This is a genomic window from Streptomyces sp. TAA204 (genome assembly GCF_000424965.1).
In genome coordinates this window covers 1-57,671 of record NZ_AUKW01000025.1, presented here as the reverse complement: position 1 = coordinate 57,671, position 57,671 = coordinate 1, and the positions used below count along the sequence as shown (strand labels likewise).

Here is a 57,671-nt window from a genome sequence, read left to right as displayed (position 1 = left end):
GGTGCCGATCAGCTCGCGTATCTGACGCACCACCACCGGCGCCAGGCCCTCGGTCGGCTCGTCCAGCAGCAGAACCCGGGGGGTGCCGAGCAGAGCACGGGCCAGTGCAAGCATCTGCTGCTCGCCGCCGGACAGGTCGGCACCCCGGTGCCTGCGGCGTTCGCCCAGCCGGGGCAGCAGCTCCAGCACCTTCTCCGGCGTCCAGGTCCGCTCCCCGCGAGCGGCACGGCCGGCGCCGCCCTTCTCCGTGCGCGGCGGGCGGTACGACAGCCGCAGGTGCTCCGACACCGTGAGGCCGGCGAACACCCGCCGCCCCTGTGGCACCAGTCCGATGCCCGCGCGCGCGACGTGGTGCGCGGCCCGGCCGCCGACGTCCCGCCCGTCGACCCGCACCGAGCCGGCGCTGGGACGCAGCAGACCGGCCACGGTGTGGACGAGGGTGGTCTTGCCGGCGCCGTTGTGGCCCACGACCGCGTGCACGGTGCCGGTGGGCACGGTCAGATCCAGCCCGTGCAGCACGGTTCCGCCGCCGTAGCCGGCGGTCAGTCCGGTGAGTTCGAGCATCCGTGGTCATCCTCTCGCGCCGGTACGGCCGCAGGGCCGCTGCGTGCCGGCGCCTCGACGGAGGCGGGGACGGTGTCCAGATAGATCTCGCGGACCTCCGGGTCGCTGAGCGCTTCGTGCGTGCTGCCGCTCACCAGTACGCGGCCGGCTGCCAGCACCGTGACGGTGTCGGCGAGTTCGGTCACCACCTCGATGTGGTGCTCGACCAGCAGCAGCGCGACCTGCTCCGGGATGTCCCGGAGCAGGCCGACCAGACGGCCGATGTCGCGGTCGGTCAGCCCGGCCGCCGGCTCGTCCAGCAGCAGCAGCCGTGGCTGCCCGGCCAGCGCGGCGGCGAGATCGAGCATCCGGCGCCGGCCGTGCGGGAGCCCGCCCGCCGGCTGGTCCGCGACCCCGGCGAGGCCGACGGCCTCCAGCCGGTCCATGGCGAACTCCCGCAGCCGCCGTCTGCGTGACGGCCGCCGCCAGGCGGCCCTGCCCGGGGGATGATGCCGCCAGCCGGCCAGCACGATGTTGTCCACCACGGACAACCCCGCGATGACGGAGGGCTGTTGGTAGCTGCGGGCGATGCCCAGCCGGCTGCGCCGGGCGGCCGCCACCCGGGTGATGTCGGTGTCCGGCGGGGCGGGGACACCGTCGGGGTGGCCGGCGCCCCCGGCTCCGTCCGTGCCCCCGGCTCCGTCCGCGCCCCCGGCTCCGCCTGCGCCGACGGACCGGTCCGCGGCAGCCAGCAGGATCCGGCCGCTGTCCGCACGTTCGGTGCCGGCGATGAGGTTCAGCAGGGTGGTCTTGCCCGCGCCGTTGGGGCCGATCACGGCGTGGCGGGCGCCGGCGGGCAGCCGCAGGCTCACGTCGTCCACGGCGGTGAGACTGCCGTAGCGGCGGGTGAGGCCGCAGAGCGTCAGCACGGAATCACCACCCGGCGCGGTTCGGGACGTCCGGCCGTGGAAGTGCCGCGGCAGGACCGGCGGTGGTCAAGTGTCATGGGGTGCCCCTGGGTTCCGGGAACCAGCGGTTGTGGACGGCCTGGCGCAGCCCGGCGAGGCCGTGCGGCAGCAGATAGACGGTCACGACGAAGAGCACGCCCAGCAGGAACGGCCCGTGGCCGGGCCAGGACGCTGAGAGCCAGTCCCGGATGAAGACGATGAGCCCGGCGCCGAACATCGCGCCGAGAACCGAGTGGGTTCCGCCGATGACCGCCGCCAGCAGTGCGAACGCGGCGATCTCGAAGCCGACGTCCGCCGGTGAGACGTACGCCTGCACCGTGGTCAGCAGTGAGCCCCCGATGCCCGCGAGGGCTCCGGCACCGATGTAGGCGAGCAGGAGGTAGCGGGCCACCGGGTGGCCGGAAGCGCGCATGCGGGCCTCGGCCTCACGCGTACCGATCAACAGCGTCCCAGCGGGCGAGCGCAGGAAGAAAAGGGTGAGGGCGATGGCGCAGGCAGCCACCGCGAGACTGTAGTTGTAGGCGGGACTCTCGTCGATGAGCGGTTCGCCGCCCCACAGCGCCCGGGTTGGCGGAAAGCCGATGAGCCCCTCGGTGCCGCCGGTGACGGACTTGAGTTCGCCCGCCGCGACGACGGTCAGCTCCCCGATGGCGAGGGTGATCATCAGTACGGTCGTGCCCCGGGCGCGTATCACCGCGGGCGAGGTGACCAGCGCGAACAGCGCGGCAGCCGTCGCGGAGAGAAGCACCTGGACCGGTCCCACCGTCCAGCCGGCGTCGGCGAGCAGCGCCGTGGCATAGGCGCCCACGGCGAACGGAGCGGCCTGGCCCAGAGTGGGAAGACCCGCGTAGCCGGTCAGGACGGTGACGCTGACCGCGAGCAGCCCCAGTGCCAGCGCGTAGCCGACCAGCGAGAGGGCGTAGGGGGACAGCAGCACCGGCAGCGGAATGAGAGCGACCAGGAGCAGGAGCGCCGGTGCCGTCTGCCGGGCCAGCCGGCGGACCGGTCCGGAGGCCGGCCCGGTGACCAGTGCCGTACGCCGCGAGCCGGTGCTCCCCTCCGGCCGGCCCGGGCTCTGGGTTCCCTCCACCGTCGGTGGTGCCGGCTGCAGTTGCGCGGAATCCGGCCGTGGCTTCCGGGCGGGGCCGAGCCGGCGCAGCAGCCGGGCGACCGGGCCGGTGGACGGTGCTTCGGCGTCGTGGCCGGCGGTCTCCGGTAGCGCGCTGCGGTGCGCCCGTACGGTCAACACCAGGGCCATGGCGGCGAAGAGCAGGTACGGGGCCCAGTCGGAGGCAACCGAGACCCCGAGGGTCTGCACCTGGCCCACGGCGACGGCGGCGAACAGGGTGGCCCACAGGGAGCGCAGCCCGCCCAGCACCACGACCACCAGCGACAGCATCAGCACCGTGTCACCGGTGCCGGGCCCCGGGCCGATGATCGGCGCGCCGAGCACCCCGGCGGCCCCGGCCAGCGCCCCGGCGGCGGCGAGCACTCCGGCGTGCACGGCCCGCGGGCTGCGGCCGGTGGTCGCCAGCATCTGCGAGTCGTCCGCCGCGGCGCGCACGGCCGCCCCGGCGCGGGTACGGGTCAGCACCCAGGTGCCGAACGCCGCGAGCAGCAGCGCCATCACGATGAACCCGAGCCGGTAGGCCGGGTAGCGGTGCCCGAGCAGGTTCACCGACGTGTTCAGCGCCTCGGGTATCCGCACGGGTATCGCGTCGGAACCGAAGTACTCGATGAGCAGGTTGCCGCCGATCAGCGCCAGCCCGAAGGTCAGCAGCGCCTGGGCGAGATGGCCGCGCCGCACCAGCGGAGCGGTGAGCACCGCCAGCAGGATCCCGGCGGCCCCGGCGAGTGCCGTACCGGTTGCCAGGCCGAGGAACAGGCCCTGCCAGGTGCCGTCGCTCAACTCGGCACCCGTGTAGGCCCCGATGGCGTACAGCGTGCCGTGGCTGAGGTTCAGCACACCGGCCGTGCCGAAGGCCAGGCTCAGACCGGCGGCCACGACGAACAGCAGCAGCCCGTAGGCCACGCCGTCGACCGCCGGTACGAGCTGCGCGTCCAGTACGTCCACGTCAGCTGCCGAGCGTCGGCAAGTCCTTGACCACGACGTTGGCCAGTTGCTTGCCGTCGGGGCGCACCTGCCGCAGGTACCACTGCTGCACGGGTGTGTGCGTCTTCGAGCTGTACTCCCAGATGCCGCGCGGGCTGTCGATCTTGCCGAGGCCGGCGATGGCCTTGTTGATCGTCTCGGAGTTCACCTCGCCCTTCTTGGCGGCTTCCCCGATCGCCTTGTCCAGCGTGGCCGCCGCGTCGTACGAGGCCTCCGCGTAGCTCGTGGGGGGTGCGTCGTGCTTGGCCGTCCAGTCGGAGACGAACTTCCGGTTGGCGTCGTTGTCCAGGTCGGCGGAGTAGTTGAGCACCGAGTAGATGTCCTCGGCCGCCTTGCCCTGTGCGGGCAGGGTGGAGCCTTCGGTGAGGAACCCGGGGGAGTACAGCGGGAGATCGGCGACATCGGACTCGGCGTACTGCTTCACGAAGTCGATGGCGGCCTTGCCGGCGTAGAAGCAGTAGATCGCCTTGGCGCCGGACTGGGCGATCTTGGAGAAGTACGGCGCGAAGTTGGTGGTCTTGGGGAAAGGCGTCCAGGTTGTCCTGCCGTCCGGATTGGCCAGTTCGCCGCCGGCCTTGTCGAAGGCCGTGGTGAAGCCGCGCATCTGGTCGTGGCCGCCCTGGTAGTCCGGGCCGATCGCGTAGACCGGGCCGTTCACCGTCTCCTTGACGTGCTCTGCGATGGCCGCACCCGCCTCGTCCGACATGAAGCTGGTGTGCCAGACGTATTCGCCGTCCTTGACCGGGGGACGGGCGTTCGAACCCACCAGCGGGATCTTGCCGCGCTGTACGAGGGGAAGCACAGCCTTGACGGTGCCGCCGCCGGTGAGGCCGGTCAGGATGTCGATCTGGTCCTTCTGGATCAGCTTCTTGGCCGCCGGCAGTGCCGTCGGCGGGCCGTCCCCCTCGTCGGCGACCTTCAGGTCGATCTTGCGCCCGCCCAGCTCGCCGTCGTGGGTGTCCAGGTACAGCTTGAAGCCGTCCCGTGTCTCCGTGCCCACCGGCTTGTAGATGCCGGACAGCGAGGCCAGCAGGCCGACCGTCACGGTGCCGTCGTCGGAGCTGCTTTCTCCGCTGCACCCCGCGGTGGCGGTCACCGCGAGGGTGAGGGCCACCGCGCAGGATGTCCGTATTCTTCTGACCCGTGCTGTACGTGCGTTCTTGAACATTCGAGGACTCCGATGGATCGGTGTGGCGGGGTGAACGGGGATACGGCGGTGGAGCGGCTCAGCGGGGCGCGGCCTGGCGGTCGTCGTCCCGGGCCTCGGGCGACAACGCGTCTCCGACCTGGTTGATCAGCTCCGACATCATGAAGCTGACCTCCCCGATGTCCGCCTCCCTCGTGGTGCACACCAGCAGCGACGCGCCCCCGGAGACGGCCATGGAGAACATGTAGCCGCCTTCCATGGCGGTCAGGCTGTGCTCCACGGGGTCCGTCCGCGTCAGTTCGGCGGCCCCGGAGAGCAGGCTGACGATGCCGGACGCGATCGCGGCCAGCCGGTCGGCGTCATCGCGGGGGACGCCGGTGAAGGCGAGCGCCAGCCCGTCCACGGAAACGGCGACGGCTTGGGTGACTTCCGGAAGCCGCCGTGCGAAGTCGCCCAGCAGCCAGTTCAGATCGATCGATCGGCTCATCAGGTATTCCGTTGAGTGTCGTCGGCATCGCCATTCGCCGAACCGCGGGGGTTCGAGGGGGCAGAGCGCTCTCGGCGGCTCGTGCTCCTGTTGATGCCTTGCGAATATGCGGTCAGGACGTCGGAGATCTGGCGGGAGTCCCTGCGGCGGGGCGAGGAGCGAGGCCTGGACGCGGTCGTCGATGCCTCTGAGCCGTCACCGCCGTCACCGCCGTCACCGCCGTCACCGCCGTGGCTCCGGGCGCGGGCCGGGCGTTGCCCGTCCGGCTGCTTGCGCTGCCGTACGGGCAGTCCCGCGGCGCTCACCCCGGCGGTGTGCGCGGGCCCCGGTTCGGACCGTGTTCCGGAGTGCTCCTGGGCACCCTGCGGACTGGGCGCCGGCTCCTGCGCCGCGGACCCGGACCCGCTGTGGGAACGCTGCCCGAACGGTGGACGGGTGCCGGGTGGCGGCACCCTCCCCAGCAGCGTGGTCCCGTCATGGGCGCGAGCGGTCTCCCGGCTCTCCTCGCCGGCGGAGGCGCTGTAGTCGTGGTGGCTCTCGGCCGTGCCACTCGCCCAGGCGTCGGCCCGCTGAGGCATCGACCGGCCGCGCCCAGCCGCGCTCCTGGGCACGTCGAACACGGACGGTCCGCTGTCCCGTTCGGCTCCTCGGGCGGTCCCGGCGGCGAACTCGGCCGCCCCGGCCTCGGAAGGCGCCCCGTCCGTACGGCCGGAGCGGGCACCGGTCGGCAACTGCGGCGCCCCGTGCGGGGGATCGGCACCCAGCACACCGGCGGGGAGCATGACCTCGGCGATGGTGCCGGGGCTCTCCGAAGCACGCAGCTCGACCGAGATGCCGTGCCGCGCGGCCAGTTGCGCCACGACGTGCAGACCCATGGACCGCACGCCCCCGACCCGCTGCTGCGGTTCGGAGAGGAGGGAGTTGAGTTCGGCCCGCCGCTCGGGCTTGATGCCCACACCGTCGTCGACGACCTGAACGACGGCGCGGTCCCACAGTCGCCAGGCCGCCACTCCGACACTGGCCTCCGGCGGCGAGTACCGGGTCGCGTTGTCGAGCAGCTCGGCCAGGATGTGTGCCAGGTCGTGCACGGCGCGGGCGGCGATGTCGATACCGGACTGGACGACCCCGGTCTCGACCCGGTTGAACTGCTCGATCTGCTGGGCCGCCACCATGATCACCGTGGAGCACGGCACATCGCTCGTGCGTGCCCGCCCGTGTCCTGAACCGCCCAGCACCAGCAGGTTGTTGGTGTTGCGCTCCATCCGGTTGGCCAGATGGTCGAGCGCGAAGAGCAGCTTCATCCGTTCCGGGGTGGCCTCGTCGCGCTGCATCACATCCAGCTCGGAGACCATCACGCTGGTCAGCTGCGCACCACGGCGGGCCACGGTCACCAGCGTCTCGGCGAACTGGTCCTGCGCGTCGGACTGCTCCGCGGCCAGCCGTACGGCCTCATGGTGCACGGAGTTGAACGCCTCGCCGACCTCCCCGATCTCGTCCTCGCCGGTCGTGGTCACCGGCTTGCCCGCCCGCTGGGCGACCTGATCGGGCGTGGCACCGCTGAGCGCGCCCGGCTGGGAGAGCTCCGCGGTGACCTCGGGCAGCCGCCTGTACGCCATGTCGTTCGCGGCGTCCCGCAGGTCCTGCAGCCTGCGGATCATCACGCGGCCCAGACGGAAGGCGACGAAGACGGCGCCGACCAGCGTCAACAGCACCAGGAGCGCCTGGCCGGCGGCCCACCAGATCAGCTCGGTGCGCTTGTCCTCCACCGTGCTGAGGACGGAGTCGTCGATCCTCCGCTCCACCGAACGCTGCAACGACAACCGGTGCGAGGTCGCGTCCAGCCAGGTGTCGGCGGAGACGGAGAGTTCGGCGTTGGCCGGAGTGCGGCTCACCTCGTCCTCGAGCCGCTGCGCCACCAGAGCCTTGGGGCCGTAGACGCCCTTCTCCAGCCAGGTACGCCATTCCTGCGGACCGAGGTCGAACATGGTGCCCGTCGACTCGGCGTATCCGAGCCGGGTGGCCTCGAAGGTGCGCTGTGAGACGGGGGTGAATCCCCCTCCGGCCAGCGCCTGCAGCACCGTCACCTGCTGCTGGCCCATGTGCTCGGTGGCTTCGGAGAGGGCGGCGCCGGCGCGGATCTCGTCGGCGATGTCGGCGTCCACCCCCTGGGCCTGGGCGATGCCTTCGCGGTACGCGACCAGGTCGGCGATGACGATCCGATAGCTGAAGGTCAGCGCGGAGAGCGAGCTGCTGCCCGAACGCACCTGCGCGTGGAGGGTGGGCAGTTGCTTCAGGGCCCGGTCGATGCGACCGAGTGCTTCCTGAGCGTTCTCGGGTACGTCCGACAACTGGCCGCGCTCGGCACGGAAGTTGTCGGTGCTCTCGCCGGTGGCGTTGATCGTCTTACGGAAGCCGGCTTCGTCGCCCTGACCGGTCACCAGCGCGGTGGCAGCCGTACGTTCACCTTGCAGCCTGTGCGTCAGTTCGTTGGCGGCCGCGGCGGCTTCGACCATGTTGGCCAGCCGGTGAGCTTGCAGCGCCTGCTGCCCCGAGGGGGCAAGAGCGAGCACGGAGAAGGTGACGGCCACCGCGAGCGGGACCGCGACCAGCAGAACGAGCCGGCGGTAGATTCTCACTGCGTGGCTCCGTCAGTTGGTCCGAGGATCAAATGCCGGTGACACGCGGATACCCGGCGGATTGGGCAGGCCACTGGGGGCGGGTATCTCGCTGCAATGACAAGGGGCGAGCCGCAGGAGCATCGCGCAACACTCTGGCATGAATAAGGGCAACCTTCGGAATTTGCAGGGCGATTCGAACGCCCACGTCAACCGGCGGGCGGGCCGGACCGTACCACCGGCCCCGTCGGGGCTCGGATGGCGACTTGCAACTGCTTGCCGCAGTGCCTGTCCAGCCGGGGCATTGTGCAAGTTCGATGAGAGGTGTCGACCTCTCATGCCGCCGGCCAGGCGGCACATTACCCCGGCCACGAGACCGGGGGCCATTCAAGATCGTCCCGCTCGGTGCCGGGTCGTGCCCATATATCCCGTTGCGAATTTGTCGAGCGCCCACAACTTCACAACGCCGTGTCACATGACGCCGAGTCAGAGGGTTTCGATGCCGCCGCTTATGCATCGCTCATGCAAAGGCCGTCCGCAAAGCGGAGTGACATATTCCCGAATGCCCCGGCCATTCCGGGCACGGATTCTTTCGTATGCGGCACCGGGCGTCGGCAGGTGCGCGATTTGCATCGTGGTACCGGTTGGATTTCAGGACCGGCAGAAACGGGCGAGGAGTCCCCGGCAGTCCAGTCCTGTTGGGCGCGGACCGTCCGGACGCAGTGGGGCCCATGCGGCAGGTGCAGTTTCATGTCACGCAGGAACCGCGCCGAGTGCCGGCACGAGTGATCCTGCGAGGAGGGGCGTGCCGGCCGGGGAATCGCCGGCCGGGCGGCCGGAGCGAACGGGCCCCTCAGCGGGCCGGTTTCAACTGCGGCTGCCGTTCGATCCGCCGCAGCGCGAGCAGCCCTCCGACGCCGGGTACGAGGGTGAGTGCGGTGACGCCGGGGACGGCGAGAGCGGGGGTGAGCCGCACGGCGAGAATGGTCGTCAGGTAGGCCGTGCCGTGCACCGGGCCGCCCATCGAAGTGATCACCGCGGTGTGCACGGTGACGAGGTTGATCAGCAGCAGTGTGAGTGAGACGGCCTCGACTGTCGCCGCGATCCGCAGAGTGCGCACAGGGATCACACTCCCGTGGTGGAGCCGGGACGGACGATCATCAGCACGACGACGGTCGCCCAGAGCAGGTTGAAGATCCCGGTGGTCATGGAGAGCCTCGCCGCTGCCGAGCGTCGCGCCTCTGCCTTGCTCGTGCCGACTGCGGCACCGCGTGTCGTGCCCGTGCCCCTGTCCGTTTCCGCGCCCGCTTCCACGTCCGTGTCCGTGCCCGCTTTCGTGCCCGCTTTCACGTCCACCGGATCGTCCAGCAGCCGCTGCTGTCCGGGCAGGATCGCCGTCAGCAGGACGGCGGCGGCGATCCCGGTCAGCACGATCGAGGCCAGCAGCCAGGGGTCGGTCAGCACGCCGAGCTGTGCGCCGGTGGCAAGTCCGAAGACCGGTACGGCGATGCCGAGGACCGTGTAGCCGCGGCAGATCCTGTGCAGCAACGCCGCGGTGCGGATGTCGTGGTCGCGCGTGCTTTCGCCGTCGGGTTCGTGCGGTCCGGCGTAGCGGGGGAACATCGAGGCCGCGACCGTGACGGGGCCGATCGCCAGGATCGCCGCCAGAACGTGCAACGACAGCAGCAGCTTGGTCATCGGTGTTCCCTTCAGGATTGCCTGGCAATAGGTTGGCTACCAACTTAAGAATGAGTAGCACGCCTCAGGTCGGTTTGGGTAGGCGGCCTACATGTCCCCGACCCACGTGTAGGCTGGCTACGCATGAGGCAGGATGCGGTACGCGGACACTTGGACGGATTGCTTCTGGCGGTCCTTGAACCGGCCCCGCTGCACGGCTACGCGATCATCACCGCGGTGCAGGAGCGCAGCGGTGGCGTACTCGAACTGCGCACGGGCACCATCTACCCGGCGCTGAACCGGCTGGAGCGGCTCGGCCTGCTGCGCAGCAGCTGGGAGGCCGTGGGTCAACGGCAGCGGCGCTGTTACGAGTTGACCGACGCGGGGCAGCGCCACCTGGCCAAGGAGCGCACGGCCTGGCGGGACTTCACCGAAGCGATCGGTTCTGTCCTCAACCCCGCGCATCCCGCGTATCCCGCGCAGACCCGGCCGAACGGGCTGGCGACATGACCACGACGGGTGAGCGGACCGGGGGCGCCGAGCCCGGGGGCCGGAACGATCCCGTCGAGGAGTACGTCACCACGCTGGACGCCGCCCTGCACGGCCCCGCCCGGGCCAAGTCCCGCATGGTCGCGGAAGTCCGCGACGGACTGACCGACACGGTGGCGGCGCTCAGACACCGGGGCGTGCCGTACGAGCACGCGACCCGCCAGGCGGTGAAGGAGTTCGGCCCGGCCGACGACCTGGCCGAGAGCTGTCAGCGCGAACTGACCATCGCCCAGGTCCAGCACACGGCCCGCGCCGTGGCCCTCACCGCCCCCTTCCTGATCGCATGCTGGTACCTGGCGCAGAACGCCGGTGACATCCACGACTCCCCGGTGCAGCGCACCGCGCGGCTGCTCGCGCTCCACCTGGCCTCGGTCTCCGGCCTCGCGGTCCTGTTGGCGGCGGCGGCACTGGCCGCCACCGGCACCCTGGCCCGCTGGCTGCCGACCCCCCAGCGGCTGCCCCTCACCGTCGCCTGGACGGGCACCACAGCGAGCGTGTCCATGGCCGTCGCCACCCTCGCCCTCGCCACCGCCTCACTGCTCGCCGAGAACTGGCCGCTGACCGGGCTGGCTTGCTGCCTCGCCGCGCTGTCCCACGCCGTCATCGCGAGCTCGGCCCGGGCCTGCCGCCGGTGCGCGCGCCTGCCGCCGGTGCGCTCCCTGGCCCTTTGACCGAGCCGTCAACCCGACCGAGCCGTTCAACGCCCGGAGCCGTTCGACGCGGCCCGGACCGGGCAGCGGTGCCCACCACCGCTCCTCGTACCCGGCATCCGGTGTCCGCCTTATCGGCGAACTTCCCACGGTTTGCAACCTTTCCCTGACGTGAGAGTAGGGTTCTGAGCTGAAGGGGATGGTGGAGGTGGCGGCGCGGAAGCCGACGGGGAGCGGTGAGGTGGCCGGGAGAACCGGGCTGTCCTTGCGTACGATCCGGCACTACGGGGAGGTCGTGGTGGTGCGCCCGGCCGAGCGGAGTGAGGGCGGTTCCGGCTGTGTTCGGAGCCTGAAGTCCGTCGGCTTGGAGCTGGTGCGGCGGATGGCCTCCGGGCTTCTGCCCGGAGACCTCCGGCTTCCGTCTGGAGGATGGGCGCTGTCCGGCGGCGATGCTGGAGCTGCTTCCGGGCACGGCCTCCTGTGAGCCCCTCTCGGATGAGAGCGCGTATGAGGAAGTGATGGGCAGATTGCGCAAGTACTGGCAGGAGACGGACGTGCGGTGTGAGGACCTGCGTGCGGAGCCGGCATCGGCGGAGGCGTTCACGCGTCCCCCGCACGGTCGTCCGGCGCGGCTGACCGGGGCCGCTGCGCGGTGCGGTTCCGGGGTGGCCCGGTGACGGCGGTGGAGGTGGGTGCTGAGGCGGCCCGTCGGCGTACGTTCGCGGTCATCAGTCATCCGGATGCGGGCAAGTCCACGCTCACCGAGGCGCTCGCTCTGCATGCCCGTGCGCTGACGTCGGCCGGTGCGGTGCACGGCAAGGGCGACCGGAGGGGGGTGGCGTCGGACTGGATGGAGATGGAGAAGACCCGGGGGATCTCGGTGACTTCGGCGGTGCTGCAGTTCGCCCACCGCGGGCAGGTGCTGAACCTGCTGGACACTCCCGGGCACGCGGACTTCTCCGAGGACACCTACCGGGTGCTGGCGGCCGTGGACTGCGCGGTGATGCTCATCGACGCGGCGAAGGGGCTGGAGGAGCAGACGCGCAAGCTCTTCGACGTGTGCCGGCACCGCGGGATCCCGGTGATCACGTTCATCAACAAGTGGGACCGTCCCGGACGTGAGGCGCTGGAGCTGCTGGACGAGGTCGAGCGGGAGTTCCGGCTCAAGCCGGCTCCGGTGACCTGGCCGGTGGGCATCGCGGGGCATCTGCGCGGCCTGATCGATGTCCGGGAGCCCGGGCGGATGCTGCGCTACACCCGCACGCCCGGCGGCACCAAGGAGGCGGTCGAAGAGCAACTCACGGCTGAGCGGGCCGCTCTGGAGGAGGGGGCGGACTGGGAGCAGGCGGCCGAGGAGCTGGAGCTGCTTCAGGGGACGGGGGCGGTGCACGATCAGGGGGAGTTCCTGGCGGGCAGGAGTACTCCGGTCTTCTTCGGGGCGGCGGTCTCCAACATCGGTGTACGGCTGCTGCTGGACGCGGTGGTCGACATGGCGCCGGCACCTTCGGCCCGTCCTTTGGAGGGTGGCGGACATCGGGCGGTGGAGGCGGACTTCGCCGGTCTGGTCTTCAAGGTCCAGGCGAACATGGACCGTTCGCACCGTGACCGGATCGCTTTCCTGCGGGTGTGCTCCGGGGTCTTCCAGCGCGGGTCGACGGTCACGCGGGCCCAGGGCGGCAAGCCGTTCGCGACCAAGTACGCGCACAGCGCGTTCGGTCAGGACCGCTCCTCCGTGGAGACGGCCTATCCGGGCGATGTGGTCGGGCTGGTCAACGCCACGGCACTGCGGGTGGGCGACACCCTCTATACGGGGAAGCGTGCCGTCTTCCCGCCGATGCCGACCTTCGCGCCGGAACACTTCGCCGTGGCGCGTCCGCTCGACATCGGGCGCTCCAAGCAGTTCCGGCGCGGCATCGCGCAGTTGGACGAGGAGGGTGTGGTGCAGGTGCTCACCTCCGAACTGCGCGGGGAGCAGTCGCCGGTGCTGGCCGCCGTGGGGCCCATGCAGTTCGATGTGGTGGCGCACCGGATGGAGCACGAGTTCACCGCGCCGGTGAGGCTGGAGTCGCTGCCGTACCGGCTGGCACGGGCCACCGACAAGGCGGGTGCCGAGGCGCTGAACCGGTCCCGGCTGGTGCAGGGCGAGGCCATGACCCGTACCCGCGACGGGCGGTGGCTGGCGCTCTTCCCCAGCCGCTGGCAGGCCGGTTCCTTCGAGCGCGAATTCCCCGGCTCCCCGCTGGAACACCTCATCGCCGCCCACGAATAGCACCGCACCAGGAGAGGAGAGCGCGCCGGGGCCGTGCCGGCGGCGCGGTTCCGGCACGACGGGGGTCCGGGCCGGAACCGCAGCGGGCCGGTAGCTCACCGGTCCAGGACGGGAACCCGGCCCACCGGTCCCGATACTCTCACATGATGTGAGGGTTGCAAGGCCCCGGTTCCTTCGCCGTCTGCTCTGTCGAGGACATGGCTCCACGCGCGAACCCACCCGGCGTCGCGGACCGCTGACGGAGCTGCTGAGGCAACTCCCCGTGAGGCGTGCCCCCGTGAGCCGTTCCCCCGTGAGGCCGGCCGTTCAGCCGGCGTCCTTCAGTCTGCGGCGCAGCGTGGCGGCGAAGTCTTCGGCGGCCATCAGCTGGGCGCGCAGCGTCTCACAGCGTGCGTCGGCCACTTTCCGATAGGTGTCCAACCGGTCGCGCAGTTGCTGCAGTTCGCTCTCGTCCTGGTCCTCGGTGCTGAGCCGGTCCGTGATCTGCAGCAGGTCGCGCATCTCCTCCAGCGAGAAGTCCAGCGGTTTCATTCTGCGGATCACCATGAGCCGGTCGATGTCGGACTCGGTGTAGAGCCGGAAGCCGCCTTTGCTGCGTGCGGAGGGGGTGACGAGACCGACGTCCTCGTAGTGGCGGATCGTGCGCAGTGACAGACCTGTTCGTTCGGCCACCTCGCCGATCTGCATCCGGCGGTCCGTCGCCATCGGCACACGCTCTCCTTCTGGGGCCCTGTGGGCGGCCCTGTCGATCTCTGGCAGATGTCGGTCGGTCTGCTGTCCGAGGAGGCGGAACCGCACGGCAGTGCGGCCTGTGTCGCACGGTTCACAGGTGCCCCGGATGAAGTCGCCTCTCACGTCAGGGTAGAGTTGCGTTCGCGGGTGGAGCCCCGCTTCGCTTCCCGGCTCCCTCACGAGGGGGTCACAGACCTTCCGGGCAATGATGCCCGACCTCGCGGCCCTGAGAGCCGCCCCCCTTCTGGACTCCGTCCCGGAAATGAAGTCCGCGCCGGGTGCCCTGAGACGGCTGCGCCCTCCGGCCGGGAGAGCGTCCTCCGCTCACTGCGGAGTTGACGTAGAACGCTCGACGCGCGCGATCCGCTCGCGCGCCTGAACAGAAACGGATGCATGTCCGCTGAAACACCCGCGGCCAACGGGCCGCGCATGTCCCTGCACCGGCTCGGCCGGCCCGACTTCCTCAGCTCTTCGAAGGTCTTCCGCACCGAGGTGCTGGCGGGTCTGGTCGTCGCTCTGGCGCTGATCCCCGAGGCGATCTCCTTCTCCATCATCGCGGGGGTCGACCCGAGTGTGGGGCTGTTCGCCTCCTTCACCATGGCGGTGGTCATCTCCGTGGTGGGCGGCCGCAAGGCGATGATCTCCGCCGCCACGGGCGCCATCGCCCTGGTGATCGCACCGCTCAACCACGAGTACGGGCTGGGACATCTGATCGCCGCCGTCATCCTCGGCGGCGTGATCCAGGTCGTACTGGGCGCTGTCGGCGTGGCGAAGCTGATGCGGTTCGTACCGCGCAGCGTCATGGTCGGCTTCGTCAACGCCCTCGCCGTCATGATCTTCATGGCGCAGGTGCCGGAGATGACGGACGTGCCGTGGGCGGTCTACCCGCTCATCGCGGGCGGCCTGGCCCTCATGGTCCTCTTCCCCCGGATCACCAAGGCCGTGCCCGCGCCGCTGGTCTCCATCGTCATCCTCACGGTGATCACCATCGGCGCCGGCATCGCGGTGCCGACCGTGGGCGACAAGGGCGCGCTGCCCTCCTCGCTGCCGGTGCCGGGAATCCCGGACGTGCCCTTCACGCTGGAGACCCTGACCGTCATCGCCCCCTACGCGCTGGCGTTCGCGCTGGTCGGGCTGATGGAGTCGCTGATGACCGCCAAGCTCGTCGACGACCTCACCGACACCCGCTCGGGCAAGACGCGTGAGTCGATCGGGCAGGGCGTCGCCAACATCGTCACCGGCTTCTTCGGCGGCATGGGCGGCTGCGCCATGATCGGCCAGACGATGATCAACGTGAAGGCGTCCGGGGCCCGTACCAGGCTGTCGACGTTCCTGGCCGGTGCCTTCCTGATGGTGCTGTGCATCGCCTTCGGCCCGCTGGTCTCCGGCATCCCGATGGCCGCGCTGGTCGCGGTCATGGTGCTGGTCTCCGTGGCCACCTTCGACTGGCACTCCATCCAGCCGGGGACGCTCAAGCGCATGCCGGTCTCGGAGACCGTCGTGATGGCGGTGACGGTGATCGCCGTCGTCGCCACCCACAACCTGGCCGTCGGCGTGGTCGTCGGCTCGCTCGTCGCCATGGTCGCCTTCGCCCGCCGCGTGGCCCACCTCGTCAACGTCTCCGGTGTCGTCGACCCCGACCGCAAGCAGGCGGTCTACGCGGTCACGGGGGAGCTGTTCTTCGCCTCCTCCAACGACCTCGTCTACCAGTTCGACTACAAGGGCGACCCCGACGAGGTCGTCATCGACCTCTCCGACGCCCACATCTGGGACGCCTCATCCGTCGCCGCCCTCGACGCGGTGGAGACCAAATACGCGGCCCGCGGCAAGAAGGTCACCATCGTCGGCCTCAACAAGCCCAGCGCAGCCATGCACGACCGCCTCGCCGGACAACTCACCGACGCCCACTGAAGCACGCACGCCCTTCCCCCTTCCACCCGGGACGGGGAGGGGCGGCGCACTCCTCGACGGCCGCGCCTTCGGCAGGGCAGACGAACCGGGCCGGAATCCCCGGACTCACGCCAGGAGGAGCACGTCGAAGGCCGGACAGGGGCCACACGCTCGTCTGTTGCTCACCCCGTGTCCGGCGGGCATCTCAGCGGGCTGCCTCGCCGGGCTCTGCCTGAACCTCTGCGGAGCCCTCCAGCACGGCCCTGGCGAAATCAGACAGGCGCTGATTGCGCGAGCGGGCCTCTCTGCGGAGTATCACGAAGGCCTCGTGCACTTCCAGGCCCAGCCGCTCGGACAGCGTCCCCTTGGCCTGCTCGATCAGGACACGGCTGTTCAATGCGGTCTGCAGCTGTTCGGTGAGGCTGTCCCGGTGCTGAATCGCGCGCTGCTGCAGCAGCCCGATGGTGGCCACATCGGCCAGGGCCTGGCCCACGCGCTGCGTCTCCTCATCCAGGCGGCCCGCTTCGGTATGGAAGAGGTTCAGCGCGCCGATGACTTCGGTGCGCAAGCGCATAGGCAACGCGTGTACGGAAGCGAAGCCCACCTCCGCGGCGGCAGCGGTGAAGTGCGGCCACTGCCCGGCGGAGCGCAAATCTGCCACAGACACGGGTTCACCGCTGCGGAAACAGTCGACGCAGGGGCCCTGATCGGTCTGCAGCTGGAACAGCTCCAGCAGGCGTGTCTGCTCCGTGGAGGCAGCGATCACCTGCAGCTTGTCACGCTCATCGGTCAGCATGAGCCCGGCAGCGGTGACGCCCAGCAACTCCACACACCTCCCCGTCAGGTTGTGAAGAAAATCGATCACGTCGAAGTCGTCGACGAACGTGTCAGCCATCTCTACAAACACATCGGTCAGCTGGACCTGTGCCATGTCACTCACCTGCGTCCTTCAGAATTTCCGCAGTCTGCACCAGCATGAGCCGCCGTGCTGCCCGGTGTTGAGGGAGGAAAGGAACGAACGAATTCATGCCTGGGACTCGCTTCCGTCGAATCGCAGGCGCCGGGCCACCACGTCCCGGGCGACCTCGCTCAACCGCCGGTCCTGCGAGAACGCGTACGCCCGCAGACGTACGAGTGCCACCGCCGCGGTCACTCCCAGCTGCACGGAGATCATTCCCGTGGCCTGGTGCACCTCGGGATGCCACGGGCCGGTCTGCTCGGACCAGCGGCCGTCCACCGAGGGCGGCGGGTTGCGCCCCGTGTCGAGCAGCAGCGCCAGGACAGTGTCCGCCAGCACCAGTGAGTCGGCCAATTGGTCACGGTGGAGCCGGCCGGGCTCAGCGCGGTACAGAGCCATGCCCCCGACGACTGCTCCGCCGACACGCAGCGGAAAGGCGAACACCGCGCGGACTCCCGCGGCCACCGCCGCCGGCGCATAGGCCGGCCAGCGCGCCTGATGCTCGGCAGTCGCAAGATCCGCCACCAGGCAGGGGCTGTCGAACAGGGATTCCGGCCCCTCACCCAGTGTCACTGTCAGTTCGGCCATGTCCGAAGCGAGCTGAGCACTGGCGTAAACGGTTTCGCGCGGGCTCGCGTCGAGGACCATCGTGACGGCCGCTGCTCCGACCCCGGCAGCGCTGATCGTCGCGGCGCAGACATGACCGACTGTGATCGTCTCACCACGTGCCTGCTCGACGATTTCGCTCCACAGCCGGATTCTGCGATCTTCCTTCACCGCACCGCTCCATCTCGACGATCGCGGCTCTCCCCACCACACATCCTGTGGAACACCTCGACCGCTCCTTCAACCCTACGTCGCGGACCGCGGCCGTCAGCCCGGGCGAGCGGCGCTTCGAATGTATCCGCTTTGTATGCCCGTCTCCTTGAATCGCTCGGTCATGCGACGGCCAGGGGCAACCCGCGGGGCGGCAGCTTCGCCGGCACCGGTCACCAGGGGCGCGGTGGCCGCCCGCACGGTCGCGGAACGCCCTGGCCGACCGCCCTGAGGACTTCGGTTTCCGGCCGATCGGCCCACCGCTGGGCCCGCAATGTTCCGACCTTGAGGAGTTTGTGAGATGAGACCGCGTACGAGGGTGTTGCTCGGCACCGTGGCGACCCTGATGGCCTCCGGGGTGACCTTCTCCACCATGTCCGCCAACGCCGCACCGGACCCGGCGGCCGGTGATTCGCCCGCCTCGGCGGCCGCCGTGAAGATGAAGATCGGCACCCACAACGTGTGGCGGGGCAAGGCGACGTTCAAGCCGATCGGCGACGTGATCGGCTGGCAGGAGATGAACACACCGGCCGACCGGAAGCGACTGCGGAACCAACTCCCCAAGTACGCCCACTTCTTCCCCCAGAAGGCCCCTGCGCGAGCAGTGCCGATCTCCTGGAAGAAGGAGAAGTTCGCGCTCGTCCGGGGCGGAGCCGTGCTCACCCACAAGGGCGAGGCGGGTGTGACGCCGAATCGCTACGTCAACTGGGCGCTCCTGGAGCACCGGGCGAAGAAGCAGCGGTTCATCGTGCTCAACACGCACTTCATCTCCGGCGCCTGGAGCAAGCACCCGGAGCGGCAGGGCCGCTGGCTGAAGCACGCGGACAAACTCCGCGAGGTCATCCGGGACCAGAACAGCAAGCACCCCGAGCTGCCGATCTTCGTGGTCGGCGACTTCAACCGCTCCCGTGCGGTGAAGCTGCCGAAGACCGTCGAGTACATCCGGGTCAAGGGGGCCAAGGGCGTACCCATCGACCAGGCCTACGCCACCCGTTCCGTGCAGAACTCCCTGGTCGAACGTCTGCAGCGCTTCGGCTCCGACCACTTCGCCTACCGTTTCACCGCCACCTTCTGACCACCTTCCCGGAACACCGCGTCAGAGAAGCGAACCCCGGAGCTGACCGCGGCAGTTCGCCGTGCGGCCCGGCATCAGCCGGGCCGCACGGCGAACCTGCCCGGTCCCGGCTGATGCCGGGTCGTCGAACGAGCGGCCGGAGTGGGCCCCGGCGCGGACCCCGGCGCGGACCCGCAGTCCCGTGTACGGCGGCGCCCCGCGCTCAGGGGGTGCGTGCGGCGTTGATGGCGGCCACGGCGCCATGGGCGTCGCCGAGGTTGGCGAAGTCGACGGCGACGAAGTTCACCGGCCGGCCACGCTCGGCCCCGCAGCGGCGGGTGCGCTCCAGTACGAAGTCCTTCGCGTTGACCTCCCCGGCGTCGAGACGGCTGCCGCCCGCGTCGGTGATGAAGTGGTTGAGGAGGAAGAGGCGTTTGCCTTCACCGCCGCGGTTGGGTGCGCAGCTCATCGTCCCGGGGTCGGTGAAGTCGTACGGGGTCTCCATCCCGTACCGGTAGAAGCTGCGGTACCACGGGGCCGGTCCTCCCGACCCCTCCGAGAAGACCACCAGGCGCTTGTCCTCCTCGACCATCTCTCCGAGCGTGGGCCACGGAGTGCCCGGGTCGGGGTCCGGGGTGAACAGCAGGTCCCGCAGACCCGCCTCACGGAAGGCGGAGGCGGTCTGCTCGCCCGTGATGCCGTTCTGGACGATCAGAGTGACCACCTCCCCGGGGTGCTGGTCCATCCATGTGCGTATCTCACGCAGGGTTTCGACGAGCGGGAGCGCGCCGGCGCGGCAGACCGCGTGGCACAGCCACGGGCCGGGCCGGGCCGGTCCTGTCCTGTCGATGACTTCCGCGACCTTCTCCCGCATGCCCGGTGCGAAGTCGGAGACCTTCAGCCGTTCGGCGACCTGATCGGAGGGTTCCCAGGTGTGGGTGTCGACGAGCAGCGCGCGTGCGCCGTTGTCGAGCTGGGTGTTGATGTCGCCGTCCTGAAGCGGGCTGATGAACCGGTCGGCTGTCGAGGACATCGCGTTGTGCGTCGTCAGGTAGGCGGCCTGGTCGTAGCGGAGGTCGCACTGCTCGGCCGAGCCGTTGCAGTAGGTCCTCTCCGATTCGCCTGCCGCGGCGGGGGCGAGCACGACGCCCAGCACGACCGACGTCGCCACGGCGGCCGCGCAGCCGCCCACCAGGCGTGTGCGCGTAGATCCGGGCATCGCGACCAGACGGGTGCGCACGGCGCGGTGCCGTTCCCGCACGAAGGTCGCGGCCACCAGCAGCGCACCGGCCGCCAACGGCGCGGCGGCCGCGGACATGCCCGCGGTGGTGAGTGTGGTGAGTGCGTTGCGCTGCAGGTCCTCCACCAGGCCGGCCAGCGACGACGGCCATGTCGCGGGAGCCTGCCGGAGGAGATCACCGGCGCTCCAGCGCACCGCCCCGAACGCGACGGCCGGCAACGCGCCGCCCACGGCGAGGAGCAGACCGACGGTACGCAGCCGGCGTGTCGGCCGCGCCGGCGGTCCGGACGCCCAGAGGAAGACGAGGGCGAGGACTCCGACGGCGACGGCGAGCGTCTGCACCAGGCCCGTGAGGCGGGTGGCGTCACGTGCCGACTCCAGCGCCCCGGTCTCCAACCCGGCGCCGGCCAGGTCGTCTGCGATGTTCCACCGGCCGCCGTCGGCCATGCGCAGCAGGTCCTGCCGGCTCTCGTTCCGGCCGCTGACGGCCTTGCTGCCGGGCAGATACGGCCCGACGGCCGCCAGGGCGGTGCCCGTGTCACCGACCGCGAGCGCCCCCTCGACCTGCGGTCGCAGTGATCCCCGCTGCTCCTCGGGTACGCCGGAGAGCAGCACGGAGCTGACTTTCTCCACGGCCCGGTCGCTGAGTTCCACCTCGGGCAGGCCGACCGGTTCACGACCCGCCGCGACCCTCTCGAGGGCCTTGTTCACGCGGGTGAGCGCCGCCGACACGTCCGCCTCCGGCGAGCCCCGGTCCGTGGAGACCAGATCGCCCAGGTAGACGTGCGCAAGCTCACCGACGTTGGCCAGCACGGGCCGCAGGTTCACCGACACTCCCAGGGTGTCGGTGTCACCGCGGAAGTAGCCGACGAGGGCGGCGATCTGCTCGTCCGTCAGCTGGCGCACCGTGGTCGGGGGCAGCACGGTCTTCAGGTTGGCCGTCACCACGGCCTCCGGGACGGGCAGGCGGGAGAGCAGGCTCCTGGTCACGGGACGTGAGTCCGGGTCGACGAGTACCTCGTCGTAGAGCCGGTCGTACGCCCGCTCCTCGTCCAGCACCTTCTGGTAGTAACCGCGCTCCAGCACCGTGGCGCGCAGCGTCGCCGTGCCGACGAGGGCCGTCACGCACACGACGGCCACGAGGCACGCCAGCACACGCAGGGGCCCCACCCAGCGCGCGTGCCGCCACGCCGCGGGGCGAGCGCGGCGCGGAAACTTCAGGGACATGCTGCGCGCAGCGCCTGGCGCCGCCATCGTCCGCCCTCCAGCTCTTTTGAATCCGGGTCGGAGAGCCCCGCGGTGAAGGGGGCCCGGCCGGGCCCCCTTCCCGGACCCGGCCGGGCCCATGCGGCGCCTTTCCCGCTCATCCTCGGTATGGGCGCGGGCAGTCGTGGCACACGGGTGCGGTGCGCATCGCCGTGCGCACCCGCGGCAGAAGCGGGAGGCCGGGGCCGGTGGGGGTGCTGAGCCCGAACGTCCCGTGCGTGCCGGACAATGTCCCCATGCGGATCTCGGCAAGAGCGGACTACGCGGTGCGAGCGGCGCTCGAACTCGCAGCGGCACAGGACGAGGCGCCGGTCAAGACCGAGGCGATCGCCACGGCGCAGGACGTCCCGCAGAAGTTTCTGGAGGGCATCCTCAACGACATGCGGCGGGGCGGGCTCGTGGTCAGCCAGCGCGGTGGCCGGGGCGGCTACCGGCTCGCGGTGCGTGCCGACTCGATCACGGTTGCCGACGTGATCCGTGTGGTGGACGGTCCGCTGGTCTCCGTGCGTGGCGAGCGTCCTCCCGCACTCTCCTACTCCGGTCCCGCGGAGGCTCTGCTGCCCCTGTGGATCGCTCTGCGCGCGAACGTACGCGCCGTCCTGGGCGAGGTCACACTGGCAGATGTGGCAGCGGCGGACCTTCCCCAGCACGTCCACGACCTCGCGCAACTCCCCGACGCATGGACGAATCCCTGACCGCGTCCAACTGACGAGACGCCCTTGACCTGTGATGGCCACCTCCGCGATTCTTTCCCTACTAATACGGTAGGGATGATAGGGAAAAGGTCGGGGACGCATGCGCACACTCATCCTGCTGGCGCTCGCCGGCCTGGGAGCCCAATTGGTCGACGGCAGCCTGGGGATGGCCTACGGGGTGACGTCCACGACGCTGCTGCTGGCCATCGGCACCAATCCGGCCGCCGCCTCCGCCACCGTGCATCTCGCCGAGATCGGGACGACACTCGTCTCCGGCGCCTCGCACTGGCGCTTCGGCAACGTCGACTGGCGTGTCGTCATCAGGATCGGAGTGCCCGGAGCGGTGGGTGCCTTCGCGGGGGCGACCTTTCTCTCCAGCCTCTCCACAGCGGTGGCGGAGCCGGTGATGTCCCTCATCCTGCTCGGGCTCGGGCTCTATCTGCTCGGACGCTTCACCTTCGTGGGGCTCTCGACGCACAATCTCGGAAAGCCGCTGCGGAATCGCTTCCTCTCCCCGCTGGGGCTGTTCGCGGGATTCGTCGACGCCACCGGGGGAGGCGGCTGGGGCCCCGTCGGCACTCCCGCCATCCTCGCCAGCGGACGGATGGAGCCGCGCAAGGTGATCGGCTCCATCGACACGAGCGAGTTCCTCGTCACCGTCGCCGCCAGCATCGGATTCCTGGTCGGTATCGGTTCCGAAGGCGTGAAGCTGAGTTGGGCGGCCGCACTCCTCGTCGGCGGCGTCATAGCCGCGCCGATTGCCGCATGGCTCGTACGGCACGTTCCCCCGCGTGTTCTGGGCACAGCGGTCGGCGGGATCATCCTCGTCACCAACGCCCGGACCCTCCTGCACAGTGGCTGGTTCACCGCAGGTGGCACGGTGCGCGACGTCGTCTACGTTCTGCTCTTCGCGGCCTGGGCGTCGGCACTCGCGTACGCGTTCAAGGAACACCGGCGCACAGCCTCCCGGGAGCGGGACGAGGCGTCGGCCGAGGGCACTTCGCGGGAAGGAGCCCCGACGGCATGACTGCCGGGACGACGCGGAGAAGCGGGATGACAGCAACCCGGCGACACGGCACGGAGCTGTCTCCCGCATTCCCGCCGGTCCCGCTCGGCCACGAAGGCGTCACCCCTCCACGGTCGTGTGCCCGAGCGGTTCAGGGACTCGCCTGCAAAGCGAGTTGAGCGGGTTCGAATCCCGCCACGGCCTCCGACGAATCCGCCGCGGCTTGCGGGGACGAGGAGCGCCGCCGGCTGTGCCGTCCGGGAACGCGCGGCATGGCCGACGGCGCCCGTCACGTCGGGGCGAGCTGCGGCGGCCTCAGCAGCGGGCCGGTTTCGTCCAGGAGCACTCCAGGCCGGAGGGTGTGGCTTCGGACGGGCGGGCGCCGCCCTTGTCCGGGGAGTTGCGCGGCTCGTGGCCGGTTTCGGAGGTGCCGGAGGTGCCGGCAGTTCCGCCGTCGGCGCCGGACGAGGCGAGGGCCACCACGATCGCGTCCTCGATGTCCTTGACCGAGTCGGCGAGGTGGTTGTTGAGGACGATGCTGTAGGTGAGCCGGCGGCCGTCCTGGTCGGTGACGTACCCCGACAGGGCGGACGCCCCCGTCAGCGAGCCCGTCTTGGCGTGTGCGTTGCCCTCGGCCGGGGTGCCGCACATGCGCGAGCGCAGCGTGCCGCCCGTCATGCGGTCGGCCTCGCAGGCCACGGGCAGCGCGTCGTGCCACTGCTCGAACCACGGCTTGTCCTGTACGGCGTGCAGGAGTTCGTTGAGCTCGCCGGCGGGGGCGTTGTTCATCCGGGAGAGTCCGGAGCCGTCGACGTGGCGCAGTTCGGCCGTGTCCACTCCCTCCTTCTTCAGGAAGCCGTCGACGGCTTCCAGCCCCGCGCTCCACGTGCCCTCGCCGTCGGCCTCGTGGCCCATGGTCTTGGTGAGGACCTCGGCGTGGTTGTTGTTGGACAGCTTCATGAAGGGGATCTGCAGCCGGGAGAGGGGCATCGAGCTGTGGCGGGCGACCCGTCGGGCGCCCTCGGGTGTGGCCCGGCCCGGTTGTGTCTTCCCCGCGACCCGCACACCGTGCTTCTTCAGCGCGTCGGCGAAGACCGAGGCCGCGTAGCCGGTGGGCTCCCACACGCTGGTCCACGACGCGTGGGGGTCGGCGCCGACCGGGATGCCGCCGCTGACGGTGATGGTGTTGCCGCCGTGTTCGCGGTCGACGGAGAGAGTGCCGGAGGCGTCCTCGTCGACCGTCTCGGCGGTGACGTCGATGTCGACATAGCGGTTCTCCGGGGTGACCTCGACCTTCGGTCTGTCTCCTGCGCCGTCGCCGGGGGTGACCTCGATGTGGACGCTGCCCGTGTCGTAGTCGGTGTCGGGCGCCAGGCTCAGGGCGGAGATCTGCGAGGAGTAGTAGGCGGATTCGTCGTCGGCGGCCCAGGACGGGCCGAGCCTCTCCGAGTCGAAGCGGGTGTCGTCGGCGACCAGCTTCCCGGTGACCTTCCTGATCCCGGAGGCCGCCACGTCGGCGGCGAGGGCGTCGTAGTCCTTCGCCAGCAGGGTCGGGTCGCCCGTGCCGCGCAGATACAGGTCGCCGTCGAGCCGGCCGCCGCCCTTCCGGTCTCCGTCGGCCAGTACGTCGGTCTTGTAGCGGTATCCGGGGCCGAGGACGTCCATGGCGGCGGTGGACGTCAGCAGCTTCGTGTTGGAGGCGGGCATCAGCCTCGTGCCGGAGTGGTGGTCGTAGAGCACACGGCCGTCGGCGGCGTCGCCGACGACGACGCTCGAACTCGCCCCGGCCAGCCGCTCGTCGGCGAGGATGCGGTCGAGGGACTTCTTCAGCGCAGCGTCCGGGCCGGTGGGGCCCGCTCCGGCCGCGCCGCCCGTGCCCAGCACGAGGGCGAGACCGACGGCCGCGGCGACGGTTCTCGTACGGAGCCGGGAGCGGGCGGTGACTCCCGGTGAAGGGCTGGGGCCAGGGGTGCCCGGGGATGGTGTGTGAGTCATGGCGTGAGCCTGCCACCGGGGGAGCCGCTTCAACGCGGGATCGGACGTCTTCGCCCGCCCGTCATCGGCGAATGGGCCAACGGGGCGGCCCCGGGACGTCGTTGCCGTTCGGAGCGTCCGCCGGGGCGACCGCCCTCGGCAGGCCGGTCCGCCCCGCGTGACCTCGTCCGGAGTGCGGCCGCTGACGGCAGACGTGGTTCGCCGCCGGTGCCGGGAGCCGCGCGAGCGGCCGGAGGGCCGAGTCCGGCCGGTCAGACGGGGACGGGTGCCGGTGGGGCTCCCCGCCGCAGGTCCGCCGCGAGCGCCGCTTCGGCGGCGCGGCCCCGGTGGTTCCGCACGCGCGTCCTCGGGCGTCGCGCGCGGAACCACCGTCCGTCGCCGGGCCGGCCGGCGGGCACCCTCACACCGCCGTGACGCGGGCCTCCGCCGGGACGACGGGGTCCCCCGCTTCGACTCCGTGCAGGATGTGGGCGAGCACCTCGACGCCACGGACCACGCGGGGACCGGGGCGGTTGAAGTACGCCGGTCCGTCCACCACCCACACCTGTCCTTCCCGTACTGCGGGAAGCTCGGACCACCCCGGCAGACGCGTGAGCAACTCCTGCTCGCTCTCCGTGCGTTCGGGAGTCAGGCCGCACGGCATGAGCAGCAGGACCTCCGGCTGCTCGGCACGGACGGCCTCCCATCCGAGCGGCACGGTGTGTTCGCCCGGCTCGGCGAGCAGCGCCTCGCCGCCGGCCAGCCGGATCTGGTCCGGAACCCAGTGTCCCGCCGGCCACAGCGGGTCCAGCCACTCGATCGCGGCGACCCGGGGCCGGGCCAGTCCGGCGACGGACTTCTTCACCCGCTCCAGCCGCTCACGAAGCGCCGCGACCAGCCTGGAACCCTCCACGGGCACACCCAGCTCGCCGCTGACGCGCTCCACACAGTCCAGTACGTCCGTCAGCGTGCGCGGTTCCAGGCTCAGCACCGTCGGTCCGCTCTCCAGTGAGCGGACCGCCCCGACGACGCTGCTGTAGGAGACCGCGCACACCTCGCACAGTTCCTGCGTCAGCACGGCGTCCGGGGCGAGTTCGGCGAGCTTCGCCGTGTCGAGGGCGTAGAGCGAGGAGCCGCCGTGCCCCGCACCGCCGACAGCCTCGGAGATCTCCCGGCTGCCGAGCCGGTCGGAGTCGAACCCGGCGGACGTGACGACCGGAATGCTCTCCAGCGCTCCGGGCGGCCAGTCGCACTCGTGAGTCCGGCCCACGAGGGCGTCGGTCAGGCCGAGTTGGGCCACGATGTCCGTTGCGGCGGGGAGCAGGGAGACGATTCGCATGGAGGGACGGTACTGGTCAAGGCGTCAACGACCCCAGGTGGTCCCGCCGTTGTCGCCGCCGGCGGGCCGTACCCGGCGACGCCGTCGGTGAAGTGTCCTCGGTGGGCGCCCCGCCGCCCGGGCGGGACTGTCCGGATGTGAGTGCTTTCCGCCTCCCGGGCCGGTGCGGCGGCCCGGGGTGGGACGATGAGCGGGTCATGCGTGCGGGATGCGTTCTCCGACGGCTGCGGGCCGCAGTGTTCGCGGCGGTCTGCGTGTTGCTCGCCTCGCTGGGGCACACACTGATGTCGGGTACACCGGTGCCCGGTTGGGCGCTGCTGCTCGCATGGTTCGCCGTGGCGTCTCTCGTGTGGTCGCTCGCCGGACGGGAACGCGGCGCGCTGCCGGTGGGCGTACTGACCGTCGGCGTACAGGCGTTGCTGCACGCGGCGTTCTCGCTGGGCCAGGCCGTGACGCCGTCCGGCCCGGCGCGGCACGCCTCGATCACGGACCGGTGGGCGGCGTCCGCGCTGGGATTCCCCGCAGCGCACCCGTCCCCGCCGCAGGGCTCCTCGCCGCATGCGCTGTCGCACACCGGCCCCCCGCACCACGCGGGCGCGGGCGGTGCGGCCGAGCTGTCCGGCCACGCGCACCACGCGGGAGCGGCGCCGGGCGCCGACGCGACGGGGAGCATGGAGGGGATGGCGCACGCGGGGATGCCGGGCGGCACCTCGGGCATGATCGCCGGTCACGTACTCGTGGCGCTGCTGAGCGCGTGGTGGCTGTGGGGCGGGGAGCGTGCCGTCTTCCGTGCCGTACGGGCGGCGTCGGTACGGCTGTTCGCGCCGCTGGCGCTCGCCCTCGGCGTGGTGCTGCCGTCACCCGCGCCCGTGGTGCGCGCAGGGCCGGGGGAGCGCCGCCGTACCTGGCGGAGACTGTTCCTGAGTCACGTCATCTGGTTGCGGGGGCCGCCGTACGGCCTTGCTGTCCGACGACAGCGCGGCCGTACGCCCCCTGTTCGGGGGGACCAGCTCACCGGCTCCGCCGCAGGCGGCAGCCGGGCAACGCCAAGGACCTCGTATGACGATGACTCCTGCGCGCAGGCGGGCATTCGCACGCCCTGCCGCACCACCGGTCCCGGACTCAGCGACCGGCCCCCGCTCCCGCCCCCGTTCAGCCGGCTTGCCGGCCGGAACCGCCGTGGCCCGGCCCGGGAGCGGGCCTCCCGCCGCACCCGCGCAGCCGCGAGAGCAACTGCTCGGCCGGGTCAGGAGCCCGGGCCCGGTCCACATCCACGGCCGGGCCGGCCTCCGCGTCCCCGCATGCGGAAGCGGACGCCTCCGCGGCTGCGAGGCGTCCCAACTGCCCCGCCTCCGCCTCCCATCGGCGACAGGCCGGGCAGCCCAGAAGATGCTCGTCCAGTCTCCGCGCCGTGACGCCCGGAGGCAGCGCCTCCTCGTCGAGGCGGGCGGAGAGCGCGGTGCGGGCTCGCGAGCAGAGCATGCTCCCATTCTTCCCGATCCGTACGGTGCGCGGTGCGGGGAGGAACGCCATGCCTGAGAAAGCGGACGCCGAGGCGACCGCCTGGGCCATGGCGGCCCGCGCCGGGGACGAGGAGGCCGCGCAGCAGTTCGTACGGGCGACGCAGCTCGATGTGCGCCGATACGTGATTCACCTGAGCGGTGACGCGCAGGCCGCGGACGATCTGGTGCAGGACACCTACCTGCGTGCGCTGCGCGGCCTTCCGGGCTTCGAGGGCAGATCCTCGGCCCGTACGTGGCTGCTGACGATCGCCCGCCGCGCCGTGGCCGACCGTATCCGCACCAGCTCGTGCAGGCCGCGGATCGCGGGTACGGACGACTGGCAGGCGGCGGTGGAGAGGCGGCAGCCGTGCGGCCTCCCGGGGTTCGAGGAAGGGGTGGCGCTGAGTGAACTGCTGGCGCTCATCGGGGCGGAGCGGCGTGAGGCGTTCGTCCTCACCCAACTGCTCGGGCTGACCTACGCCCAGGCCGCGGGGGTGACCGACTGCCCTGTGGGGACCGTGCGTTCACGGGTCGCGCGTGCACGCGAGAGCCTCGTGCTGCTGCTGCGGGCCGCGGAGGAGGACGGTGCGGCGAAGGAGCAGCCTGCCGGCGGTGCGAGGACCGGGGCGGAATCCCGGGGGAGGACGGGAGCGGCCTCGCAGCCGGCGTCGTCGTCGTCCGCGGCTGCGGGCCCCGGCCCGGCCTCCCCGGTCCCGTCCGCCGCCTGACAGGCCCCGCGGATGCACGCGGGGCACACGAGCACGCACCCGCGTGCTCGTGTGCCCCGCTTCGCGTCCCCGCCTTCCGCGCTGCGTTCCCCGCTTCTGCGCCGGTGGTGCTCCCGTGCGTAACTCCCGGCCGCTGCGGGCGACGTACGGGCGGCAGCCGGTTCAGCGCGAGGCCGTACGGCCCCGGAGCGCCAGGGAGGGTGAGGGATCGCGACGGATCACGAGGGCTGCTCCGGCTCCTTGTCCTTACGGCCCGGCTGCTGCCCGTTCCTGCCGAGCGGAATCCGCGGCCCCCGGCCGTCGTCGGGGATGCCGACCAGTTCCTCGACGTCGAAGATCCGCGCGATGGGTACGTCGGTGCTGCTGTGCGCGACGATGGAGAAGGCGATGGTGACGGCGATCAGCGTGAACGCCTCCTGCCCCTGCGGGATGCCCGCCTGGAGTACCAGCAGGCCGTACACGACGGAGGCGAAGCCCTTCGGCCCGAACCAGGCCGCCGTCAGTTTCTCCCTGCGGTCGAACTCGGTTCCGGCGAGCGACAGCAGCAGCGTGGCGGGCCGGATGAGCACGATCGCGAGGACCGCGACGAAGTAGCCGCCGACCGAGAGGTCGCCGAAGAGCGCGGGCGTCAGCAGCGCGCCGAACACGAGCAGCGCGGCGAACTTCGCCAGCTCGGCCAGCGATTCCCCCAGCGGCCCGAAGGCGCGGGCCGACTCGGGCGCCACGGTCACCAGCACCGCTCCCGCGCTGAACGCGGCGAGGTAGGGGTTGGCGTGAGTGAGGTGACAGGTGGCGTACAGCGTCGCCCCGGTCGCCAGGGGGAGGAGCGGCTGAAGCTTCGGCTCCGCCCCCAGCACCGGCAGACGTGCCAGCCCGTGCACGAGCAGCGGCGCCGCGACGCCCGCGCCCAGACCGAGCGCCAGCTCGAAAGCGATCGAACCGAAGGACGCCTCCGCTCCCCGGGCGGCGGGCCCGGCCGCGGCGATGAAGATGAGGACGAAGGGCAGGGCCAGCCCGTCGTTGATCCCGCTCTCGATGTTGAGGAGCTGGCGGAGGCGGCCCGGGACCTCCTTGCGTCCGATGATGGCGGAGGCGAACACGGGGTCCGTGGGGGCCAGGACGGCACCCACCAGGAACGAGGTCGTCCAGTCGAGACCCGCCAGGAAGTGGCAGATCAGCGCGATGCCGAGGAAGGCGAGCGGCATGCCCAGGCCGAGCGCGCGGGCGGGATTCCGCCAGTGCCGCCGCAGTTCGGGGAAGGAGACGTGCATGCCGTCGGTGAAGAGCACCGCGAAGAGGGCGAGGTCGGCGGTGACGGCGACGATGTCGCTGCGGGGCGAAATGTGCACCAGCCCGAGAAAGCCGTCGCTGACGAGTGCCCCGCCGATGAGGAAGAGCAGCGAGGTCGAGAGCACCGACCGCGCGGCGAGACCGGAGAGAAGAACCGCGACCAGCAGAGCCACGCCGAAGACGGCAACAAGAATCACGTCATGCACCTATCGAGTCGTCCCGCGAGCATGCTAGTGCCGCTGCCGGCGGGGACGTGCGACGGGGCAGACCTCGCCGGGAGAGGCACAGGCCGACGTTCGGGACGTCCGTGTTCCCAGTGCCCCGCCGGGTACGGCGGAGCCGGTGCGGTCGGCGCTGCGGACACGATTGTCGCCGTTCCGGCCGCGCGCCTGTATGCGTGGTTCCGGCACCCGCGGAGGCGCGAGATTGCCGGAACCTGGAAGTGCGGACGCGGTGACGGGCCGCGAGCATGGGATCTCCAGGTATGGCGCCGACCGAGTGACCCGCAAACGAGCGCCTGCGAATGCGTGACGGTGAAGGACGCGATGGTCGGCGACGAGTCCCGTGAACGGTGCAGAAACCCGCGCCAGTTGCTGTGGGTGGACGCCGCCGACTACGCGGACACTCCCTCGCGTCCGGTGGATCCGGCTCCGCTGCGACGGCTGTTGACGTCCTGGTCGGTGCCGGGCGGCACCTGGGACGAGGAACTCCTGCGCGCGGTCGCCGACGACGCCGAGGACGGGCCGATCCACCTGGTGCGCCTGCTGGCCGCTCTGGAGTCGGCGGCCCGGGAGACCGGCGGCAGCCTCTCCCGCGTCACCGACACCCCGGCGGTCGTCGGCATCTGCGGCGGGGCTCTCCACCACCTCGTCGAGGTCATGAACTCCAGCGGTCCCAGGGCCGCCACCGCGACTGCTCGCAGACTCGGCGCCGAGTCCCGGCGTCGGGCGGTCACAGCCCTGGCGCCGCAGTGGCAGGCGGCGCTGCGCGCGCTCAGCGTCCCCCTCGACGACCTGAGGTACCGGGACTGAGGGTGACGCGGCGGCCTGACGGGGGCGGAGGTGCCCGAAGTCCAGGCCGCGCTACGCGCTCTGCCCGCGCCGCGCCGGGTTCACTGCAGGAAGTCGGCCAGCCCCTCCAGCAGCCTCTCGACGTCGTCGGCGTTGTTGTACGGGGCGAGGCCGACGCGCAGTCCTCCTGTGTCGCCCAGGCCGAGCCGCCGGGAGGCCTCCAGGGCGTAGAACGATCCGGACGGCGCGTTCACGCCGCACTCCGCCAGGTACCGGTAGGCGTCGCGGGTGTCCCGGCCGTCGATGGTCAGCAGCACCGTCGGGGTGCGTGCCGCCGCCCGCGAGTGCGTCGTGACGGCCTTCAGACCGGACAGCCCCTCCTCGATGCGGCCCACGAGCGCGTCCTCGTGCTCCTCCAGGGCGGCGAAGGCGCCGGCGAGGCGTTCCCGGCGTGCTCCCTCGCGTTCCCCGCCCAGACCGGCGAGAAAGTCGACGGCAGCGCGGGCGCCCGCGAGCTGGGGATAGGGCAGGGTGCCGAACTCGAAGCGCTCGGGCACCGCGTCGGGGGACGGCAGCAGCTTGTCCGGTGCCAGCTCCTCCAGGAGCGCGGGGCTGCTCGCGAGGACGCCCGTGTGCGGGCCGAGGAACTTGTAGGGGGAGCAGGCGAAGAAGTCCGCTCCGAGCTCCTCCACGTCGACGAAGGTGTGCGCGGCCAGATGGACACCGTCGACGTACAGCAGCGCGCCGGCGTCGTGGACCAGCCGGGAGATCTCCGCGACGGGCGGTCGGGTTCCGATGAGGTTCGAGGCGCCGGTCATGGCGACGAGCCGGGTGCGGTCGCTGAGGACCGCCCGGATGTCGCCGGCCGTCAACTCGCCGCTGTCCGGGTCGAAGTCGGCCCAGCGCACCGTCGCCCCGGAGCGCTCGGCTGCCTGCACCCAGGGGCGGATGTTGGAGTCGTGGTCCAGGCGCGTGACGACGACCTCGTCGCCGGGGGACCAGCTCTTGGCCAGCGTCCGGGAGAAGTCGTAGGCGAGCTGGGTGGCGCTGCGGCCGAGCACGATCCCGGAGGGCGGTGCGCCGAGCAGGTCGGCCAGTGCCTCCCGGGCCTCGGTGACGAGGACTTCGGCGTTGCGCTCCGCCGGGGTCAGGTGTCCCCGGTTGGAAAGCGGGCCGGTGAGGGCGTCGGCGACCGCTGTCGCGACCGGGCGGGGCGTCTGTGTCCCTCCCGGCCCGTCGAAGAAGGCCGATCCGCTCGTCAGGGCGGGGAACTGGGCGCGCACGGCGCTGATGTCGTACGTCATACGGACTCCCGGCGGCGGGTGGACGGGTCTGTCGGGCGGCTCTCCGTCCCGGTGCGGGACCGGCGGCGTGCAGATCAAGCATCAGCCGTGGCGGCGGGTTTGACCAGAGCCGGCGGACGCGTTCGGCCTGGGGTGCCGGGCGGTGTCGCGGTCCCTGGCCCTTGCGAGGCGACCGGAGACCGCCATGTGAACTGCGCCACACGGCACATGGGGGCGCCGGCATGCCGCACCGGCCGTGACCCAGGGGTGCACCCTGCGTCACCTGGGGAGACCGTCCGCGTCCGGAAGTGCCGGACGGGCGCGCCCGCCGCGGCGGCACGGGGCGCGGGGGCGCACCTGTTCCACTCGGGGCAATATTCTTGTCTTTCCGGCGTGTCAGGAGGTCGAAGGGGGAGCCCGCCGATGGTGAGCGGCTACGGCGTCTCCGCGCTCGTCGAGACCGAGGACCGGGAGCTTCCCGGCTCGGTGATACGCACCCCGGACCGCGTGATCGCCTGCGGCCTGCGCTGCGTGCCCCGCGGCGACGGAGCGCCCTGCCCGGGCGCCGCCAGCATCATCCCGCCCGTGCCGGGGCGCTGCGCGGCCGTCGGGGACCCGCAGTTCCTCCTCGGCTGCGCCGTCGGCCAGTCGCACACCGACCTCGCCGAAGGCGCCCTGACGCCGGTGCAGGTGGGCAAACGCCCCGTGCCCGCCTGTACGGAGGACGCCCGATGACGGCCGGCGCTCCCGCCCGGGAAGCCGGAGAGCAGACGAAGACCGGTCCGGCCGTGCGTCCGCTCGCGGTCTCCTACGTCGTCAGCTACGTGGGCGACGGCATCTTCTACGTCGTCGCCGCCCTCTACTTCACGCGCATCGTCGGCCTGGACCCCATCCACTACGGTGCCGCGCTCACGGCGTCCTGGACGGTGGCGATGGCGCTCAGCGTGCCCGCCGGCCATCTCGCCGACCGGTTCGAGGCGCGTACGGTCACGGTGGCCATGCTGTGCACGTCCGGGCTCGCGCTGGGCGTCTATCTGCTCCGGCCCAACCTGATCGTCTTCTGCGTCGTCGCGTGCTTCCTCGCCACCGCCACGGAGGGCGCGAACTCGGCGCGCTCGGCGCTCATCGCGCGCATCTTCCCCGCCGATCAGGTCACCAGGGTCCGCGCTGTGCTGGTCTCCTGCTCCAACGGCGGGCTCGCCGTGGGTGCCGCGATCGGTGCCGGGGTGCTCGCCGTGGACACCGCGCCGGCGTACATGGTGGCCTTCGCCGTCGACGGCCTGTCCTTCTTCGCCGCCGGTCTTCTGCTGCTGCGTGTCCCGCGCCCGGCACGCGCGGCGGCGTCCGGCAGGGATGAGGCCGAGGACCCGGGCGGCAACTCCCCCTTCCGCGTCTTCCGCGACCGCGGCTACGTGGTCGTCGGCGCCCTGAACGTGCTTCTGGTGCTGCACGTGCCGCTCATCGACGTGGCGCTGCCGCTGTGGGTGGTGCGGGAGACCGAGGCTCCGGCCTGGATGATCGGGGCGGTGTTCGTCGTCAACACCGTCCTGGTGGTGCTCTTCCAGTACCGCGTGGCCAAGGGCATCAGGAGCATCGACGACGGACTGCGCAGACTGCGGGTCTCCGGGGTGCTGCTCTTCGCGGGAATGGCCTTCTACGCCGTCTCCGGCATGCCCAGTTCGCCGCTCGGCGCCGCGCTCGCGCTGCTGGTCGCCATCGTCGTGCTCACCGTCGGCGAGATGCAGCAGACGGCGAGCATGACGGAGATCAGCTTCCGGCTGGTGCCGGACCAGAAGTACGGGCAGTACCAGGGCTTCTTCGGTATGGGCTCGACGCTCTCGGAAGCCGTCGCGCCCCTCGCGCTGACGTGGCTCGTGCTCTACCAGGGCACGCTGGGCTGGCTCGTGCTGGGCGGCGTCATCCTTGTCGCGAGCTTCGTCATGCGGGCCGGTGTCGCTCTGGCCCGGCGCGACCCCCTCGTCCGCGAGAACGCCCGGTGAACGGCCCCCCGGAGAAGGCCCGTCCTGCACCCTTCTTCCGGACGGAGGAGCACGGCGCTCTATCCTGACGACGCGGGCCGCGTCCTGGCCTCCCACCGCGCCACCCTCGACGGCCTCGACCGCCGGCCCCTCGACGGCCTCGTCGAACGCATGCGTGTGCGCAGGGAGACAGCCAGGCTCAAGAGCAAACACGAGATCCCGATGGTGTCGCGCATCGCAGCGGGGGAGAGACCATGAAGGTCGTGCTGATCGACAACTTCGACTCGTTCACCAACAACATCGCGCAGTACCTGTACGAAGTCAGCGGCCACTTGCCGGTGACCGTGCCCAACTCGACGCCTTACAGGCATCTTCCGCTCCAGGCGGCCGACGCCGTCGTGCTCTCGCCCGGACCCGGACGCCCCTCCGAGAAGGCGGACTTCGGGGTCTGTGCGGAGGTCGTCGCCCGCTGCCGGCTTCCGGTGCTCGGGGTCTGCCTGGGCCACCAGGGCATCGCCGAGTTCTTCGGCGGCACCACGGCACACGCCCCCGAACCCGTGCACGGCGTCGTCGACACCGTCACGCACACCGGCACGGGACTCTTCGAAGGACTGCCCCAGGACCTGCCGGTGGTCAGATACCACTCACTCATCAGCACCGCCCTGCCGGAGGAACTGGAGGCCGTCGCCTGGAACGCGGAGGGCCTCGTGATGGCCCTCGCCCACCGGGAACTGCCGCTGTGGGGAGTGCAGTTCCACCCGGAGTCGATAGAGACGCAGGGCGGGCACCGCCTGCTGGGCAACTTCCTGGAGATGGCGTCCCGCCACGGGCGGCACGGCGCGGCGTCCCGGCCCGGCCCCGCCGGGCGCGCCTTCGAAGCGGTGGGGGGCCCGACACGTCTCGCGCTGCGGGCGGTGCCGCTGCCGGGCGCGGGCACCCCGCAGGAGGAGTTCGCGCGCCGCTACGCCGGCGATCCGTGCGCCTTCTGGCTCGACTCGGAGAACAGCGAACACCCCGGAGCCCACCTGTCCGTCATGGGCGGCGGCAACGACGGCGGCGCCGTCTCACTCAGCTACGACCTGGCCTCGCGCACGCTCGCACTCGAAGGGCCCCGGGGCCGCGCGAATGTCGAGGGCGACCTCTTCGAACTGCTCGAACAGGTCACGGCCGCGGTGGAGTTGAAGGTGCCCGACGAGCGGGAGTGGCCCTGGGCGTTCAAGGGCGGCCTGGTCGGCTACTTCGGATACGAACTGCAGGCACTGACGAGCGGCGCGGAGCGCTACCGCTCGACGACGCCCGACGCCTGGTTCCTGCACACGCGGGAGTTCCTGCTCTTCGACCACCGGGCGGGCCGTACGTACCTGTGCACCTCCGACTCCCCGGGCGAGGCACCCCACGAACCGGACGCCGACGGCGCGGCGGCCGGGAGCAAGGGGACGGCCGCCGCCCGGGTCAGCGGCGAACGGGACGGGCTCTGCCCGCAGGGTGCCGCCTTCCGGCCCGGCCCGGTGCACGAGTCGCTTCTCGAACTGCGCGACGACGAGGCGGGCTACCTGGACAAGGTCAAGCGCGCCCAGGAACTCATCCGCGACGGCGAGAGCTACGAGGTGTGCCTGACCAACCGCGCGGGCGGCATCCCCGTCGCCTCCGGGCAGGACGTCTACAGGCGTATGCGCCGGATCAGCCCCGTGCCCTACGGGGCGTACCTCCGCTTCGGGGACACCGAGATACTCAGCTCCTCGCCGGAGACGTTCCTGCGGGTGGACGCCGAGGGCGTCATCGAGTCACGGCCCATCAAGGGCACCCGGCCGAGGGGCGGCACAGCCGCCCAGGACGAGGCGCTGCGGCGGGAGTTGAGGGCGTCCGTGAAGGACAGGGCGGAGAACCTCATGATCGTCGACCTCGTCCGGCACGACCTCAACGCCGTCTGCGAGCCCGGCAGCGTCCACGTGCCGGAGGCTTTCGCCATCGAGAGCTACTCCTCCGTCCACCAGATGGTCTCCACCGTACGCGGCCGGCTGCGTCCCGGGCGCTGTGCGGTCTGCGCCGTGCGCGCCTGCTTCCCCGGCGGGTCGATGACCGGCGCCCCCAAGAAGCGGACGATGGAGATCATCGGAGATCTGGAGGGCGAGGCACGCGGCATCTACTCGGGGGCGCTGGGCTGGCTCGGCTTCGACGGCTCGCTGGATCTGAACATCGTGATCCGCACCGTCGTCGTCGAGGACGGCGTCGCCTCCTTCGGCGTCGGCGGTGCGATCACCAGCAAGTCCTCTCCCGAGGAGGAGTTCGAGGAGATGCTCGTCAAGGCGTCCGTGCCCTACGGCGCGCTGCGGGGCGGCCCCGAGGCGCAGTCCGCGCGGTGACGGGCGGGGCCGGGCCCGGGCGCGTCGGACTCCCCGGCCGCGAGGAGTCACCACGACGCCACTGAGCTGCCGCCGGAACGGGTCGGACGGCCCAGCCACAGCTCACACCACACCGTCTTGCCCGGGTGGCGCTCGTGGACGCCCCACTTCTCGGCCAGTGCCGACACCAGCAGCAGGCCACGGCCGCCCTCGTCCTCCCCGCCCGACCCCGCCTCACGCACGTCCGACAGACCGGGCCCGCTGTCGTGCACCTCCACGCGCAGCAGGTCGCCGCTTCCCTCCAGGTCCAGGTGCAGGCGCAGCCGGTATCCGCGGCCCGGCGGGACGCCGTGCACGAGGGCATTGGTCGCCAGCTCGCTCACACACAGCAACACATCCCCGGTGCGGGCCGTCACGAGCCAGTCCGACAGCGCTCGCGCGGTGAATTCCCTGGCCGCGGGCACGGAACGGCGCTCCCGGCGGAAGAACGCCTCACGGACGCAGAGGAGTTGCATGTCGTCATTCATGTGCCGACTGTCACAGCACGTCACTATGCTGTGCCAGTGAGTCAGGCCGTACGGACGTGGCGTACGCCGCGCCCGATGCCCGTGTACGACACGGGGCGGGGAACGGAGAGACGCGTGCAACCGCTGAAGAAGACCAAGAAGTACTCCTCCTGGCACGTCATCGGGGCGCAGCTCAGCCAGTTCCGCAAGGCGGCCCGCATCACACAGCCGGTGCTCGCCGAGCGGTTGTGCGTCCACGAGGACACGATCGGCTCCATCGAGCAGGGCCGCCGCCCGCTCAAGCCCGATCTCGCCGCTCAGCTCGACGAACTCCTCGACACCAAGGGCGTGCTCGCCGTGGCCGTCGCCAACGTCCCAGAACGTGAGCGGTTCCCGGCATTCGCCCAGGACTTCGTCGAGCACGAGCAGGAGGCCGTGACCCTGCTGTCGTACGAGAACCATGTCGTGCCCGGCCTGCTGCAGACGGAGGAGTACGCCCGTGCGGTCTTCTCATGTCTGTATCCGCCCATCGGTGAGGAGGAGGTCGAGGAGTGGACTTCGGCGCGTGTCGACCGTCAGCGGATCTTCGGGCGGAAGCCGTGGCCGCCGATGATGAACTTCCTGCTGGAGGAGGTGGTCCTGCACCGTCCCATCGGCGGACGGGACGTGTCGCGCGAGCAGCTCAGTCATCTGCGGCGGTGCGCCGAACTGCCCTTCATGGGACTCCAGATCATGCCGACGGAGAAGGAACGCCATGCTGCTCTGGACGGGCCCATGGTGTTGCTGGAGACACCCGATCACGATCACCTCGCCTACATCGAAGGACAGCGGATCAGCTTCCTCGTGGACGATCCCGACGAGGTCAGTGCCTATCAGCAGAAATATGGGATGCTGCGCTCGCAGGCTCTCAGTCCCGAGGAGAGCGTGAGATTGCTGGACGGTCTGGCGGGAGGGTCATGAACGGCACGGCACGCGCGCGGAGTTCCGAGTGCCTGAGGTGGTTCAAGTCCAGCTACAGCGGCAGCGAGGGCGGCAACTGCGTGGAAGTGGCTTCGTCTCCCCAAGAGGTGTTCGTACGGGACTCCCGGCGCATGGCCGGCCCCGTGCTCACGGCAACACCTGCTGCCTGGGCGGCTTTCGTACGCTTCGCGGACGGGACGCCCTGACCGGCACGGCCGAGGACCTGCCCGCAGGAGGGCGCGAGCCCGGCCAGTAGGGTGCCGTCTGTGACCAGCGCGGATTCCGCCCCGTCGGCGGCAGTGACGGTCGTCGGCGTCGGCGCCGACGGCTGGAGCGGGCTGACCACCGGCGCGCGGGACGCGCTGCGGCGGGCACAGGTCGTCATCGGCGGCGCGCGGCAGCTCGCGCTGCTGCCGGACGAATGCCCCGGGGAGCGCGTCGCCTGGCCCTCACCGCTGCGTCCCGCCGTCCCCCGGCTGCTCGCCGAGCACGAGGGGCGGCGTGTGTGCGTGCTGGCCAGCGGCGATCCCATGTTCTACGGCATCGGCCGGGCGCTGGCCGAAGTCGCCGGCCCCGGGCGGCTGTCGGTGCTGCCGCATCCCTCGTCCGTGAGCTACGCGTGTGCCCGTCTGGGCTGGCCGGTGGAGGAGACAGAGGTGGTCACCCTCGTGGGGCGGCCCGCGGAGAGTCTCGCCGCCGTGCTGCACGAGGGGCGCAGGGTGCTGGTCCTCAGCGCGGGGGCCGGGACGCCCGCGCAGGTCGCCGGGCTGCTGCGGGAACGCGGCTTCGGGCCGACGCCGATGCGCGTACTGGAACAGCTCGGCGGTGAGGGGGAGGGGCAGTTCGCGGGGACCGCCGAGGAGTGGACGCGTCCGCCGGGCGATCCGCTGAATGTGATCGCCCTGGAGTGCCGCTCGCAGGGAGAGCGGCCCCGGCTTTCCCTCGTGCCGGGTCTGCCGGATGAGGCGTACTCCCACGACGGTCAGCTCACCAAGCGGCATGTGAGGGCCGTGACTTTGGCCGCGCTGGCGCCCGCGCCCGGCGAGACGCTGTGGGACGTCGGCGGCGGCGCCGGTTCCGTCGCCGTGGAGTGGATGCGTGCCCACCGCAGTTGCCGGGCGGTGTGTGTGGAGCGCGACCCGGATCGGGCCTCGCGCATCGCCCGCAACGCCGGGACGCTCGGAGTGCCCGCGTTGCACGTCGTGACCGCGGCCGCGCCCGGCGCACTGGCCGACCCCCGACTGCCCGTCCCCGACGCCGTGTTCATCGGCGGCGGGCTGACGGCACCGGGTCTGCTGCGCGCCTGCTGGGACGCGCTGCCGGACGGTGGGCGTCTCGTGGCGAACGCCGTGACGCTGGAGTCGGAGGCGGTGCTGGCCGACGGGCACCGCCGCTTCGGCGGTGAGCTGTTCCGGCTGGCGGTCTCGCAGGCCGTCCCGGTGGGCGGCTTCACGGGCTGGCGCCAGGCCATGCCGGTCACGCAGTGGTCCGTCACCAAGTCCGGGCAGCGCGGGGATCTCCGCGACGCGGGAGGAGAGGAAGCATGACGGTGTACTTCGTTGGGGCCGGTCCCGGCGCCGCCGACCTGATGACCGTGAGGGGCGTGCGGACACTCGCGTCCTGCCGGGTGTGCCTGTACGCGGGAAGCCTCGTTCCCCGCGAACTGCTCGCCGAATGCCCGCCGGACGCCCGGCTGGTGGACACGGCACAGCTCGACCTGGACCGCATCACCGAGGAGTTGGTGCGTGCCCACGGGGACGGCCACGACGTGGCCCGGCTGCACTCGGGCGACCCGTCGGTCTTCAGCGCGGTCGCCGAGCAGATGCGGCGGCTGGACGCGGCGGGCGTGCCCTACGAAGTGGTGCCGGGCGTACCGGCCTTCGCCGCCGCGGCGGCGGCACTGAAGCGTGAGCTGACCGTGCCGACCGTCGGGCAGACGGTCGTACTGACCCGCGTGGAGGGCCGCGCGACCGCCATGCCCGAGGGCGAGGACCTGGCGACGCTGGGCCGCAGCCGCGCGCTGCTCGTGCTGCATCTCGCCGCCGGCCACGTCGAGCGGGTGGTGGAGGAGCTGCTGCCGCACTACGGGCCCGACTGCCCGGCGGCCGTGGTCGCCATGGCCAGCCGGCCCGACGAGATCGTCCTGCGCGGCAGTCTCGACGGGATCGCGGCGCAGGTGAAGGAGGCCGGCATCGCGCGTACGGCCGTCATCATGGTGGGCAGGGCGCTGGGCGCCGAGCACTTCCGCGACAGCCATCTCTACTCGCCGGACCGGGAACGCCCGCACGCCGCCTGCGACGGCGGCGCCTGAGGGCGGCGCCGCCGCCCGGCACGTGAGGCCGTGGGCCGCCGCCAGGGCGACGGCCGCGGGCGCGTCTCCGGCGGGTGCCGCCGCTCAGGCCGGCGGCGTCAACGCGGATCGGAGCGGCCCACGATCACCCCGGCGCGGTCGATGCAGATGACGTCGACGGCGACGGGCGCGCCGCGCAGTACGCCGATGGCCTGGTCGCGGGCGGCGGCGGCGACGAGATCGCCCAGCGGCACGCCCGCCGCGGCGCACAACTGGAGTGCCTCCAGGCCGGTGTTGGCGGTCTCCACGGCGGTGGCCAGCGTCTCGCCGGCGCCGCCGTCGCGCGCGAGGGAGGCGAGGAAGCCCTTGTCGACCTGGGAGCGTCTGGAGTGCAGGTCGAGGTGGCCCGCGGCCAGTTTGGACAGCTTGGCGAAGCCGCCGCACACAGTGAGGCGGTCGACGGGGTGGCGGCGGATGTACTTGAGCACCGCGCCCGCGAAGTCGCCCATGTCGAGCAACGCGTCGTCCGGCAGGCCGTATTCGGCGGTGACGGTCCGCTCCGACGTCGAACCCGTGCAGCCCGCCACATGGGTGCGGCCCGCCGCGCGCGCCACGTCGATGCCGCGCCGGATCGAGTCGATCCACGCGGAGCACGAGTAGGGCACCACGATGCCCGTGGTGCCCAGGACGGACAGTCCGCCCAGGATGCCCAGGCGCGGGTTCCACGTGGAGCGGGCGATCTCCTCGCCGTTGTCGGCGGAGAGCGTCACCTCGGCGTCCGCGGTGATGCCGCGCCGCGCGGCGACGTCCGCCAGGTGGTCCCGCATCATCGTGCGCGGCACCGGGTTGATCGCGGGCTCGCCGACGCCGAGGGGGAGTCCGGGGCGGGTGACGGTTCCCACACCGGGCCCGGCGCGGAAGACGATGCCGCTGCCGGGCGGCAGTGCCCGTACGGTGGCGCGGATCAGCACGCCGTGGGTGACGTCCGGATCGTCACCGGCGTCCTTGACGACACCCGCCATGGCCTGCCGTTCCGTGCCGCCCTCGCTCAGCTCCTCCACGGCGAGGGCGAAGGCCGGCGTCTGGCCCTTGGGCAGGGTGACCGTCACCGGGTCCGGGAAGTCGCCCGTCAGCAGGGCGGTGTAGGCGGCCGTCGCGGCGGCGGTCGCGCAGGCACCGGTCGTCCATCCGGGCCGCAGGCCGGTGTGTTTGAGTTGGGCGTCGCGCCCGCCGCCCGCGGGGGCGTCGCGTCCGCCGCCGTGTCCGCCGTCATGGCCACCGCCGTGAGCGGCGGGCTCCCGCGGTTCCGGTCCAGCACCCGTCACGGAAGGTCCCCGATGAGCGCACCCCACGTGCTGATACTCGGCGGCACCACGGAGGCACGGGCACTGGCCGGACTGCTGGTGCCCCAAGAGCCCCAAGTGCCCCAAGAGCCCCAAGTGCCCCGAGTGCCGCTGGACGGCAGCGGCCCGGCGCCCCCGCGCGTGACGACGTCGCTGGCCGGACGGGTCGCGCGCCCGCTGCCCGTACCGGGCGGGGTGCGCGTCGGCGGTTTCGGCGGTACGCAGGGCATGGCGGACTGGCTGCGTGAGCACGACGTACGGGCACTCATCGACGCCACTCATCCTTTCGCCGGCACCATCAGTTTCCACGCGGCACGTGCCGCCTCGCTCGCCCATGTTCCCCTGCTCGCGCTGCGGCGGCCCGGCTGGAGCCCCGGTGAGGGCGACGACTGGCATCCCGTCGCCTCCCTGGAGGAAGCCGCCGGTGCCCTGGCCCCCCTGGGCCGGCGCGTGTTCCTGACCACCGGACGCATGGGCCTGGCCGCCTTCGCGCACCTGGAGACGCCCTGGTTCCTGCTGCGCTCCGTGGACGCGCCCGCCCCGCCCCGTCCCGCCCGCATGGAGCTGCTGCTGGACCGGGGGCCCTTCACGCTGGAGGGGGAACGCGAACTGCTGCGCAGACACCGTATCGACGTCCTGGTCAGCAAGGACAGCGGCGGCGCGGCGACCGCGCCGAAGCTGACCGCCGCCCGTGAGGCGGGCGTCCCGGTCGTCATCGTGCGCAGGCCGCCCGTGCCAGAGGGGGTCACCGTCGTGCCGGACGCCGCGCAGGCCGCCGCGTGGGTACGTTCACGGCTGGGCTGATGCCGCCTCTCCTGTGCCGCCGTCCTCTCCGTAGCGGCGCGGCGTCCACACGGTCGCGGCCGCGTCCGGCCCTCCGCCGGCTTCTGCGCCGGTCCCTGCGCCGCTCCACTCGCCGTCGCCGCCCCGCCGCAGGGCACGGGTCTGCGAGGAGCCGATGAGCAGGATCGTGCGCATGTCGACGTCCTCCGCGGCGAGTTCCGCCAGCGGCAGAGTGCGTACGCGCTCACCGGGGCCGCCGACGTCACGGGCGACGACGACGGGCGTGTCCGGCGACCGGTGCTCCAGCAGCACCTCACGGGCCTTGGCGACCTGCCAGGTACGGCTGCGCGAGCCCGGGTTGTACAGCGCGAGCGCCAGATCGGCCGAGGCCGCGGCGGACAGCCGCCGGGAGATGACCTCCCACGGCTTGAGCCGGTCGGAGAGGGAGATGACGGCGTAGTCGTGCCCCAGAGGCGCGCCCGCGCGCGCCGCGGCGGCGTTCGCGGCGGTCACACCCGGCAGCACGCGCACCGGCACGTCCCGGTACTGCTCCTGCGAGGCCACTTCCAGCACGGCTGTGGCCATCGCGAAGACACCCGGATCGCCGGAGGAGACCACGGCGACACGACGGCCGCGCCGCGCCAGGTCCAGGGCCAGCTCGGCGCGTTCGGACTCGACCTTGTTGTCGGAGGCGTGCCTGCGCTGGCCGGGACGTACAGGCACCCGGTCGAGGTAGGTGGCGTAGCCCACCAGGTCCTGCGCGGCGGCCAGTTCACCGCGGGCCTCCGGTGTGAGCCACCGCGGCCCGGCCGGTCCGGTGCCCAGCACCACGACCTGCCCGGCGGTGCCCGCGTCACCCGGGGGTGCGGGCTCGGGCTCCCGTCCGGCGCGGCCGGGCAGCACGGCGAGGGAGAAGTACGGCACGCTCTCCGCGTCCGCATCGGCCAGCGTTCCCGTGCGCTCGCCGCTCATCGTGGCCCGCTCCACGTAGTGGACCTCCGCGAGCCGCCCGGACCGTTCGGCGGCCCTGCGCACGGCGGGGAACGTACGCCCCAGCTTCATCACCACCGCGGCGTCGGTGGAGGCCAGCCGCGCCGCCAGCTCCTCCTCGGGCAGAGTGCCCGGCAGGACGGTCAGCACCTCCTCCCCCTCCGCGAGAGGAGTGCCCAGGCGGGACGCCGCGGCGCTGACGGAGGTGACGCCGGGAATCACCTCCGTCGGGTAGCGGCCGGCGAGCCGCTTGTGCATGTGCATGTACGAGCCGTAGAAGAGCGGGTCCCCTTCGGCGATCACCGCGACCGTGCGGCCCGCGTCGAGGTGCGAGGCCAGCCGTGCGGCGGACTCGGCGTAGAACTCCTCGATCGCGCCCCTGTATCCGCCGGGGTGGTCGGTGGTGCCCGTGGTGACGGGATACACCAGCGCTTCCTCGATGTGCTCGGGGCGCAGGTGCTCCGCGGCGATGGAGCGGGCGATGGAACGGCCGTGCCCGGCACTGTGGTAGGCGACGACGTCGGCCTCGCCGATGACCCGCACGGCGCGCACGGTCATCAGCGACGGATCGCCGGGCCCCAGCCCCACTCCGTACAGGCGGCCGACGGGCTGCTTCGTGTGCTGATCGGTCACTCTTCCTCGCTCGCTATCGCGTTGATCGCGGCCGCCGCCATGGCGCTTCCGCCGCGGCGCCCCCGTACGACGAGGTGGTCCAGGCCGGCGGGGTGGGCGGCGAGCGCTTCCTTGGACTCGGCGGCCCCGACGAAACCGACCGGCACACCGATCACCGCCGCCGGCCTCGGAGCGCCCCCGTCGATCATCTCCAGCAGCCGGAACAGGGCGGTGGGCGCGTTGCCGACGGCCACGACCGCGCCCTCCAGCCGGCCGCCCCACAGCTCCAGGGCGGCGGCGCTGCGCGTCGTGCCCGTACGGGCGGCGAGTTGGGGGACGGCCGGGTCGGAGAGCGTGCACACCACGTCGTTGCCGGCGGGGAGCCGCTTGCGGGTGACGCCGCTGGCGACCATCTCGGCGTCGCACAGGACGGGCGCACCCTCAAGGAGCGCGGCCCGTGCGCGGGCCACCACCGAGGGAGTGAAGGCCAGGTCGCGGACGAGGTCGGTCATGCCGCAGGCGTGGATCATCCTCACGGCGACGCGGCCGACGTCCCCGGGCAGACCCTCCAGGTCCGACTCGGCGCGGATCGTGGCGAAGGACCGGCGGTAGATCGCCGCCCCGTCCTTCTCGTACTCGTACTCGTGCACAGGCACTGCGCTGTCGCTCATCTCGTCTCTCGTTCGGCACGTGCTGATGCGACGGCGTGGGCGAGTTCTCCGTCCGGCACGGCCCGGTTCCCTGTGGAGCCCTCTGCCTGGACAGCCACCGTATAGCCGTCCTTAGAGGCGACGACATCCACCCTGTCGCCCTGCGGACGTCCGCAGCGGCGCTCACACCCCGACCAGTACACGGGCAGCAGGCCGAGGGGCGCGCGTCCGTGCGGTGCCCGGTCGCCGACGGTGGCGGCGGCGTCGCCGCGTACGTCGCGGTGCGCGCGGGCACAGCCGGGCAGTCCGGTGCAGGCGCCCACGCCCAGCCAGGGGGAACCCTCGTGGGTGATCAGCCCGGCCTGCTCCAGCCGTTGCAGCGACCCGGCGGCGAGCGGGCGAGGCACCGCCGGCAGGACGACGCCGCGCCACGGCGTCACCCGCAGCTCGCCGCGGCCGTGACTGCGTGCGTGCTGCGCGAGCAGGCGCCACTGCCGGGAGGTGAGACGGCCCAGGGGAGCCAGGACGGAGACGGCGCACAGCGACTCCCGCCCGCTGCCGGAGCCGCCGCCGGCCCCGTCGTGATTCGCGCCGCCGTCGCCGGTCCCTCCCTCCACCACGCCGGGAGCGGGACCGGGGGACGTACCCGCCGGGGCGGGCAGCCAGGAGCCGGGCATGCGGCGGGCCGCCACCCCGCTGCGGCCGAGCGCGGCGGCCACCTGCCGGGCGGACACCTCACGCCCGTCGGGCAGTTCACGCACCCGCCAGACGCCCTCGCCGCACTCCCGCGCCGCCGTGAGGAACATCTCCGCCGCCAGCAGAGCCGCCCCCGCCGCCTCCCCGGCGGGCACACGCACCGCCTCGGCCCCGGCACCCACGCGCAGCGCCGCGCCCTGTGAGCCGGGCAGAGCGATCAATGTCACATCCGCGCCGAGCGAGGCGACATCGCCCCGTCCGTCGTCGAGAGCGAAGAGGAAACGCCCCGAAAGCCCCGCCGCCGCCTCGCTCGCGCACAGCAGCTCGTCCAACCGGGCCGCCCAGCACAGCACATCGGCGCTGCCCGCACCGTCCAGGCCGCTCAGGGGGGAGGCGACGACGTTGCGTACGCGTTCGTGCCGGGGGGAGGGCAGCAGCCCCGAGTCCTCCAGCACGGCGGCCAGTTGACCCGCGTCCCGCTCGTCCAGCCCTCTCAGCTGCACATTGCCGCGTGAGGTGAGGCCGAGGTGCCCGTCGCCCAGCTCCTCGGACACCTCCGCGAGGGCCAGCGCCTGCCGCGTCGTCAACACGCCCGCGGGAACGCGGACACGTGCGAGGGCACCGTCGTCGGCGGCGTGCAGACGCAGCGCACCGGGGCAGGCGTCACCCCGGTCGCGGGCGGGCGGAATCGCCCGGTCCGGCCGGGCCGGTGTGGGTTGCGGCATGGCCGGAGCATACCGACGGCCCCCCCCGCGCCCGACCCGCCTGCGGTGTTGATGTGACCCTTACTATGTTGCGCGGCGGGTCGACGGGCCCGCCACCGTCAGCGACGGCGCCAGGGGAGGAAGGCCGGTGTGAATCCGGCGCGGTCCCGCCACTGTGAGCCCGGCAGCACCGGGCGAGCCAGGAACTCCCGCCGTCTCTCACCGCCCGGGGCGCGGACCCCGAGGAAGGCCTGCCGCATGATCCTGCTGCTGTCCACGTCCGACACCGACCTGCTCAGCGCACGCGCCGCGGCCGGTCCCGTGCCCTACCGCTACGCCAACCCCTCCCGCACCGCCCTCGAAGAGCTCCCGGAGCTGCTGGAGGGCGCCGAACTCGTCGTCGTACGCCTCCTCGGCGGCGTACGCGCATGGGAGGACGGACTGCGCACGGTCCTCGCCCAGGGCCTTCCCGTCGTCGTCCTCACCGGTGAACAGGCGCCCGACGCGCAGCTGATGGAGCACTCCACCGTCCCCATCGGCATCGCCACCGAGGCGCACGCCTACCTCGCCCACGGCGGCCCCGGCAACCTCGAACAGCTCGCGCGGTTCCTCTCCGACACCGTCCTGCTGACCGGCCACGGATTCGAACCCCCGGCCCAGGCGCCCACTTGGGGCCCGCTGGAGCGCGAGGCCGCCCCCGCCGCCGGCGGCCCCACCGTCGCGGTGCTCTACTACCGCGCGCACCACATGAGCGGCAACACCGCCTTCGTCGACGCCCTGTGCGCAGCCGTGGAGAACGCCGGAGGCCGCGCGCTGCCGCTCTACGTCGCCTCGCTGCGCACACCCGAAGCCGAACTGCTCGAAGCGCTGCGCCAGGCGGACGCCGTCGTCACCACCGTCCTCGCCGCCGGAGGCACCAGGCCCGCGGAAGCCTCCGCCGGAGGCGACGACGAAGCGTGGGACGCCGGCGCCCTCGCCTCCCTCGACGTGCCCGTGCTCCAGGCACTCTGCCTGACCAGCCCGCGCAGCGCCTGGGAGGAGAACGACGAGGGCGTCTCACCGCTGGACGCCGCGAGCCAGGTCGCCGTCCCCGAGTTCGACGGGCGCCTGATCACCGTCCCCTTCTCCTTCAAGGAGATCGACGACGACGGCCTGCCCGCCTACATCCCCGACCCCGAACGCGCCGCCCGCGTCGCCGGGATCGCCGTACGGCACGCCCGGCTGCGCTCGACACCCCCCGCGGACAAGCGGATCGCGCTCGTGCTGTCCGCGTACCCGACCAAACACTCCCGCATCGGCAACGCCGTCGGCCTCGACACCCCCGCCAGCGCCGTCGCCCTGCTGCGGCGGCTGCGCGAGGAGGGCTACGACTTCGGCACCCCCGCCGGCGCGGCGGAAGAGGGCTCCGGCGCCCAACCCGTGCCCGGCCTGGAGTCCGGGGACGGCGACGAACTGATCCGCGCGCTGATCGACGCCGGCGGCCACGACCGGGAATGGCTCACGGAGGAGCAACTCGCCCGCAACCCCGTACGCGTCCCGGCCGCCGACTACCGCCGCTGGTACGCCGAACTCCCCGCACAGCTGCGCGAGTCGGTCGAGGAGCACTGGGGGCCGCCGCCGGGGGAGATGTTCGTCGACCGCAGCCGCAACCCCGAGGGCGACATCGTCCTCGCCGCCCTGCGCCGGGGAAACCTCATCATCCTCATCCAGCCGCCGCGCGGCTTCGGCGAGAACCCCATCGCGATCTACCACGACCCCGATCTGCCGCCCTCCCACCACTACCTGGCGGCCTACCGCTGGCTCTCCGCACCGCGCGCCGACGGCGGCTTCGGCGCCGACGCGATGATCCACCTCGGCAAGCACGGCAACCTGGAGTGGCTGCCCGGGAAGAACGCCGGGCTCTCCGCCGCCTGCGCGCCCGACGCCGCCCTGGGCGACCTGCCGCTGGTCTACCCCTTCCTCGTCAACGACCCCGGCGAGGGCACCCAGGCCAAGCGCCGCGTCCACGCCACCCTCGTCGACCACCTCGTACCGCCCATGGCGCGCGCCGACTCCTACGGAGACATCGCCCGCCTGGAGCAGCTCCTCGACGAGTACGCCGCCGTCTCCTCCATGGACCCGGCGAAGCTGCCCGCCATCCGCTCCCAGATCTGGACGCTCATCCAGGCGGCGAAACTCGACCACGACCTCGGCCTGGAGGAGCGCCCCGACGACGAGGGCTTCGACGACTTCCTGCTGCACGTCGACGGCTGGCTGTGCGAGGTCAAGGACGCCCAGATCCGCGACGGACTGCATGTACTGGGAGCCGCACCGCACGGCCCGGAACGCGTCAACCTCGTCCTGGCGATCCTGCGCGCCCGGCAGATCTGGGGCGGCAGCTCCGCCCTGCCCGGACTGCGCGAGGCCCTCGGACTGGACGAGTCGGCAGCCACCCGCACCGGGGCGGACGCCGCCGAGGAGGAGGCCCGCGCCCTCGTCGAGGCGATGGAACAGGCCGGCTGGGACCCCGGCGCGGTCGATGCCGCCGTCGCCCGCCTCCCCGAGGAGCGGCGCGAACAGGCGGGCCCCGTCGCCGACATCCTCGCCTTCGCCGCACGCGAGGTCGTGCCGCGCCTGGCCGCCACCACGCAGGAGATCGACCACGCCGTGCACGCCCTGGCCGGCGGCTTCGTGCCCGCGGGCCCGTCCGGTTCACCGCTGCGCGGCCTGGTCAACGTGCTGCCCACCGGCCGCAACTTCTACTCCGTCGACCCCAAGGCCGTCCCCTCCCGCCTGGCCTGGGAGACAGGAGTGGCACTCGCCGACTCCCTCCTGGAGCGCTACCGCGCCGAGACCGGCGAATGGCCCGCCTCCGTCGGCCTGTCCCTGTGGGGGACCAGCGCCATGCGCACGTCCGGCGACGACATCGCCGAGGCACTGGCCCTGCTGGGCATCCGTCCCGTGTGGGACGACGCCTCGCGCCGCGTGACCGGCCTGGAGCCCGTGCCGCTGGAGGAACTGGGCCGCCCCCGCGTCGACGTCACGCTGCGCATCAGCGGCTTCTTCCGTGACGCCTTCCCGCACGCCGTGGGCCTCCTCGACGACGCGGTGCGCCTCGCCGCCGGTCTGGAGGAGCCGGACGAGGACAACCGCGTACGCGCCCACACCCGGGCCGACCTGGCCGAACACGGCGACGAACGCCGCGCCACCACAAGGATCTTCGGCTCCCGCCCCGGCACGTACGGCGCCGGACTGCTCCAGCTCATCGACTCCCGCGACTGGCGCACCGACGCCGACCTCGCCGAGGTCTACACGGCCTGGGGCGGCTACGCCTACGGCCGCGACCTCGAAGGACGCCCGGCCCGCGAGGAGATGGAGACCGCCTACCGGCGCATCGCCGTCGCCGCGAAGAACACCGACACCCGCGAGCACGACATCGCCGACTCCGACGACTACTTCCAGTACCACGGAGGCATGGTCGCCACCGTCCGCGCACTGCGCGGCACCGCACCCGAGGCGTACATCGGCGACTCCACCCGGCCCGAGACCGTGCGCACCCGCACGCTCGTCGAGGAGACCTCACGCGTCTTCCGCGCCCGCGTCGTCAACCCGCGCTGGATCGAGGCGATGCAGCGGCACGGCTACAAGGGCGCCTTCGAACTGGCCGCCACCGTCGACTACCTCTTCGGCTACGACGCCACCACCGGCGTCATCGCCGACTGGATGTACGACAAGCTCGCCTCCACCTACGTCCTGGACGAGCACAACCGCGCGTTCCTGCAGGAGGCCAACCCCTGGGCGCTGCACGGCATCGCGGAACGCCTGCTGGAGGCCGAGTCGCGCGGCATGTGGGCCAAGCCGGACCCGGCTGTGCTGGACGCGCTGCGCCAGGTCTTCCTCGAGACGGAGGGCGAACTGGAGGACGACGAGTGAGGAACCGGTGAGCCCCGGGCGGCGCGGGCGGACGGGACGGCCCCGCCCACCCGCACCGCCCGGGGCACGCGAGGCCCGTCGGAGGGACGGCCTACCGGCGAACCGGCGATACGGCGTGCCGGCGGAGCGCGAGTGGCGCCGTCCGGCCCGCGGGTACTACCGGAACGCCGCCTGGCCGGTCAGAGCCTGCCCGATCACCAACTGGTGCACCTCGGACGTCCCCTCATAAGTGAGCACCGACTCCAGGTTGTTGGCGTGCCGCATGACCGGGTACTCCAGCGTGACACCGGCCGCGCCGAGAAGCGTCCGGCACTCGCGGGCGATGCCGATGGCCTCCCGCACGCTGTTCAGCTTGCCGAGGCTGACCTGCTCCGGCCGCAGCGTGCCCTCGTCCTTGAGCCTGCCCAGATGCAGCGCCAGCAGCATGCCCTTGCCCAACTCCAGCGACATGTCCGCCAGTTTGGCCTGGGAGAGCTGGTAGGCGGCCAGCGGCTTGTCGAAGATCTCCCGCTGACAGGTGTAGTCGACGGCGGTCTGCAGGCAGTCGCGGGCGGCGCCCAGAGCACCGAACACGATGCCGTAGCGGGCCTCGTTCAGGCACGAGAGCGGACCGGAGAGACCCACCGCCTCCGGCAGCACCGCCGAGGCGGGCAACCGCACCTCGTCCAGCACCAGCTCCGAAGTGACAGACGCCCGCAGCGACATCTTCTTCCTGATCTCCGGCGCCGAGAAACCCGGCGTGTCCGTCGGTACGACGAAGCCGCGGATCCTCTCCTCCGTCTGCGCCCACACCACTGCCACATCGGCCACGGACCCGTTGGTGATCCACATCTTGCTGCCGCTGAGCACCCAGTCGGAACCGTCCCTGCGCGCGCGGGTGCGCATGCCCGCCGGGTTGGACCCGAAGTCCGGCTCGGTCAGACCGAAGCAGCCGATCGCCTCCCCGGCGGCCATCGCCGGCAGCCACCGCTGCTTGTGCTCCTCACTGCCGTAGCGCCAGATGGCGAACATCGCCAGCGACCCCTGCACCGACACCAGCGACCGCAGCCCCGAATCGCCCGCCTCCAGCTCCATGCAGGCCAGGCCGTAAGCCGTGGCGGTGGTGCCGGCGCAGCCGTACCCCGTCAGATGCATCCCGAGGACGCCCAGCGAACCCAGCTCCCTGGCCAGCTCCCGCGCGGGAATCTCCCCGGCCTCGTACCAGTCGGCCAGGCTCGGCCTCACCTTCTCCTCGACGTACCGGCGCACGGTGTCCCGGATGGCACGGTCCTCCTCACCGATCAGCGAGTCGGTCCCGAACAGGCCGAGCGGGCTCTGGGGTGTCACGGAAGGCACGGAGATTCTCCTCGTTCACGGACAACGTCACATCCTCGGCGCACGCTACAGGCAGGCCCCGCGGCAGGGCACCACTGCCGCCGCCGCGGGGCACGGCCCCACGGCTCAGTCCCGCGGACCCCCCTGGGCCAGCAGCTCCCGCAACTCGGCCACCGCCTCACGCAGACGGTCCGCGAAGTCGCCCATCTGATCCGCCACCGACAGCGGGGTGCTCAGATAGAGGTTGAAGCGCTCCGGCAGCAGCACGTACGCGACGCCGATGCACCGGCTGCTGGTCGAACCGAACCCGAAATACTGGATGTTGACGGACGGAGCGGAACTGGTGCTCAGAGAGTCGTCCCGCATCGTCAGCCAGCCCGGAGTACGGAAGAGCGACGGCTGCTCGGGAACCCCCAACTCCCCGCCGCGCCGCCTCTGGATCAACTCCAGCTCCCACAAATGCTGTTCGGGCGCCTGGACGGCCTGGCACTCCTTCGCGCGGGCCACATGCTTCCCGGCCGCGGCCCGGAACGCGGCACGCCGGGCCTCACCGTCCGCCGCGGGGTCCTCCATCGCCGCCACGAAGGCGAGCATCTCGGGAGTCACGACACGCATGGCCTCGGTCCGCCCGTGCCGGTACTGCCGGGTCGCGATCGACTCGTACGTCGCGCCCAGAGACCCCTTCGCACGCTGATGGGCCAGCTGGTACGCGAGCTGCACGAACGCGTCCGGTGAGACACCCAGCGCCTTGGCGGTGCTGCTGCCGAAGTCCTCGAAGGAGACAGTGCGCGTCGCGGTGCTCTTCCCGAACGCCGCGAACGCGTCCGCGGCGGAGCGCACCCTGCCCCGCAGCGCCTCGTCGAGCTCGAAAGCCACGGGCTCCACCGCGGGCGGCCCCTGGGACCGGGCCCCGGCAAGCCGCGACTGCTCCTCGGCGGGGCTGCCCAGCAGCGCGTCGGTGAAGCTGAGAATCGTCGTCCCGTCGAGCTGGCAGTGCTCCACATTCAGCCCCGCCCTGCCGTCCTCGAAGACGACGAAGGAGACGGCCTTGTCGAACCAGCGGTTGCCGCGGTCGCCGTACAGCAGTTCGTCGCAGGCCTCCTGGGTGTCCCCGGGCGCGAAATCCTCCAGGCACACGCAGAACAGCGCGGTCTCGATCTCCTCCAGGGACCCGGCGTTGCGGGGATGGACGTCGATCAGCGTCTGCCGCGCCGCCGCCCACTCGGCGCGGGCCATCGTGGTCAGATGCCCCACCGAGCTGTCCGGCGCGGCCGGTTCGGCGCCGGCCCTCATCACCGCGCGCAGCCCCGCCTGAAGATCCTCCAGGCTGTGCGGCACACCGTCCGCACCCAGCACCTCCATCCGGAACATGCTGCCCCGGAAGAAGACCACGATGTGCCTCTCCCGCGACGGACCGGGCCACTGAGCCGAGTACGGCGTACGCGAGGTGTCCTGCTCCGCCCCCGGAATCCGGGTGCTGGAGAAGAGGAACTTGTGCTGCTCCATCGACTGGGGCACCCCGCGCTGCGCCACCGGCGGAATCAGCTCCTGGTCGACCTGCCGCTTGTAGGCCACGGCCGACCCGATCAGACCCGCCGCCCGCTCCACCTGCGACTGGCCCGAATCCTGGAAGAGGAAGAAGAAGTTGGCGTTGAGAGCGATACGGTCACGCCGCCCCAGATAGCGGTACGGCCAGAACGTGTCCAGCCAACTGTGCACGCCCGGAGCCGAGTCGTACTCCTCCAGCGCCGACTGGAGCACCTGCCCCCAGCCGCCGGGACGGAGGAAGGCGGCCACCTCCGCCTCCGTGGCCGCCCGCTGGTCGGCGTCGATCAGCGGCGCGCACCAGGCGAGAAACCTCTCGCAGCTCTCCTCCAGCGTGGGCAGCGGCACACGCGGCAGCTGGTCCTCCACAGCGAAGGTCGGGGTGGTCGCACTTGCCTGACTGGTCTTCAATTCCGCTCTCACTTCGCATAGTCGGTTCTCGGTGCATGACTGCTTGCTGGTTCCGCACAGGTCTCAGGACCCGGACGGCCGCGCCGGCGCACCCAGGGGCCGGGAGAGGTGGAGTTGCGCGTACAGCCAGCCCTCCGCCTCCAGGCCCTCCGCGTCCACTCCGGCTTCCTTCATCGTCGCGAGGACGAGCTGCTGCTCCTCCGGTGAGGCGAACCGCCGCTGCTTGAAGACATCGTCGACGCACACGGTGCTGTAACCCAGCTCGGCCAGCGCGCTCTCGACCCCGCCGAACGGGAACATGCGCAGCACGAAGTGCGCCATCCAAGGCCGCTGCCCGCCCATGGAGTGGACGATACGCGTCAGTGTGCGCTCGGTGACGTAACCGATGCAGCCCGTGGAGATGACAAGATCCGTCCCGGCGAACTGGGCGCGCTGGGACACCGAAGGCTCATGCTGCTCCAGGTCGGCATGGACCGCGTCGTCGAGGAACCCCGCCTCCAGCGCGTACGCGAGAGCCCCCGCGGAGGTGTCCAGACCCACGAACCGGGTGCGGCGCGCGGGGCGGTGCGCCTGCGCCAGCTTCCGGTCCCGGGCCAGCAGCGCCTTGGACGTCTCCGCGTGTGCGTGCCCGTTCCGCCCTCCGTGGCCGTTCGGCCCCTCGGTACCGGAAGTCCCGTTGCAGTAGCGGGCGTAGAGGGCGTCCATGGTCACGTCGTACTTCAGCAGGGCGGCGTTGATCCCGTACGAGCAGCCGATGTCCAGCACCTTCGGCTCGGGGACGTTCTGCGACTCCCGGTACTCCTCGATGAGTTTCGCGAAATACGGCTTGGCCTGCTGCGGCACGCAGTAGTCGAGCTGCCGCAACTGTGTGAAATAGGCACGCGGATCGGGCTGCTCGTAGATGTGGTCGAGCGAGACTTTGCCGGTGGCGTCGAAGCGCACGGGGTTGCTCCTAGGGAATCGCACAGCGTGGTCGCGGAGTTGAGCTGAAGCGTGGTGCCGCGGGAAGTCCGCCGCGGGAGAGATCAGTCCAGCAGCCGGTCGCCCCGCACCGCCCGTCCCTCCGCCCCGAGATGCTCCGGCAGCACGCGGCCGAAGAGCTGCCGGGTCCGTGACACGCTGCCGATCACTCCGGGCCGCTCGCTGTAGGCGAATATCGCCGAGTGGCGGGCGACTCGGCCCTCCACCGGGCTGACCCTGTGCAGCGAGTAGCGGCCCTTGAAGAGCTGGAGGTCGCCGGGACGCAGGGGAAGACGACGGGTCAGCCGCTCTCCTCCTCCCCGGATCACCTCGCGCACGTCACCGAAGTTCTCCTCGTGCGCGGACCTGATGTTCGGGCAGTACTCGAATACGCCCCCACCCTCCCGCGCTTCCTGGGTGAGCATGCTGACGGTGAACTCGTTGGTGTCGAAGTGCCAGGGGTGCTCCATGCCGGGCTCGACGACGTTGAGCACCAGCCCGGAGAGCGGGTCCTCCAACTCGTGCAGCTCCTCCAGTTCGAAGCAGCGCGCGATGAAGCTCTGGAAGACCTCGTGCGAGTAGAGCCTGCTGATGACGGCGTCCTCGGGAATGCGGTCCCGTGCGACGAAGGCGTTGCCCCGCTCGAAGGGGACGCGCCCCGGGTGGTCCTGCGGAAGGTCCGAATCCACGGCCATGTTGTAGACGTTGACCGTCGCGACGTCGAAGTGCGCGCGCGGAGCGATGGCCGCGCACTCCCGCTGCAGGAGCCCCTGCAGCGACGGGCGGATGAAGTCCGGCAGCACCGTGCAGCCGTCGGCGTGCAGGTCGCGCCGGGCCCGGGAGACGACGGCCGCTCCTTCGGCACTGCCGGGATCGGACAGGGGATATCGCTCCGTGTCGACCAACTCGTCCAGGGGCATGGCTTGCGAAGTGCTCATCCGTTCCTCTCCACGCGCGGGCCGCGGCCGGCGGCATCGCCGCCGTCCCGGGAGGATGCCGCGGCCGGGCACGCGGCCGGACCGCGGGTCACCCGCTGGATGACCGGCGGAGTCCGCGTGCGCGTACGGAGCTCGCCCCTCGGAATGCAGCAACTCTACTGATGAGTAACGGAGTTGAAGCTGCCACAGCCCCGCCCGATTGTCTGTGACACGTCACACTATGGCGACGGTGGGAGAGAACGCGGTGACGCCCGTGCAGGACGGGAGCCGCAACCGACGGGGCCGAGCCGCGGCGCGGCGACAGCAGCCCGGGGCGGGCCGGAGACCACCGGGTGCGGCAACCACGAGGATCGCCGCACCCGGGAACTTTGGCCGCCGGCCGGTGACTTCCCCGCAGCGCAGACCGAGAAGCGGGCCGGTGCGCGCGGACGTACGCCCGTCAGGCGGGGGTCCGCCGGGCTCGCCGGGCCCGTGACCTCAGCCCGTACCCGTCGCCGACGCGTCCAGATACGCCTTGGCCGCGGCCTGATCGAGCTTGCGGGCGGTCTCCTCCGGGTCGGAGGGATCACGGATGAACTCCTGCAGCAACTGCCACTCGCCCTGACCCGGCGTGCCCCCGAAAGCGGCGGGTGCCTGGTCGGACATGTCGAACTGCACGGCCTCGCCCGCGTCCACCAGCGACTTGGCCACCTTGCGGGTCGTCTCGTCCGGATAGGCTTCCAGGTCCAGGTTGATGTTGGGCGAGAGGAAGCCGCCCTCCTTCGCCCAGATCGCGGCGGCCTGCGGGCTGGCCAGATACTCGATGAAGGACATCGCCATCTCCTGGTTCTTGCTGTCCTTCATCGCCACCGCGGCGTCACCGCCGCTGAGCACCGGCGGATCCCCGTCCCCGACGGCGGGGAAGGGGAAGAAGTCGGCGTCGTCGTCGACGTTCTTGCCGAACTCACCGGATATCAGCCCCGCGACGAAGTCGCCCTCATAGACCATCGCCGCCTCCGGGTCCTTGCCGAAGACCGCGCCGACCGATTCGGTCAGATCGGTACGCAGAGCCTCCGTACCGCCCCCCGTCACCAGATCCTCACCCTCGAAGAGCTTCCCCATGGTCTCCAGCGCCTTGATGACGCTGGGGTCGGTCCAGCCGATCTCGTTGCCGGCCAGCTTGGCGTAGTTGCTCGGCCCGGCCTGGGCCAGATAGATGTTCTCGAACCAGTCGGTCAGCGGCCAGCCGTCCTTGCCGGCGACGGAGAAGGCAGGGGTCCCCGTGTCAGCCAGCCTTTCGCCCACCCTCACCATCTCGTTGTACGACGTCGGCGGCAGCACCTCGGCCTTGTCGAACGCCTTCGGGTTGTACCAGACGGTCGACTTGTGCGACGCCTTGAAGTACAGACCGTAGAAGATGCGCCTGACGCTGCCGTAGTTCTGCCACACCAGCGCGAAGTTCCGGGCTGCCTCCAGCTCGACCCGCGGCGGCAGCGGCTCCAGATAGTCCTTCTGCACGAACTGCTGCAGAAGACCGACCTGCGGCACCATCGCCACATCCGGAGCCTCGCCGCTCTTGATCTTGTCGCGAATGAACGCCCCGAAATCGTCGCGGCCAGTGGCACGGCTGGAGACGAACTTGACCTTGCCGTCGGTCTTCTCGGTGAAGCCGTCGATCACCTTCTTGAAGGCCTTCTGTTCCCCGCCGACCCAGGTGCCGGCGACCGTGAGTGTCTTGCCGCTGAACTCCTGGTCGCCGGACGTGTCGGTCAGACCGCTGCACGCGGTCGCCGTGACGGCGAGTGCGAGCAGGGTGGCCGCCAGCCGTGACACCGTATTACGAGGGTTTCTCATGGTTTCTCTTTCAAGGCAGCTTACGCGGGTGCTGAAGTCGCCGATCCCCAACTTCGTCAGTGGAGCCGGAAGTGTTCTCGCGAAGCAGCCGCCACGGGCCGGAACCCGGGTCGGACGAGGCCGGTCCGGGGCGGTGCTGGAACTCGCTGTTCAACTGTCCGTCGCCACGCGAGGTGATCGTTCGGGCGGGCGTCTCAGTGAGCGCTTGCTGCCCTCTCCGTGCGGGCAGCGCCCCCGGCGTAGATCTGGCCGTCACGGGAGAACCGTCAGACGGGCTGGTCCGACCCGACCGGTTCGCGAGGTGTTTGTCGCGCCTGACAACGTATCCGAGTGTGTTGGACGGGAAAACGGTTGTGGCGGAACGCGACGAAAAAACCTCGCCGCGTAGACGTCACGGGTGGCGGACGGGGCACTGAATGCACCGAAAACACCGCAAGTGCTGAAAACGCCGAGAACATCGAAACCACCGAAACAGGCACCTACGTCGAAAAGGCCGAGAAAGCCTGGAAAGCCGAGAACACCGGAGAGGAACCGAGCCGCCACCACGGCCGCGCCGGGCCGCGGAAGGCGGCCCGGCGCGGGGTGTGCTGAATGTGCGGTTGTTGTCTTCTTGTGCGGAGCGAGGGTCAGGGCAGGAACGGCACCGGCACGAACGTCAGCGACGCCGTGGTCGTGGACGAGGCGAGGCAGCCCGCCCCTGCGAACGAAGCCCGGTACGAGGTCGCCGAGACGACCGTGACCGAGACGGGGAGGTTGGGCGGCGCGAGTGTGGCCACGCCGTTGGCATCGGTGACCGCGCTACCGAGCACCGTGGGCGTCCCCGCCGTGTTGGCGACGAAGTTCACGGTCCGACCGGCGATCGGAGCGTTCGTCCCCGTTTCCCTGAGCGTGGCGCTCATGGCTGGGATGACGAACGTGCCGTTCGTGCGCATGCGGATCTGCGCGGGGGTGGCGGTCAGGTACGTCGCCTGGGCGGTGGAGGTGATGACCACCGTGCCCGTGGAGCTGGCGCGGCAGGAGTCGCCGTTGTAGACGGCGGTGATCGTGCCGCTGGTCAGTGTGGTGGAGGTGAAGCAGGCCTGACCGCTGCCGTTGAGTGCGA

At 71.6% G+C, this 57,671-nt stretch carries 45 protein-coding genes, 1 tRNA gene, 1 pseudogene and 1 riboswitch (1 of these 48 running past the window's edge); of the genes and pseudogenes, 19 read left to right on the top strand and 28 right to left on the bottom strand.

Annotation, left to right across the window (positions count from 1 at the left end; all coding sequences use genetic code 11):
* The 8 genes from H343_RS32585 to H343_RS35030 all read right to left on the bottom strand — a co-directional run.
* Positions 1 to 564, bottom strand: the 5' portion of a protein-coding gene (locus tag H343_RS32585) for a branched-chain amino acid ABC transporter ATP-binding protein (protein ID WP_078506074.1). The gene continues 267 nt to the left of window position 1, outside the view; only the first 564 of its 831 coding nucleotides appear in the window; its start codon is at positions 562 to 564; its stop codon lies beyond the left edge, outside the window.
* On the bottom strand, positions 543 to 1,472 hold the full coding sequence (locus H343_RS32580) for an ATP-binding cassette domain-containing protein (protein WP_051265937.1): 930 nt from the start codon (positions 1,470 to 1,472) through the stop codon (positions 543 to 545). The genes H343_RS32585 and H343_RS32580 overlap by 22 nt, the downstream gene beginning before the upstream one ends.
* A gap of 73 nt (positions 1,473 to 1,545) precedes the next feature.
* Positions 1,546 to 3,585: an ABC transporter permease subunit gene (locus H343_RS32575; RefSeq protein ID WP_051265934.1), complete on the bottom strand. Its 2,040-nt coding sequence runs from the start codon at positions 3,583 to 3,585 to the stop codon at positions 1,546 to 1,548.
* Between the two features lies 1 nt (position 3,586).
* Complete coding sequence (locus H343_RS0123915; protein ID WP_028433189.1) at positions 3,587 to 4,792, bottom strand: ABC transporter substrate-binding protein; 1,206 nt, start codon at positions 4,790 to 4,792, stop codon at positions 3,587 to 3,589.
* A 58-nt stretch (positions 4,793 to 4,850) separates the two neighbouring features.
* On the bottom strand, positions 4,851 to 5,258 hold the full coding sequence (locus H343_RS0123910; RefSeq protein ID WP_028433188.1) for a roadblock/LC7 domain-containing protein: 408 nt from the start codon (positions 5,256 to 5,258) through the stop codon (positions 4,851 to 4,853).
* Positions 5,258 to 7,894: a nitrate- and nitrite sensing domain-containing protein gene (locus tag H343_RS32570; protein ID WP_051265931.1), complete on the bottom strand. Its 2,637-nt coding sequence runs from the start codon at positions 7,892 to 7,894 to the stop codon at positions 5,258 to 5,260. Before H343_RS32570 ends, H343_RS0123910 begins: the two co-directional genes overlap by 1 nt.
* Before the next feature lie 832 nt (positions 7,895 to 8,726).
* The gene (locus tag H343_RS0123900) at positions 8,727 to 8,993 is read right to left on the bottom strand and encodes a DUF3817 domain-containing protein (protein WP_028433187.1); all 267 of its coding nucleotides are present in this window, start codon (positions 8,991 to 8,993) and stop codon (positions 8,727 to 8,729) included.
* 5 nt (positions 8,994 to 8,998) lie between these two features.
* The gene (locus H343_RS35030) at positions 8,999 to 9,571 is read right to left on the bottom strand and encodes a hypothetical protein (protein WP_028433186.1); all 573 of its coding nucleotides are present in this window, start codon (positions 9,569 to 9,571) and stop codon (positions 8,999 to 9,001) included.
* A 123-nt stretch (positions 9,572 to 9,694) separates the two neighbouring features.
* Between H343_RS35030 and H343_RS0123890 the strand changes: the two genes are divergently transcribed.
* The 3 genes from H343_RS0123890 to H343_RS0123875 all read left to right on the top strand — a co-directional run bounded on the left by H343_RS0123890 (position 9,695) and on the right by H343_RS0123875 (position 13,018).
* Positions 9,695 to 10,060, top strand: coding sequence for a helix-turn-helix transcriptional regulator (locus tag H343_RS0123890; RefSeq protein ID WP_028433185.1), 366 nt, complete (start codon positions 9,695 to 9,697; stop codon positions 10,058 to 10,060).
* A complete protein-coding gene (locus tag H343_RS32565; protein ID WP_037904922.1) occupies positions 10,057 to 10,770 on the top strand; it encodes a permease prefix domain 1-containing protein in 714 nt (237 codons plus the stop codon). Before H343_RS0123890 ends, H343_RS32565 begins: the two co-directional genes overlap by 4 nt.
* 652 nt (positions 10,771 to 11,422) lie before the next feature.
* Positions 11,423 to 13,018, top strand: a complete 1,596-nt coding sequence (locus H343_RS0123875; RefSeq protein WP_028433184.1) for a peptide chain release factor 3 — start codon at positions 11,423 to 11,425, stop codon at positions 13,016 to 13,018.
* A 306-nt stretch (positions 13,019 to 13,324) separates the two neighbouring features.
* Here H343_RS0123875 and H343_RS0123870 read toward each other — a convergent pair whose 3' ends face one another.
* Positions 13,325 to 13,723, bottom strand: coding sequence for a MerR family transcriptional regulator (locus H343_RS0123870; RefSeq protein WP_028433183.1), 399 nt, complete (start codon positions 13,721 to 13,723; stop codon positions 13,325 to 13,327).
* Positions 13,724 to 14,143: 420 nt separating this feature from the next.
* Here H343_RS0123870 and H343_RS0123865 point away from each other — a divergent pair, with 420 nt between their 5' ends.
* A complete protein-coding gene (locus H343_RS0123865) occupies positions 14,144 to 15,661 on the top strand; it encodes a SulP family inorganic anion transporter (protein ID WP_078506073.1) in 1,518 nt (505 codons plus the stop codon).
* Positions 15,662 to 15,845: 184 nt separating this feature from the next.
* On the opposite strand, the gene H343_RS0123860 is transcribed toward H343_RS0123865, so the two are convergent.
* Positions 15,846 to 16,571 (bottom strand): GAF and ANTAR domain-containing protein, encoded by a 726-nt coding sequence (locus tag H343_RS0123860; protein WP_037904937.1) that lies wholly within the window; start codon positions 16,569 to 16,571, stop codon positions 15,846 to 15,848.
* A 93-nt stretch (positions 16,572 to 16,664) separates the two neighbouring features.
* Positions 16,665 to 17,375, bottom strand: coding sequence for an ANTAR domain-containing protein (locus H343_RS0123855; protein ID WP_028433180.1), 711 nt, complete (start codon positions 17,373 to 17,375; stop codon positions 16,665 to 16,667).
* Positions 17,376 to 17,715: 340 nt separating this feature from the next.
* Between H343_RS0123855 and H343_RS32555 the strand changes: the two genes are divergently transcribed.
* Positions 17,716 to 18,489 (top strand): endonuclease/exonuclease/phosphatase family protein, encoded by a 774-nt coding sequence (locus H343_RS32555; protein ID WP_106958932.1) that lies wholly within the window; start codon positions 17,716 to 17,718, stop codon positions 18,487 to 18,489.
* Between the two features lie 202 nt (positions 18,490 to 18,691).
* Here the strand turns inward: H343_RS32555 and H343_RS0123845 are convergent, their stop codons facing one another.
* Positions 18,692 to 20,935: a phosphoinositide-specific phospholipase C-related protein gene (locus H343_RS0123845; protein WP_028433179.1), complete on the bottom strand. Its 2,244-nt coding sequence runs from the start codon at positions 20,933 to 20,935 to the stop codon at positions 18,692 to 18,694.
* A 275-nt stretch (positions 20,936 to 21,210) separates the two neighbouring features.
* Between H343_RS0123845 and H343_RS0123840 the strand changes: the two genes are divergently transcribed.
* The 3 genes from H343_RS0123840 to H343_RS0123830 all read left to right on the top strand — a co-directional run bounded on the left by H343_RS0123840 (position 21,211) and on the right by H343_RS0123830 (position 22,879).
* Positions 21,211 to 21,669, top strand: a complete 459-nt coding sequence (locus H343_RS0123840) for an Rrf2 family transcriptional regulator (RefSeq protein ID WP_028433178.1) — start codon at positions 21,211 to 21,213, stop codon at positions 21,667 to 21,669.
* 100 nt (positions 21,670 to 21,769) lie between these two features.
* Entirely contained in the window at positions 21,770 to 22,696 is a 927-nt protein-coding gene (locus H343_RS0123835) for a sulfite exporter TauE/SafE family protein (protein WP_028433177.1), read from the top strand.
* A gap of 111 nt (positions 22,697 to 22,807) precedes the next feature.
* Positions 22,808 to 22,879 (top strand) — tRNA-Cys (locus H343_RS0123830).
* A gap of 111 nt (positions 22,880 to 22,990) precedes the next feature.
* On the opposite strand, the gene dacB is transcribed toward H343_RS0123830, so the two are convergent.
* The 3 genes from dacB to H343_RS0123815 form a co-directional block, all read right to left on the bottom strand.
* Positions 22,991 to 24,670, bottom strand: coding sequence for a D-alanyl-D-alanine carboxypeptidase/D-alanyl-D-alanine endopeptidase (dacB, locus tag H343_RS0123825; RefSeq protein ID WP_078506072.1), 1,680 nt, complete (start codon positions 24,668 to 24,670; stop codon positions 22,991 to 22,993).
* Positions 24,671 to 25,070: 400 nt separating this feature from the next.
* Entirely contained in the window at positions 25,071 to 25,988 is a 918-nt protein-coding gene (locus H343_RS0123820) for a cobalamin-binding protein (RefSeq protein ID WP_028433175.1), read from the bottom strand.
* Positions 25,989 to 27,140: 1,152 nt separating this feature from the next.
* Positions 27,141 to 27,470 carry a zf-HC2 domain-containing protein gene (locus tag H343_RS0123815; RefSeq protein ID WP_028433174.1) on the bottom strand — a complete coding sequence of 110 codons (330 nt, stop codon included), beginning with the start codon at positions 27,468 to 27,470 and terminating at the stop codon, positions 27,141 to 27,143.
* Positions 27,471 to 27,519: 49 nt separating this feature from the next.
* Between H343_RS0123815 and H343_RS32550 the strand changes: the two genes are divergently transcribed.
* Complete coding sequence (locus H343_RS32550) at positions 27,520 to 28,218, top strand: sigma-70 family RNA polymerase sigma factor (protein ID WP_106958931.1); 699 nt, start codon at positions 27,520 to 27,522, stop codon at positions 28,216 to 28,218.
* A gap of 218 nt (positions 28,219 to 28,436) precedes the next feature.
* Here the strand turns inward: H343_RS32550 and H343_RS0123805 are convergent, their stop codons facing one another.
* A complete protein-coding gene (locus tag H343_RS0123805) occupies positions 28,437 to 29,705 on the bottom strand; it encodes a cation:proton antiporter domain-containing protein (protein ID WP_028433173.1) in 1,269 nt (422 codons plus the stop codon).
* A gap of 330 nt (positions 29,706 to 30,035) precedes the next feature.
* Here H343_RS0123805 and H343_RS0123800 point away from each other — a divergent pair, with 330 nt between their 5' ends.
* Complete coding sequence (locus H343_RS0123800; protein ID WP_028433172.1) at positions 30,036 to 30,539, top strand: hypothetical protein; 504 nt, start codon at positions 30,036 to 30,038, stop codon at positions 30,537 to 30,539.
* Positions 30,540 to 30,619: 80 nt separating this feature from the next.
* On the opposite strand, the gene H343_RS0123795 is transcribed toward H343_RS0123800, so the two are convergent.
* Positions 30,620 to 31,822 (bottom strand): cysteine desulfurase-like protein, encoded by a 1,203-nt coding sequence (locus tag H343_RS0123795; protein ID WP_028433171.1) that lies wholly within the window; start codon positions 31,820 to 31,822, stop codon positions 30,620 to 30,622.
* Between the two features lie 402 nt (positions 31,823 to 32,224).
* On the opposite strand from H343_RS0123795, the gene H343_RS0123790 reads away from it, so the two are divergent.
* The 3 genes from H343_RS0123790 to pabB all read left to right on the top strand — a co-directional run bounded on the left by H343_RS0123790 (position 32,225) and on the right by pabB (position 36,143).
* The gene (locus tag H343_RS0123790) at positions 32,225 to 32,536 is read left to right on the top strand and encodes a hypothetical protein (RefSeq protein WP_028433170.1); all 312 of its coding nucleotides are present in this window, start codon (positions 32,225 to 32,227) and stop codon (positions 32,534 to 32,536) included.
* On the top strand, positions 32,533 to 33,801 hold the full coding sequence (locus H343_RS0123785) for an MFS transporter (protein ID WP_051265920.1): 1,269 nt from the start codon (positions 32,533 to 32,535) through the stop codon (positions 33,799 to 33,801). Before H343_RS0123790 ends, H343_RS0123785 begins: the two co-directional genes overlap by 4 nt.
* A gap of 233 nt (positions 33,802 to 34,034) precedes the next feature.
* Positions 34,035 to 36,143 (top strand): aminodeoxychorismate synthase component I, encoded by a 2,109-nt coding sequence (gene pabB / locus H343_RS0123780; RefSeq protein WP_028433168.1) that lies wholly within the window; start codon positions 34,035 to 34,037, stop codon positions 36,141 to 36,143.
* Positions 36,144 to 36,190: 47 nt separating this feature from the next.
* On the opposite strand, the gene H343_RS32545 is transcribed toward pabB, so the two are convergent.
* Positions 36,191 to 36,649, bottom strand: coding sequence for an ATP-binding protein (locus tag H343_RS32545; RefSeq protein WP_037904919.1), 459 nt, complete (start codon positions 36,647 to 36,649; stop codon positions 36,191 to 36,193).
* Positions 36,650 to 36,763: 114 nt separating this feature from the next.
* On the opposite strand from H343_RS32545, the gene H343_RS0123770 reads away from it, so the two are divergent.
* The 4 genes from H343_RS0123770 to cobM are packed head-to-tail and all read left to right on the top strand — an operon-like array spanning position 36,764 to position 39,899.
* Positions 36,764 to 37,588, top strand: coding sequence for a helix-turn-helix domain-containing protein (locus H343_RS0123770; protein ID WP_028433167.1), 825 nt, complete (start codon positions 36,764 to 36,766; stop codon positions 37,586 to 37,588).
* Positions 37,585 to 37,794 carry a DUF397 domain-containing protein gene (locus tag H343_RS0123765; protein ID WP_028433166.1) on the top strand — a complete coding sequence of 70 codons (210 nt, stop codon included), beginning with the start codon at positions 37,585 to 37,587 and terminating at the stop codon, positions 37,792 to 37,794. Before H343_RS0123770 ends, H343_RS0123765 begins: the two co-directional genes overlap by 4 nt.
* 60 nt (positions 37,795 to 37,854) lie before the next feature.
* Complete coding sequence (locus tag H343_RS0123760) at positions 37,855 to 39,135, top strand: bifunctional cobalt-precorrin-7 (C(5))-methyltransferase/cobalt-precorrin-6B (C(15))-methyltransferase (RefSeq protein WP_028433165.1); 1,281 nt, start codon at positions 37,855 to 37,857, stop codon at positions 39,133 to 39,135.
* Complete coding sequence (cobM, locus tag H343_RS0123755) at positions 39,132 to 39,899, top strand: precorrin-4 C(11)-methyltransferase (RefSeq protein WP_028433164.1); 768 nt, start codon at positions 39,132 to 39,134, stop codon at positions 39,897 to 39,899. Before H343_RS0123760 ends, cobM begins: the two co-directional genes overlap by 4 nt.
* 98 nt (positions 39,900 to 39,997) lie before the next feature.
* On the opposite strand, the gene H343_RS32540 is transcribed toward cobM, so the two are convergent.
* Positions 39,998 to 41,203: a cobalt-precorrin-5B (C(1))-methyltransferase gene (locus H343_RS32540; RefSeq protein ID WP_078506071.1), complete on the bottom strand. Its 1,206-nt coding sequence runs from the start codon at positions 41,201 to 41,203 to the stop codon at positions 39,998 to 40,000.
* A gap of 12 nt (positions 41,204 to 41,215) precedes the next feature.
* On the opposite strand from H343_RS32540, the gene H343_RS0123745 reads away from it, so the two are divergent.
* Positions 41,216 to 42,025, top strand: a complete 810-nt coding sequence (locus H343_RS0123745) for a cobalt-precorrin-6A reductase (RefSeq protein ID WP_028433163.1) — start codon at positions 41,216 to 41,218, stop codon at positions 42,023 to 42,025.
* Here H343_RS0123745 and H343_RS0123740 read toward each other — a convergent pair.
* Genes H343_RS0123740 through cobG form a run of 3 tightly spaced genes read right to left on the bottom strand, consistent with a single transcriptional unit; the run spans position 42,011 to position 45,677 of the window.
* Entirely contained in the window at positions 42,011 to 43,627 is a 1,617-nt protein-coding gene (locus H343_RS0123740) for a precorrin-2 C(20)-methyltransferase (protein WP_028433162.1), read from the bottom strand. The two genes, H343_RS0123745 and H343_RS0123740, sit on opposite strands and share 15 nt — an antisense overlap.
* Entirely contained in the window at positions 43,624 to 44,277 is a 654-nt protein-coding gene (locus H343_RS0123735; protein ID WP_028433161.1) for a precorrin-8X methylmutase, read from the bottom strand. The genes H343_RS0123740 and H343_RS0123735 overlap by 4 nt, the downstream gene beginning before the upstream one ends.
* Positions 44,274 to 45,677 (bottom strand): precorrin-3B synthase, encoded by a 1,404-nt coding sequence (gene cobG / locus H343_RS0123730; protein ID WP_028433160.1) that lies wholly within the window; start codon positions 45,675 to 45,677, stop codon positions 44,274 to 44,276. Before cobG ends, H343_RS0123735 begins: the two co-directional genes overlap by 4 nt.
* A gap of 123 nt (positions 45,678 to 45,800) precedes the next feature.
* Positions 45,801 to 45,861, top strand: a riboswitch (cobalamin riboswitch).
* A gap of 53 nt (positions 45,862 to 45,914) precedes the next feature.
* Here cobG and cobN point away from each other — a divergent pair.
* Positions 45,915 to 49,568 (top strand): cobaltochelatase subunit CobN, encoded by a 3,654-nt coding sequence (gene cobN, locus H343_RS0123725; RefSeq protein WP_028433159.1) that lies wholly within the window; start codon positions 45,915 to 45,917, stop codon positions 49,566 to 49,568.
* 156 nt (positions 49,569 to 49,724) lie between these two features.
* Here cobN and H343_RS0123720 read toward each other — a convergent pair whose 3' ends face one another.
* The 6 genes and pseudogenes from H343_RS0123720 to H343_RS32535 form a co-directional block, all read right to left on the bottom strand.
* On the bottom strand, positions 49,725 to 50,903 hold the full coding sequence (locus tag H343_RS0123720; protein ID WP_028433158.1) for an acyl-CoA dehydrogenase family protein: 1,179 nt from the start codon (positions 50,901 to 50,903) through the stop codon (positions 49,725 to 49,727).
* A 105-nt stretch (positions 50,904 to 51,008) separates the two neighbouring features.
* Complete coding sequence (locus H343_RS0123715) at positions 51,009 to 52,838, bottom strand: choline/carnitine O-acyltransferase (RefSeq protein WP_028433157.1); 1,830 nt, start codon at positions 52,836 to 52,838, stop codon at positions 51,009 to 51,011.
* 63 nt (positions 52,839 to 52,901) lie between these two features.
* A complete protein-coding gene (locus tag H343_RS0123710; RefSeq protein WP_028433156.1) occupies positions 52,902 to 53,780 on the bottom strand; it encodes a class I SAM-dependent methyltransferase in 879 nt (292 codons plus the stop codon).
* An 83-nt stretch (positions 53,781 to 53,863) separates the two neighbouring features.
* On the bottom strand, positions 53,864 to 54,736 hold the full coding sequence (locus tag H343_RS0123705; protein WP_028433155.1) for a HalD/BesD family halogenase: 873 nt from the start codon (positions 54,734 to 54,736) through the stop codon (positions 53,864 to 53,866).
* A 477-nt stretch (positions 54,737 to 55,213) separates the two neighbouring features.
* Positions 55,214 to 56,569: an ABC transporter substrate-binding protein gene (locus H343_RS0123700; RefSeq protein ID WP_051265917.1), complete on the bottom strand. Its 1,356-nt coding sequence runs from the start codon at positions 56,567 to 56,569 to the stop codon at positions 55,214 to 55,216.
* A gap of 626 nt (positions 56,570 to 57,195) precedes the next feature.
* Positions 57,196 to 57,671: pseudogene (locus H343_RS32535) on the bottom strand (beta strand repeat-containing protein); the annotation flags it as partial.

Excerpts from the sequence above, each read along its gene's own strand:
- H343_RS0123700 (WP_051265917.1), bottom strand. The coding sequence starts at position 56,569 with ATGAGAAACCCTCGTAATACGGTGTCACGGCTGGCGGCCACCCTGCTC.
- dacB (WP_078506072.1), bottom strand. The coding sequence starts at position 24,670 with ATGACTCACACACCATCCCCGGGCACCCCTGGCCCCAGCCCTTCACCG.
- H343_RS0123915 (WP_028433189.1), bottom strand. The coding sequence starts at position 4,792 with ATGTTCAAGAACGCACGTACAGCACGGGTCAGAAGAATACGGACATCC.
- H343_RS0123785 (WP_051265920.1), top strand. The coding sequence starts at position 32,533 with ATGACGGCCGGCGCTCCCGCCCGGGAAGCCGGAGAGCAGACGAAGACC.
- cobN (WP_028433159.1), top strand. The coding sequence starts at position 45,915 with ATGATCCTGCTGCTGTCCACGTCCGACACCGACCTGCTCAGCGCACGC.
- H343_RS0123790 (WP_028433170.1), top strand. The coding sequence starts at position 32,225 with ATGGTGAGCGGCTACGGCGTCTCCGCGCTCGTCGAGACCGAGGACCGG.
- H343_RS32550 (WP_106958931.1), top strand. The coding sequence starts at position 27,520 with ATGCCTGAGAAAGCGGACGCCGAGGCGACCGCCTGGGCCATGGCGGCC.
- H343_RS0123865 (WP_078506073.1), top strand. The coding sequence starts at position 14,144 with ATGTCCGCTGAAACACCCGCGGCCAACGGGCCGCGCATGTCCCTGCAC.
- H343_RS0123835 (WP_028433177.1), top strand. The coding sequence starts at position 21,770 with ATGCGCACACTCATCCTGCTGGCGCTCGCCGGCCTGGGAGCCCAATTG.
- H343_RS35030 (WP_028433186.1), bottom strand. The coding sequence starts at position 9,571 with ATGACCAAGCTGCTGCTGTCGTTGCACGTTCTGGCGGCGATCCTGGCG.
- H343_RS0123860 (WP_037904937.1), bottom strand. The coding sequence starts at position 16,571 with ATGGCACAGGTCCAGCTGACCGATGTGTTTGTAGAGATGGCTGACACG.
- pabB (WP_028433168.1), top strand. The coding sequence starts at position 34,035 with ATGAAGGTCGTGCTGATCGACAACTTCGACTCGTTCACCAACAACATC.
- H343_RS0123705 (WP_028433155.1), bottom strand. The coding sequence starts at position 54,736 with ATGAGCACTTCGCAAGCCATGCCCCTGGACGAGTTGGTCGACACGGAG.
- H343_RS0123820 (WP_028433175.1), bottom strand. The coding sequence starts at position 25,988 with ATGCGAATCGTCTCCCTGCTCCCCGCCGCAACGGACATCGTGGCCCAA.
- H343_RS0123815 (WP_028433174.1), bottom strand. The coding sequence starts at position 27,470 with ATGCTCTGCTCGCGAGCCCGCACCGCGCTCTCCGCCCGCCTCGACGAG.
- H343_RS0123870 (WP_028433183.1), bottom strand. The coding sequence starts at position 13,723 with ATGGCGACGGACCGCCGGATGCAGATCGGCGAGGTGGCCGAACGAACA.
- H343_RS0123735 (WP_028433161.1), bottom strand. The coding sequence starts at position 44,277 with ATGAGCGACAGCGCAGTGCCTGTGCACGAGTACGAGTACGAGAAGGAC.
- H343_RS32565 (WP_037904922.1), top strand. The coding sequence starts at position 10,057 with ATGACCACGACGGGTGAGCGGACCGGGGGCGCCGAGCCCGGGGGCCGG.
- H343_RS32545 (WP_037904919.1), bottom strand. The coding sequence starts at position 36,649 with ATGAATGACGACATGCAACTCCTCTGCGTCCGTGAGGCGTTCTTCCGC.
- H343_RS0123745 (WP_028433163.1), top strand. The coding sequence starts at position 41,216 with ATGAGCGCACCCCACGTGCTGATACTCGGCGGCACCACGGAGGCACGG.
- H343_RS0123795 (WP_028433171.1), bottom strand. The coding sequence starts at position 31,822 with ATGACGTACGACATCAGCGCCGTGCGCGCCCAGTTCCCCGCCCTGACG.
- H343_RS0123890 (WP_028433185.1), top strand. The coding sequence starts at position 9,695 with ATGAGGCAGGATGCGGTACGCGGACACTTGGACGGATTGCTTCTGGCG.
- H343_RS0123765 (WP_028433166.1), top strand. The coding sequence starts at position 37,585 with ATGAACGGCACGGCACGCGCGCGGAGTTCCGAGTGCCTGAGGTGGTTC.
- H343_RS0123845 (WP_028433179.1), bottom strand. The coding sequence starts at position 20,935 with ATGTCCCTGAAGTTTCCGCGCCGCGCTCGCCCCGCGGCGTGGCGGCAC.
- H343_RS32555 (WP_106958932.1), top strand. The coding sequence starts at position 17,716 with ATGAGACCGCGTACGAGGGTGTTGCTCGGCACCGTGGCGACCCTGATG.
- H343_RS0123910 (WP_028433188.1), bottom strand. The coding sequence starts at position 5,258 with ATGAGCCGATCGATCGATCTGAACTGGCTGCTGGGCGACTTCGCACGG.
- H343_RS0123840 (WP_028433178.1), top strand. The coding sequence starts at position 21,211 with ATGCGGATCTCGGCAAGAGCGGACTACGCGGTGCGAGCGGCGCTCGAA.
- cobM (WP_028433164.1), top strand. The coding sequence starts at position 39,132 with ATGACGGTGTACTTCGTTGGGGCCGGTCCCGGCGCCGCCGACCTGATG.
- cobG (WP_028433160.1), bottom strand. The coding sequence starts at position 45,677 with ATGCCGCAACCCACACCGGCCCGGCCGGACCGGGCGATTCCGCCCGCC.